Here is a 56,504-nt window from a genome sequence, read left to right as displayed (position 1 = left end):
GCGCGCCGCGCCCACACCTCCAGCTGCTCGATGGCCGCCGCGCGGAACGTGTCGGCGCTGCCCAGGAGCACCGTGCGGCCCGCGTCCGTGGCCTCCTTGGCCAGCTTGCCCACCGTGGTGGTCTTGCCCGTGCCGTTGATGCCCACGAACAGCACCACGGCCGGCCCGCCGCCGAACACGTCCTCGCCGCCGGGCGTGAACGTGGAGGCTATCTGGTCGTTCAGCAGGTCGAGCACGGCGTAAGCATCGGGCAGCGCCTTGCGCGTGGCCTGGTCACGCAGGTTCTCCACGATCTCGCTGGCCGCCGCGCCCCCGATGTCGGCCAGGATGAGCGTCTCCTCCAGGCCATCCCAGAACTCGTCGTCCAGATCCGGGCCGCGGTCCAGAAGGACGTTCATCTGCTCTTTGAACTTGTCGCGCGAGCGGGAGAGCCCCTCGCTGATCCTATCGAAAAATCCCATGTGCGGGCTCCTTTCTCAACAACCTGAACAGTGTATCCCAAATGGGGCCGCACGTCAGCAGCGTGGGTCCGCCTCCTGCTCGGCGTGGATCTTGCGCAAGGAACGCGTATACCCGACGAAGGGGAAGAGCGAGAAGACGAACCCGGCCGCGAGGACCATGCACGCCGCGAGGCAGGCCCACGACGCCGGCTCGTTGCCCTGGGCCGAAAGCCGTGACTGGAGCACGAAGAGCAACGCCGCGGCAACCGCGCAGAGGAGCGCGCGCAGGCCCAGCCCCTTCCGGCTCTCCCGAAGCGTCTCCGCTTCCGCGTCGTCGTCGGTGTACAGCGGCGTGGTGCCGGCCTCGGCGCGCACGATCTGCCAGCCGGGCCCCAGCACGACGGGTTCCCAGCCGCCGAGGCCGTACAGCTCCCGCGCCTCCTCCGAGAAGTCGCGCTGGAAGTCCACCGCGTAGTCGAAGCCGTGCGGCTCGCCGCGCTCGAAACAGTACAGGAGCGCCCGGTTGACACCTGTCACATGCCAGCCCTTCGCGCTCATCCTCTTGAGCATCGCCATGTCATGGCCCGGCATCACTGCAAGGCCCCCGCACATTCTATAGGTCGTCTTCGCCATGCTCCCCCTCGCCCATCGCCCCGATGTCCGCGGTGCTCCCGTCCTTCCCGCCCAACAGCCCCTCTGCGAGCACCATCAGCCGTCGGCGCCGCTCGAAGTCGCGCCGCAGCACCGCGCGTCCCTCGTCGGTTGCCGCGTAGCGGATACGGCTCTCCCCCTCGGGCCCCTCGGGCGCGTCGGCAATCTCCGCGATCCAGCCCGCGCCTTTGAGTTTCTTGAGCGTCGTGTACATGGTGGCCGGCCCGATCTCCACCGTGCCCTGCGTGGACTCCTTGATGCCCTGCATGATACGGTAGCCGTGCACCGGCTCGAGCGTGGCCAAGAGGATGAGGAAGATGCTGTCGGACAGCTCCCCCGTCTCATACGGGCTCCTCTTCGCCATTTCACTCCCTCTACTATATCAATGATGGATACTATGCTACAATCAGCCTGCTTGCAAGCGAATACTTTCGGTTCTCACTATACTCTATCTGGAAATGGAGCGTCTCATCATGGCTGAAGAGCATTTGGAAGCTGCTGCAAGCGGGCAGGCGAAGGGCTGGTTCGAGCAGCGGAAGGACCCCGAGTTTCGCAAGCGGCAGGATGCGAGCCTGTTCCAGGCGATAACCCTGGTCATGCTGCCCTTCATATGGGCGGGTTTCGTCTACTCGCTGGCCACGGGCAACGAGGGCAACATGAACAGCTACTCGCTCATGATCCTCTTCTTCTCGTTGCTGAACGCAGACGTGCTGGTCAAAGGCGAGAAACTGTCGAACAAGGTGCTCAACGTCCTGGCGAGGGCCAACTGCGTGCTGTTCTTCGTCTGGGCGCTCGCCAACATCGTCTACCTGATCGCGAAGTAGGAATAGCGGCCGCGGCGGGAGCGCGGCCATCGCCCGCCCCCCATCCCGCACGCAGGCCGCTGCGCTATTCCGCGTGGCGCAAGGCGTGCTCGAGCTTCTGGCTGACCACCTTCGTCACGCCGTCGGCCTGCATGGACACGCCGAACAGCACATCGGCCATCTCCATGGTGCGCCGCTGGTGCGTGATCATGATGAGCTGCGTGGTGTCGCGCAGCGATTCCAGGTACGACGTGAGGCGGCGCAGGTTCGAGTCGTCGAGCGCGGCCTCAACCTCGTCGAGGATGTAGAACGGCGTCGTTCGGATGCGGTACACCGCGAACAGCAGCGCGAGCGCCGTGAGCGACTTCTCGCCGCCGGACATGAGCATCATCTTCGTGATGCGCTTGCCGCGCGGCTGCGCCGTCACCTCCACGCCCGTGTTCTCCAGGTCGTCGGGGTCAACGAGCGAGAGCTCGGCCGAGCCGCCCGGGAACAGCACGGCGAAGATCTCGCTGAAGTTCTTGCTGACCGCGTCGAACGTGCGGACGAAGTCGTCCTTCATGCGGGCATCTATGACGCGCACGATCTTGCCGAGCGCACGGCGCGCGCCGTCGAGGTCGGCCAGCTGGGCGGCCAGGTAGTCGTAGCGCTCCTTGAGGCGCTCGTACTCGTCGGCGGCATCGGGGTTGATGGTACCCATGTTGGCGATGCGGCGGCGCAGCTTGAACGCCTGGTCCTCCACCGCGCCCCGGTCGTCTAGCGCGGGCAGCGCGAGAGCATGGTCGAGCGGCACCTTGCAGTCGTGGACGATGGCGTTCACCGCCCCTTCCACCTGCACCTCCAGGCGGCCCTTGTCGACCCGGGCCTGGCCCATGCGGGCGTTGGCCTCGTCGAACGCGTCGTGCGCGGAGCGTGCGGCGGCACGGGCCTCGTTGGCCGCCTGGTGCATGCCCCCGGCGGCGTCCTGGGCGGCGCTCGCAGCCTCCTCGAGCGCGCGCGTGCGGCGCCGGGCGCTGTCGGAGAGCTCCTCCATGATCGCGAGCAAGGGCTCGATGCGCCGCTGCGCCACCACTTTGCGCAGCAAACCCTCGCGGGCATCGGCGTCGGCCGCGGCCGCCTGCTCGATCTCGCGGGCGCGCGCATCCGCCACGCGGGACGTGTACGTCTCGCGCTCGGCGAGCGTGGCCGCCTTGAGCTTCGCCTCTGCCAGCGCGTCGCGCACCTGGGCCGCCTGCTTCCGCAGCGGCACCACGGCGTCCTGCGCCTCGGCGAGGCGTGCCGTATCGTCTTCCAGCTGCTGGGCCAGGCCGGCCAGGCGCTGCTCCAGGGCCTCCACCGACGGCCGCGCCTCGGCCACGGTGCGCTCGGCCTCGGCGCGCTGGCGCTCGATGTCCTCGAACTCGCGCCGCACGGCCGCCAGCTTCTCCTCGGCGCGGCGCGCGTCGGCGCGGGCGGCGTCCGTCTTGCCGCGCAGCTCGGCCAGCTCCTGGGACAGGCGCAGGCTCTCGCCCTGGGCCTGCCGCAGCGCCTCCTCGGCCGCGGCGGACGCCTGCTGGGCCGAGTCGCGGGCGGCGTCGGCCTCGGCGAGGCGGGCCCGCAAACCGTCGAGGCGCCGGGCGCGGGCGAGCACGCCCTCGGCATCGTCGGCTGCAGCGGCGCCGAGCGTCACCTTGCCCCCGGGCCACACCACGCAGCCGTCCTCCGTGACGAAGCGGGCGCCGAAGCCGTCGCGCGCATGGGCGGCGAGCGCAGCGTCCAGGCCGTCGCACACCACCACATCGCCCATCAGCGCCTCCACGGCGCGGGCGGCCTCGGGGGGGTACGACAGCCCGTCCACGAGCGCGCGCCCAAGCCCGGCCGCCGCGGCGGCGCGTGCAGGCAGCTCGTCGGCGGCGTGGCCGGGCCCGGCGGCGTCGTCGCGGGCCACGAGCACGACCTCGCCCTGCTCGTCGCAGGATGCGAGCGCAGCTGCCACGGCGGCCGCTCCGGCGGTCTCGTCCACGAGCAGCGCCGCCACGTCGCCGCCCAGCAGGCGCTCCACGAGGGCCTCCGACCCCGCCTCGGCCCGCAGCACGTGCGAGAGCGGTGCCAAGGCGCAGGACAGCTCGTCGGAGTGATCGAGCAGCCAGGCGCGGGCGGGCCCTGCGGCGGCGCTCGCACGCTCCACCTCCTCGAGCCCCTTGATCTCCGAGGCCAAAAGCGACGCCTCGTCGCGGGCCTCCTCGAGCGCGGTGCGGGCGGCCTCGCGCGCGGCGAACGCCGTGCTCACCGCCCCGCGCGCCGCCGCCTCGCGGTCGGCGAGCGCCTCCAGCGCCGCGCCGGCGACCGCGGCCGCCTCGGCAAGCGCTGCGGCATCGGTCTGCGAGCGCTGGAGCTGCAGCTCCAGCTCCTTTCCGTGGCCCTCGATGAGCTTCACGTGCGCCAGGCCGCTGGCCAGCGACTCCTGCGTGGCCGCGAGCTCGCGGCGCGCCTGCTCCTGCGCGCGCTCGGCACCTCGGCGCGCCTCGGTGAGCGCGGCCGCCTCGCGGTCGAGCGCGCGGTGGCGCTCGGTGAGCGACGCGTGCTCCTCGGCAAGGCGCGCCACGTCGGCGTCGGCGCGCTCGCGCTCGGCGCGCACCTCGCCCACCTGCGCCGCCGCCTGCGCGCGCTCGGCCTCGGCCGCGGCGCGGCGCGCCTTGCCCGCCTCCAGCGCCACGCGCAGCTCGGCCTCGCGGGCCTGCGCAGCGCGGCGCTTCTCATGCAACAGCAGCGTGGCGCCGTCGAAGCGCTCCACGGCCGACGACGCACGGCGATGGGTCTTGGCCAGCTCGCCCGCGTCGGCGCTCTCGCGGCGTATCCGCTCCTGCAGCTCTTCGGCGCGCGTCTCGGCCTCGGCGATGGCGGCCTTCTTCTGCGCCAGCTCCTCGTCCAAGGCCCGCTCGCGCTCCACAGCCTCGTCCCAGGCGCGCTGCAGCACGCGCAGGTCGTCCGCGGCCAGCGCCAACGTGAGCTCGGAGAGCTCGGCGGACAGCCCCTGGTAGGCCCGCGCGCGCTTCGCCTTGCGCTCGAGCGGCCCCAGCTGGCGCTCCACCTCGGCCGCCACGTCCTTCACGCGCGCGAGGTGCTGGTCCATGTGCTCCAGCTTCCGCTCGCTCTTGGCCTTGCGCTGCTTGTGCTTGAGCACGCCCGCGGCCTCCTCGATGAGCGCGCGGCGGTCCTCCGGCTTGGACTGCAGGATGGAGTCGAGCGAGCCCTGGCTGATGATGGAGTGCGTGCCCGTGCCGAGCCCCGTGTCGTGCAAGATGTCCAGCACGTCCATGCGGCGCGCCACCACCCCGTTTATCAGGTACTCGCTCTCGCCGGAGCGGTACATGCGGCGCGTGATGGCCACCTCGGCGAAATCCACGGGAAGCGTGCCGTCCGAGTTGTCCAGCACGAGGTCCACCTCGGCCAGCCCCGTGGCCTTGCGCGCCGACGAGCCCGCGAAGATGACGTCCTCCATAGCCTGGCCGCGCAGGTTCTTCGCATTGCGCTCGCCCAGCACCCACAGCACCGCGTCCGAGATGTTCGACTTGCCCGAGCCGTTCGGGCCCACCACGGCCGTGATGCCCGGCTCGAGCGCGAGCGCGCTGCGGTCGGCGAACGACTTGAAACCCTTGAGGACGAGCGACTTCAGGTACACGGCCTACCCCTGCTTGCGCTGCTTGGCCTGGGCGCGCTCGCTCTTCTTGCGCGCCTTCTCCTCGGCGCGCGCCGCCGCCTTCTCGGCCTTGGCCAGCTTCGCGGCCTCGGCCTTCTCGGCACGCGTCTCCTCGTCCACGCCCAGCCCGAAGAACTCGCCGAGACGCGCGAGCGTGCTCTTGGCCGCCTGGCTCTCGGCCTCCTTCTTCGTGCGGCCGGTGCCGCGGGCCAGGCCCTGCGTGCCGGCGAACACCTGCGCCACGAACGTGCGGTCGTGCGGCGGCCCCTGCGTCTCCACGAGCTTGTACGTGGGCGTTATGCCGTCCTCCTGCAGCTTCTCCTGCAGGGCGCTCTTGGGGTTCTCCGGCTCGCGCGCCATGTCCAGCGACATGCGCGGGATGAGCGTGCGCTCCACGAACTCCTGAGCGGCCCCGATGCCGCCGTCCAGGTAGAGCGCCGCCACCACGGCCTCGTACACGTTCTCCAGCGCGGAGTGCAGGCCGCGCTTGCCCGTGCCCGTCTCCGACGAGCCGAACACGATGACGTCCGCGAAGCCCAGGCGGTCGGCCACGTCCGACAGGCTCGCGCCCGACACGAGCGCCACCTTGATGCGCGTGAGCCCGCCCTCGTCCAGGTCGTGGAAGCGGTGAAACGCTATGGCCGCAACGATGGCGCCCAGGATGCTGTCGCCCAGGAACTCCAGGCGCTCGTAGGAGTACTTGACGGACTTGCCCTCGGTTGCCGAGGGGTGGGTGATGGCAGAGAGCAGGAGGTGCTCGCTATCGAAGCGGTAGTCGAGTATCTCTTGCGCTCTGGCGAGCTTCTGTTCTTGCTCTTCGGTCAATATCATGAAGGTTCGGCCCTCTGCTGGTCGTTTCGTTCGCGTGTTCCGGTCCGTCGGCGCCGCCCCGCGCCCCCGGCAGGACGGGGGGCCGGGCGCAAGGAAGGCCCCGGACGCGGACGCGCCGGGGCCACCTTGCCGTTCGGTTCATTGTAGCCGACTACGCGCCCTTCGCCACGGTCTGCGCGATTATTTCAGAAACCCCCGCGCGCACCACGCCGGCCGTGGTGAGCACGCCGTTCTTCACGGCGAAGGCATTCGACGAGCCGTGGCCCACCAGCAGCGCCCCCTTCACGCCCAGGAGCGGCGCACCGCCGTACGTGTCCGGGCTCACCTGCGCCATGAGCTCCTTCAGGCCGCCCTTGATGGCAAGAGCCCCCAGCTTCGTGACGGGGGTTTTCATCATAACGCCCTTGAGCGTCTTGAACAGCGTCTTGGACGTGCCCTCGATGGTCTTGAGGCACACGTTGCCCGTGAAGCCGTCCGTCACGATGACGTCGAACTTCGCGGGGAGGATGTCGCCGCCCTCGGCGTTGCCGGCGAAGTTCGGCAGCTGCTCCTTCAGCAGCGCGTAGGCCTCCTGGGCGAACTGGGAGCCCTTCGCCTCCTCCTCGCCGATGTTCAGCAGCGCCGCGCGCGGGTTCTCTATCCCCACGATACGCTCGGCGTAGATGGTGGCCATCTGGGCGAACTGCACGAGGTAGGCGGGCTTGCAGTCGGCGTTCGCGCCGATGTCGCACATGACCACCGGGCGCACGGGCGACGGGATGACCGTGGCCAGCGCCGGCCGCGACACGCCCTTGATGCGGCCCATGACGAGCGTCCCCGCCGCCAGGCAGGCGCCTGTGGAGCCGGCGGAGAAGAAGCCCTGCGCGGCGCCCTCCTTCACCAGGCGGCAGCCCACCACGACAGACGAGTCCTTCTTCTTGCGCACGGCCTCGGCCGGGTGCTCGCCCATGCCGACGACCTCGGTCGTCGCGCGCGCCTCGCAGCGCTCGTGCGCCGCCGCGAACGGCTCTACCACCTCGGCCGGGCCGCACAGCACCACGTGCAGGGCCCCGTCGGCCTCGAGCGCCTGCGCCACGCCGTCGAGCACGACGCCCGGGGCATCGTCGCCCCCCATGGCATCGACCGCTATCGTGACTTCCTCGGACATGATTGCCTCCTCCTGCCGACGGCCTCCCGCGAGGCCGGCCTCCTGCGCGAACCGCGGCCCTGCCGGGCCCCGGCCGCGCGCGCCTTGCTCAACCAACCTGAAAAAGCCTCCCCATGCATCAGCGGGCGCTGACGTGCGGGGAGGCTTTTCAACGCGGCCGAAGAGCGCGCGCCAAAGCGCGGATGCGCTATTCCGTCTCGATAACCTCGCGGTTCTTGTAGAAGCCGCAGTTCGGGCACACGCGGTGCGGAAGCTTCACTTCGCCGCACTGCGGGCACACGGAACGGGCGGGCGCACCGATCTTATCGTTGCTGCTGCGACGGTTATGGGTGCGGATACGGCCCATCTTGCGCTTAGGTACTGCCATGATCTATGCTCCTTCTGTAAGCCGGGCGAACCCGTGCCGCCCGTCCTCGCTTAGTAAACATGCGAAACGGTATAGTACCAAAGGTTCATGCGCCGCGCAAGGCCCCATCTGCGCTTTTCTTCGACATGCCACACGTGCTCCACACGGCGGGGCCCCGAGGGCGCGAAGGGCCGCTCAGAGCCCTTCCGACGGGCGACCGAACTGCATCTCGTAATAGCGCGCGTACGTGCCGCCCAGCTCCAGCAGCTCGTCGTGGGTGCCCAGCTCCACCACGCGGCCGTCCTCAACCACCGCGATGAGGTCGGCGCCGCGTATGGTGGACAGCCGGTGCGCGATGACGAGCGTGGTGCGGCCCTCGGACAGCTCCTCGAGCGACGCCTGGATGGCCCGCTCGCTCTCGTTGTCGAGCGCGCTCGTGGCCTCGTCCAGGATGAGGATGCGCGGGTTGCGCAAGAACACGCGCGCGATGGCGATCCGCTGCTTCTGCCCGCCCGACAGCCGCGCCCCGCGCTCGCCCACGAACGTGTCGTAGCCCTCCGGCAGGCCCATGACGAACTCATGGATGTTCGCGCGCCGCGCCGCCTCCACGATCTGGTCGTCCGAGGCATCGGGACGCCCGTAGGCGATGTTCTCGCGCACGGTGCCGCCGAACAGGTACACGTCCTGCTGCACGATGCCGATGGCCTCGCGCAGCGTCTCCACCGTCACGTCGCGCACGTCGATGCCGTCGATCTCCACCGAGCCCGCGCCCGGGTCGTAGAACCGGGGCAGAAGCGAGCACGTGGTGGTCTTGCCGCCGCCCGACGGCCCCACGAGCGCCACGGTCGTACCGGCCGGTATGGCCAGGTCCAGACCGCGCAGCACCTCGTGCTCGCCGTCGTAGCCGAACCGCACGCCACGGTAGCGCACTTCTCCGGCCACGAACCCGTCCGCCCGCCCGCGCTCCACCTCGGCGGCCGCAAGCGGCAGGGCGCCGGGCCGGTTGCGCACGTCGGGCCTCACGGCCAGCACCTCCATGAAGCGGCGGAAGCCCGCGTAGCCCTTCTGGAACTGCTCGGTGAAGTTGATGAGCTGCTCGATGGGCGACAGGAAGATGCCGATGTACAGGGCGTAGATGGCGAGCTCGGCGGGCGCCAGGCCCCCCGTGGCCACGAAGTAGCCGCCGCCCACGATGGTCACGGTGTACAGAACGCCGGTGAACACCGAGTTCACCGCATGGAACGCGCCCATGAACCTATACGAGCTCTCCTTCGTGTCCACGAAGCGCTTGTTCGTGCCGCTGAACTTGCCGATCTCCACGCCCTCGTTGCCGAACGACTTCACCACGCGGATGCCGCCGAGCGAGTCCTGCAGCCGCGCGTTGATGTCGGCCATCTTCCTGCGGTTCTCCGTGAAGATGACGCGCTTCTTGTAGTTGCGCCAGAACGCGTAGGCCGCCATGACCGCCGTGGCCGCCAGCATGATGGCCGTGAGCGGCACGTTTATCATGAACAGCAGCACGAACGAGCCTGCGATCTTCAGAATGCAGATGAACAGGTTCTCCGGCCCGTGGTGCGCCAGCTCCGATATGTCGAACAGGTCGGTGAGCAGCTTGCTCATCATCTCGCCGGTGTTGTTGCGGTCGTAGTAGCTGAACGACAGGCGCTGGTACTGTTTGAACAGGTCCATGCGCATGTCGGCCTCCATGCGCGCGCCCATGATGTGGCCCCACGCCGTGATGAAGTACTGGCAGGCCGTGCGCAGGGCGTACAGCGCGGCGAACCCGAGCGCTATCCACCCGAGCGTGGAGAGGATGACCTCGGGCGGCTCCAGGAAGAACTGCCTCGTGAAGAAGTTCAGGAACTGCGGGAAGGCCAGATCGACCGCCGCGAGCACCGAGGCGCACACGAGGTCGAAGAAGAACAGGAACTTGTAGGGCTTGTAATAGGCGACGAAGCGCGCGAGCACCTGGCGTGCGGAAACGCGCGGCTCGTCGGCGCCCGAAGGGGCCGCGGGGTCGACCGCGGGGGCTGGGGGATTCTTCTTGGTGTCCATGGTTGCCATTGTAGCGCTTACCGTCCTCTCCCGCGTCGTCGATCCTCTCGTTGCCCGCGGGCAGCGCGCGAGCGCGTCCGCCACGCCGTGATCCCGCGGCCGAACATGCCCACGTCCACGCTGCCCAGATAGGCGGGCAGCACGGCGAGCGCGGCCCACGGCGCGGCGGCCCACCCGAACGCCTCGCCGGCCAGGAGCACCGCGGCGAGCGGGCAGCGTGCGGCGGCCGCGAGGAAGGCCGCGGCCCCCATGGCCGCTGCGAACGGCGGCGCGGCGCCGATGAGCCCCGCGCACGAGGCCCCCAAAAGCGCGCCCACGGAAAGCGCGGGCATCACCTCGCCGCCCTTGAAGCCGAAGCCGAGCGTGACCACGGTGAGCAGCGCCTTCGCGGCGAAGTCGAAGGGGCCGGCATCCCCGGCGAAGGCGTCCGCGACAAGCGAGAGCCCCGATCCCTCGAAGCGCTGGAAGCCGAACGCGAGCACGAGCGCGCAGACGAGCGCGCCTCCCGCGGCCGCCACGAGGGCGGGATGGACGCGAGCGCGCCCGAAGGCCCGCCTGAGCGCGCGCAGCGACCAGCCGAACACGGTGCCGGCCGCAGCGCTCGCGAGGCCCACCAGCAAGCAGAGCGCGCCCGCGCGCCACGACGCGTCCGGGGGAGCCGCCGCAGGGAGCGCGTAACCGCCGGCGAGCGGCAGCGAAACGATCCAAGCGGCGAGGGAGGCCGTGAGCACGGCGGGCAGATGGCGCGCGACGGCGCCGTCGAACCGGACGAGCTCGAGCGCGAACGCGGCGCCCGCGAGCGGCGCGCCGAACAGGGCCGAGAACGCCGCCGCCATCCCGCAGGCCGCCGTCCAGCCGCGGCGGGGCGCCCGCGCGCCGGACGCCGCCAGGGGCTCGACCCGCGCGAGCCTGCCGAGCTCCGACGCCGCCGAGGACGACATGGCGAGCGAGGTTGCCGTCGCTCCCGCCGACCCCCCGCCCGCCACCGTGAACAGCGTGCCGGCGAGCGCCGCAGGCGCCAGGGCGAGCGGCACGCGGCCATCGTCGCGCACGTCCTCCACCACCGATCCGGGCTGCGCGCCGAGCGGCAGGCCGAGCAGCTTGAAGAGCCCGATGGAGGCCGCCCCTAGAAGCGGCAGCGCGAACAGCAGCCAGGGGAAGCGCGCGGAGAGCGCCGAGGCCGCGTCGAGCGCGAGGGTGGCGAGCGACGCCGCGAGCGCCCCGGCCGTTCCGGCCGCGAGCGCGAACGCGGCGTGGCGCGCCAGCTGGCCGGGAAGGCGGCCCGTCGCGCGCCCCATGCCTCAGCGCCCTTCCCGGCGCCGCGCGAGATCGCGGGCCCGTGCGCGCAGGCGCGCGAGCTCGCTCGCCGTGCCGTGCCCGAACACGCCCACGTCGCGGCTGCCCGCGTAGGCCACCGCCACCGCGAGCGCCAGATAGGGCGCGGCGGCCAGGCCGAATATCTCCGCGCCCATGAGAAGCGCAGCCAGCGGGCAGCGGCTCGCGGCCCCGAAGAACGCCGCCAGCCCGAGCGCGGCCGAGAACGGCGCCGCCGCCCCCGTGAGGCCGCCGAGCGCGCAGCCCAAAAGCGCGCCCACCGTGAACATGGGCATGATCTCGCCGCCCTTGAGCCCGAAGCCGAGCGCGAGCACCGTGAGGCCCGCCTTCACGGCGAAATCGGCGCCGCCCGCATGCCCCGCGAGCGCGCCGCGCAGAAGCGGCATGCCCGTGCCCTCGAAGCCCTGCCACCCGAACGCCAGCACGATGCCCGCGAACAGGAGGCCGCCCGCGACGGCGGCCACCAGCGGCCGGCCCACCCGCCGGCGCACGACGCGGCGCGCGAGGCGCAGCCCCGTGCCGAACACGGTGCCCGCCGCCCCGCATGCCAGGCCCACGAGCACGCACTGCGCGACGAGCGGCCAGGAGAAGGCGGGCACGGCGATGCGCGGGATCACGTCGCCGATGCCTGTCAGGCGCGCGATGCCGAACGCCGCGAACGACGCGAGCAGCAGCGTGGGCACGTGGCGCGCGACCGTCCGGTCGAACCGGGCGAGCTCGAGCACGAACATCGTCGAGCCGAGCGGCGCGAAGAAGAGCGCCCCGAAGCACGCCGCCATGCCCGTGGCTGCCGCGTAGCCCTGGGGGATGGCCGGCGCGCCCCGGCGCACGGGGGCCAGCTTGAAGGGGCGGCCGACGAGCGCGCCGAGCGACGCCCCCATCTGCAGCGCCGCGGCCTCCTTGCCCACCGACCCGCCGCCGAGCACGGTGAGGAACGTGCCCGCGAGGATGCCCGGCGCGAGCGCGGGCGGCACGCGGTCGTTGCGGCGCAGGCGGTCCACCAGCGTGTCGGTGGCCAGGTGCGCGGGCAGCTTGAGCGCACGGTACAGCAGAACGGAGGCCGCGCCGAGCGCCGGCAGCGCGAGGAGCAGCCACGGGAAGCGCCCGGAGAGCCGCGCCGCGAGGTCGACGGCGAGCGAGAGCGCGATGGAGGCCGCCGCGCCGGCCCCGCCGGCCGCGAGAGCGAACAGGAAGTGGCGCACGACCTGGGAGGGATCAACGCCGCCGCCCTCCGCTTCGCGCTTCGCCATGTCCGCCTCCCCGCCTCGTCGCCTTGCCTATCCCTCATATGGTAGGCGAGACTGCGTTGGGCGACGGAGCCGGAGGCGGCGTCGTCAATGAGTCGCCACCCGGCGTGCATCCTCCGGTTGACGAGCCCCTTGCGTCATCCCGAGCGGAATGCGCCTCGCAAGAGGAAAGAGCGCGTCGGGTCCATGACCCGGCGCGCCGCAAATTGAAACGAACGGATGTTTCACGTGAAACATCCGAGGACCGCCGCGGGGCGACCCGTCAGAGCGCCCCTTGGAACACCGTGCCGGTGTCGCGGCAGAGGTGCTGGACGGCGGTGCGGGCGGTGTCGACCGCGGTGGGCAGGCCGCCGGGGGCGACGAGGCGCTGGCCGGCGAAGTACACGTCCGCGATGCCCTCGGGCTTCGCCGGGTAGCTCCGCGCCTTCTCGCCGGGGAGCATGTTCGACATCCACGAGCCCTTGTACGAGCGCAGGTAGCGCTCGTAGGTCAGCGGCGTGGCCACGTCCCATACCTCCACCTTGCCCTCCACCTGCGGGCACTTCTTCGACACCGCGGCGATCACTGCCTCGGCGAGCTTGCGCTTCTCCTGCGCGTAGGTGCCGTCGGCCTTGCGCGCGGCCCACCAGTCGTACGTGTCGCCGTTCATGAACAGCGTCATGGCCGTGCAGCCCTCGGGCGCGTAGCCCTCGTAGGCGGCGTAGTTGTTGAAGGAAAGCGCGTCGTGTCGCTGCCCTCCGCAGAAAACGGGCTCGTCGAGGGGGAACCCGACGCATTCCGGCACGTCCGAGAGGTCGCTTCGGATGCCGAGGCTGACGAACGTGTCGAGGATCGGATGCACGTGCTCCCGCAAATGCTCCGCCCAAGGCTCGACGATCGGCGGGTCGAAGAGCTCGTCGACGGCCATGCGCAGATCCTGCGTCACGATGACGGCATCGAACGCCCGCTCTTCGCCGTCCACGACCACGCCCACCGCTCGCCCGTCCCGCACGGCAACCTGCTCGACGAGGCTCCGGTACTCGATCCGACCTCCCAGCCGCTCCAACGTCTCAGCGACGCGCCGGGCCATGGCGAGCGAGCCGCCGAGCGGGTACCCGCCGTCGCCCGCAGCGAGCGTCGCGAGCGTGAACGCGAGTCCCATCGCGCTCATGTCCTCGCCGACCATGCTCGCGAACAGGGTGCGCAGCAGCGGGTTGGAGAAGCGATCCGCGAACGCACGGGCGGTCTGGTTCGCGTAGGCGGGCATGCGCGTCATCGCCGGCAGCATGGCAAGCATCTCCCCCATGCCCGCCTTGCGCGGCACGGCCGCCTTCACGCCCTTGAGGTCGAAGACGGGCATGCTCACCTTCATGAACGCGCGCACGTCCTTGACGAGGCGCCGTATCTGGCGCGCGTCTTCGGGCGCGACGTCGAGCAGGTGCTCCTCGAGGCGGTCGACGTCGCGGTACAGGTAGACGGTCCTCCCCTCGAACTCGTAGGCGAGGAAGGGGTCGCGCACGTATATCGGCACGTCCGCATCGAGCGCGCCGATCTCGTTCCACACCGCGTTGAGCGCCGTCTTCGGCGACGATCCCGTGAGCCAATGCATGCCGCCCTCGAACAGGTACCCCTTGCGGCTCCAACTGGTCGATGCGCCGCCGGGGATGGCGTGCGACTCGAAGACGGTGACGTCGAAGCCGCTTTGGCGCGCGTACACCCCGGCCGCGAGCCCTGCGATGCCGGCGCCCACGACGGCGACGCGCTTCGACGAAGCTCCCGCCCCCGCCGCGCCCGTCGCGCGCGACGATCGCTCCTCCGATGTTTCACGTGAAACATCCGTTCTCTTGGCCGTGCCCCCGCCTGCGTGCTCGCTCTTCAGCTGATCCATTCCCCTACCTCTTCCTCACGATGTCGACGATCCATTCCGGTTCCGGGCACGGCATATCGGGATACACGGCCAGCTCCTCGGCGATGCCCTGGATGGCCGCCCAGAACGCGATGGAGAGCGCCGTCGGGTCGCCCGCGCGGACGGTGCCCTCGCGCTGGCCGCGACGCACCATCTCGGCCGTGGGCGTGTTCATGTCGAAGCCCGCGAGCAGCTCCTTCGCGCGCTCGGGGATGGCGTCGTCCATAAGCGCGTTGCCCATGAGCACGAACATGTCGGCCATGAAGGGGTCTTCGCGCAAAAAGGCCAGGATGCTCGCGGCGGCCCCTTCGAAGAACGCGATCGCGTCGCCCCCGGCACCGCCGTCCATCATCGCCATCGGCCCGCCCACGCCCAAGCCTATCAGCTCCTCGTAGAGCGCCTCCTTCGACTCGAAGTAGTGGAACATGAGCCCCGTGCTCATGCCCACCGCCTCGGCGATGTCGCCCACCTTCGTGCCCGCGTAGCCCTTGCGCACGAACAGGCGCAGCGCCGCCCGGAGTATCTCCTCGCGCCGCCGTTCCCGCTGCTCCTGCCTCGACACCATTTGTTGAACTTCCTTTCATTGAATTAGAATTCAATATTAGCACATGGAGAGCGAGCTCGAGGCGTGGGAACGCAAAATCGCTTCAGCCTCTTTCACATAGGATGTTCATGCGGTTTCCCAGAATGCCCGCAACACGCCCTCGCAGGCAGGGACCGCCCCACGACCGTGCCGCTCGATTCCCTTGCCTGCATCGTCATGGACGAATAGGGAACCTGCGGGAGCATAAGTTCCACAGGGGAAGCGTCCGCAACGCACGAGCCGGCGATATGCGGAACGTTTTGCTGCGCGAACGACTTCGGGCACCGCTCCCGTTGCCAGGGCCTTCGTTCTCGTCCGCGAATCTCGGACGGCCCTCGCGCCTCGCGTCGCGCCCTCGTCGCTGCCCCAGGACGGCGGACGCCCCTACTCCGCCAGGAACCTGCTCGGCCTTCCCCGGTGCAGGACGGTCAGCCGATGAAGGGCACGCGTGACCGCGACGTAGAGGAGGGAGCGTCCGAGCTCGCCGGAGAAGAAGCGCTCGTCGGCGTCGAGCACGACCACCTCGTCGAACTCGAGGCCCTTCGCCATCTTGACGGACGCCACCGACACGCCTTCCTCGAAGGTCTCCGTGCGCTCGGTCAGCAGGTGGACGTCCACGTCGCGGGAGAGCAGCTCGGCGTAGCGCGCGGCCAGCTCGTCGGAAGCGTGCAGGATCCCGAGCGTCTTGCGCCCGCTCGCGCGGAAGGCTTGGGCGGCCTCGAGCGTCCGCGCGAGCACCTCGGCCGTGTCCGCGCAGTCGATGATACGCGGCACGTCGCCATGCCGCTCCACCGCCTCGAGGCCGGCGGCGGGCTTCACGCGGTTCGCGAGCGCCACGATCTCGCTCGTGGAACGGTAGCTGCGCGTGAGCCGCACGACGCGCGCGGCGCCATAGGCCCGGGCAACGTCCTCGAGCGCGGCAGAGCCGCACTCGTCCACCACCTGGCAGCAGTCGCCCAGCACGGTCTTGCCGCAACGGAACAGCCGCGCCACGAGCGCATGCTGCACCGGCGTCAGGTCCTGCATCTCGTCCACCACGAGGTGCTTGACGCCGTCGTAGGCCTCGAAGCCCGAGAACGTGCCCTTGAAGAGCGCGAGCGGCGCGGCGTCCTCCCACTCCACCGTGCGCTTCGGCCCGATCTTGAGCGCACCCTCCCAGCCCTGGTCGGCGAGGAACAGGCGGTAGAGCGAAAGCGCGTCCTTAGCGCGCAGCATGCCGGCCAGGCGCCGACGCGCTTCCCGCTTCGTCGGCACGGCGTGGCGGTCGCGCCCGACGCTCGTGGACTCCAGCTCGTAGACCACGCTCGCGGCCACGAGGTCGAGCCGCTCCTCCAAGGCGAGGCCCCCGTGCGCGCGGAACCGCGCATCGATCCACGCGGCTTCGACGACGCGTCGGCCGAACGTCAGGTCCTCGGCCGCGAACGCCGCCTCGGGAACCCGTTCGAGGAACGCGAGCACCGCGTCGGCGAACGCGGCCGTCCCCTTCAAGCGGGCGCGCTCGCGCCATGCCTCGTCCGCCGCGTCCACGCTCGAGCGCGCGGGCGCGACGCGCACGGAGCCGTTGAGCGCCCGCTCCACGACGCCGCGCAGGTCGAATGCCTCGATGGGCTCCTCGCCGAGCTCTGGCAGCACGCCGGCGATGTAGTCGGCGAACACGCGGTTCGGCGAGAGGAGGGCCACCTGGCGCGACGAAAGCTCGCCACGGCGCCGGTACAGCAGGTACGCCACGCGGTGCAGCGCGATGGAGGTCTTGCCCGAGCCTGCCGCGCCCTGGATGACCAGCGTGCCCGGCTCCTCGTCGCGTATGATGCGGTTCTGCTCGGCTTGGATGGACGCCACGATGGCGCGCATCTTCCGGTCGGAGGCGCGCCCCAGCTCGCGCGCCAGCACCTCGTCGCGCACGCTCGAGGCGCTGTCCGCCGCGTACACGAGCTCGCCCCGCTCCACCCCCAGCTGGCGCTTGAGCGAAAGCAGGCCTTCCACGCGGCCCGAGGGCGCGTCGTAGACCGCCGGGCCCGTCTCGTCGTGCTCGTAGAACAGGCCCGCCACCGGCGAGCGCCAGTCGGACACCACGGTGCGGCCCTCCGCTGCGAACGAGAAACGCCCTAGGTAGAACGTCTCCGGCCCCCCTTCCCCGCCGGCCGCGAAATCCACGCGCGCGAAGTACGGCGCATCGAGCATCTTGCGCAGCTGCGCGGCCGCCTCGTGCGAGCGTGCGGCACGCCGGTCGACCTCGGCCAGCGCCAGCTCGTTCTGGAAGGCCTCCGCAGGGTCGATCTCTCCGCGGTACGCCACCTGGTAGCGCTTGGCCTCGCGGTAGCCGTCCTCTATCCGCCCATGCAGGGCCTCGGCCTCACCGAGGGCTGCACGCACGAGACCGAGCGTCTCGGCAAGCCGCGCCTCCTCCTCCGCCCTGACGGCGTCGCGCCCTTCGCTCATAGGATATTCCTCCTCCCGTTCCCGCCTTCATCCTGCGGCTCCGCACGCAGCAGGAACCATTGCACGGGATAGCCGAGCTCGGTGCCCAGCTCCGCCTCCTCGAACCCGAGAGCCGCGAGGTCGCGCCGGTACCCCGTGTCGGCGCGGTCGCCCGCGCGGTACGTGGCGATGGCCAGGTCGCGCCCCGGCACCGCGGCCTGCACGGCCGCGACGAGCACGCGGGCCGGGCCTCCGCTCCGCCGCTGCCGCGGATGCACCGCCAGCACGTCGATGCGGGCCCGCCCGGGGTCGAAGGCCGCCGCGCCCGCGAGGGCCGCCGGTCCCGCGCCGCGGGCGACGAGCGCCTGCCCACGGGCCACGGCCTCGCGCAGCCAGGCCTCGTGCCGGCGCTCGTCAAGGCAGGGGAAGCCGTCCACGGCGAGCCGCATGAGATCCATCCAGGCCGGCACGTCGGCGGGCGTCGCGGCCCTGGCCTCCCAGGGGCCGGCCCCGTCGGCCCAGCCGCCCGCCTCGCCTGCCCGACCATCAGCCGCACCTGCCGCCGGGCCGCTCAGCCCGTCGGCAAGTGCGTCCAGCTTCAGCGGCAGCTGCAGGGGGTAGAACGCACCGCACGCCCTGAAGCGCGCAGGCGGCGACTTGTACAGCGCGGCGAACGCCGCCGAGAACGTCTGCTGACTGTCGTAGCCGGCGTCGCGGGCGATGTCGGCTACGGGCCGCTCCGTCTCCACGAGCGCGCGGGCGGCCTCGGTGAGCCGTCGGCGCGATGCGTACGCATGCACGGTCATGCCCGTCGCCTCGCCGAACAGGCGATGCAGATGGAACTTCGAGTAGCCGGCAGCGCGCGCAATGGCGTCCAGGTCGAGCCGCCCGCCCCGGTGCGCCTCGATACACGCCACCGCCCGCTCCACCGCGCGCAGGTGCTCCGGCTCCATGCCAGCCTCCCTTCCTCCCTTTCGGCCCGGATGCTCCATTGAACCAGAACGACGAGGCGCACGTCTCTACTTTTCTTGCTCTGTCGGGAAAAGGAAACGCCCGCCGGGGGCGGGCGTTTCAAAATGGCGCGGGCAGGTTCATCGAAAATAGCAGGGACAGACCTTCCACGATGGCGGAAAGGAGGTCAGTTCTGCTCGAACGGGAAGTCCTTCAGCACGGCGAACGGGTTGGGCGGCACGTCGTCGCCCCCGTCGCCCTCGGCGGGCGCGCAGCCGCACGGCCCCTCGTTGAGGTTCGCGCCGCACGTGGGGCACAGGCCCTTGCATTCGTCGTCGCACAGCGGCACGAGCGGGAACTCCAGCAGCAGCGCGGCGTTCAGCAGCGGCTCCAGGTCGATGACGTTGTCCTCGGGCAGCACGTCGAACTCGTCGTCGTCCATGTCCTCGGGCGCCTCCTTGTCGGCGCCGAGCAGGAAGTAGCCCTCCACCTCGCCCGTCACGGGGAACGAGAAGTCGTCGACGCAGCGCGCGCACGACGTCCTCGCCTCTCCCTCCACGGTGCCGGTGACGAGCAGCGCGTCGCCCGTGTTCGTCACGTCCACCTGCCAGGACAGCGGCTCGGCGAAATCGTACAGGTCGGGCCCCGCCTTCACGACGGGCACCGTGTACGATCCCTCAAAATGCGAGCTCTCCGCAGGTGCGAAGAGCTCCGAGGGTATGGGGATGCGCGTCGTTTCCATCAGCGGCCCGCGGCGAGCGAGTTGGCGTTGAGGCGGTCGCGGCAGCGGCGCACGTTGTTCAGCAGCGTGTCGAGGCTCTGCTCCACGTGCCCGAACACCTCGTCGGCGTAATCCTCGGCGCCGGCGCGCGTCTGGCGCTCCAGCTCGCGGGCGTCCGCGAGGATCTGGTCGGCCTGCTGCTGGGAGATGCGCACGATCTCCTGCTCGCTGGCGATGGTCATGGCCTGGCTGCGCGCGTCCTCGATCATGCGGTTGGCCTCGGCCTCGGCGTCGTCGAGCAGGCTCTGGCGCTCGCGAACGATCTGGCGCGCCTGCGCGAACTCGCTCGGGAACGTGTCGCGGATCTCGTCCATGATCTCGAACGCCGCGGCTATGTCGACTTGGCGCAAGTTGCTTTTGCCGAAGACCGGCTTCGAGTCCTCGAGAAGAATCGAGAGCTCCTCGAGCAGCCCCAAGACTCCTGTTTCGTCCATGATTGTCCTTCCACCCAAGCGTGCTGCGTTTCAAGTGCGTCGGCGCACGGGGTTTGAGTCTTCCTGCGCGCATGCGTCAAAGTATTCTAGCAGGTTTGAACCCATAACCCAACGTCACTGCACAAACCGTGCACATTTTACCCGGTCGGAAGGCCCCTGTCGTATTCTCGTTGCCATACCGGAACCCGCGCGGCCCTCCTTGGGCCTACTCCGCGAACTTGGCCTCGAGGGCGCCCTTCACGCACGGGGGCACGAAGCCGTTCACGTCGCCGTGCAGGCTGGCAATCTCGCGCACGATGGACGAAGACAGGTACATGTACTGCGGGGGCGACATGATGAACAGCGTCTCCAGCTCCTGGTTCAACTGGTAGTTGAGCGCCGTCATCTGGAACTCGTACTCGAAGTCCGTGATGGCGCGCAGGCCCTTCACCACCACGGTGGCCTCCATGCGGGCAGCGAAGTCCACGAGCAGCTCGTCGAAGGGCTCCACGCGCACGTTGGGCAGGTGGCTCGTGGCCTGGCGCACGAGCTCGGCGCGCTCCTCGAGCGAGAACAGCGGGTTCTTCTTAGGGGAGGCGGCTACGGCCACCACCACCTCGTCCACCAGCTGTGCCGCGCGCGTGATGACGTCGAGGTGCCCGCTGGTGATGGGGTCGAACGTTCCGGGCGTGAGTGCTCGTCTCATAACAGGTCAAAGCTCCTTCGGTCTGAACAGGTCCACGACAGTATCGCCGTACTTCTTGCGCGATGCAAGGGCGAGCCCGCAGGCGGCGGCGGCCGCGTCGGCCTCGCCGCAGGTGCCCGCCCCGTGCTCGTACGCCACGAGCGCGTCCGGCGCGAGGGCGCCGTCGGCCGCGAGGGTTGCCGCCAGGCCGAGCGCATCCTGCGCGGCGAGCGCGTAGGGCGGGTCCAGGAACACGAGGCTGAACGGGGGGCGCGCATGGGCGGGCGGGTCCCTCAGCACGTCGCCGCGGTGGATGCGCGCGCGGCGCGCCTCCAACCCGAGCGCGCGCACGTTGCCGCACAGCACGCGCTGCGCCGCGCCGTCGCGCTCGAAGAAGTGCGCGCAGGCGGCGCCGCGCGAGAGCGCCTCCAACCCGAGCGCACCCGACCCGGCGAACGCGTCCAGCACCGTCGCGCCCTCGAAGCCGCCGCAGGCGCTGTTCACGGCGCTCATGAGCGACTCGCGCACGCGGTCGGTCGTGGGGCGCGTGCCGTCCCCCTTCGGCGCCTTGATCGTACGCCCTTTGAACTCTCCTGCAATGATGCGCATGTCAGCCCCCCTGAACCTCTCCGGCGCGCTTGAACGCGAGCCGCGCCTCGCGCCCGAGCGCGCGGTGCGCGGGCGCCTCGAGCCGCGGATCCTCTTCCAGCAGGGCGCGCGCGTCGGCGTGCGCCGCCTCGATCACCTTGCCGTCCCGCACCACGTTCACCAGCTTGAGCGCGGAGGCGCCGTGCTGGCGGTTGCCCAGGATATCGCCCTCGCGGCGCAGCGACAGGTCGTAGGCCGCCAGCTCGTAGCCGTCGTCGGTGGTCTCCATGGCCGCCAGACGGCGCAGCGCCGCATCCGTGCGCGACGCGCTCACCAGGTACACCTCTCCGGGCTTCTCCCCGCGCCCCACGCGGCCGCGCAGCTGGTGGAGCTGCGACAGGCCGAAGCGGTCGGCGTCCTCCACGATCATGACCGTGGCGTTCGGGACGTCCACGCCCACCTCGATGACGGTCGTGGCCACCAGCACCTGCGTCTCGCCTGCCCGGAAGCGGGCCATGACGTCCTGCTTCTCCGCAGCGGGCAGCCGCCCGTGCAGAAGCTCCACCTTCCAGTCCACGAACGTCTTCTGCTGCAGGAAGGCGGCCTCGCGCTCGGCGGCCGCCACGTTGCCGCCGTCCAGGTCGGCGTCGTCCTCGATGCTGATGGCGGCGTAGGCGTACTCGTCCTCGTCGCCCTCGCGCCCCGCGCGCTTGCCGGCCTTCGCGTCGCGCTCCTCGGCGCTCGCCCCCACGAGCGGGCACACCACGTACACCTGCTCCCCGCGCGCGAGCGCGGCGAGCGCGGCGTCGTAGGCGCGTCCGCGCTCCTGCTTCGCCACAACCTTCGTCGTGCGCGCCGACGTGTCGTGCGGGCGGTGCCTGATGTAGGAGAGCGTGAGGTTGCCGAAGAGCGCCAGCGCCAGCGAGCGCGGGATGGGCGTGGCCGTGAGGTAGAGCGCGTCGGGCGCCTCGCCCTTCGCCAGCAGCTTCGCCCGCTGGTCCACGCCGAAGCGCTGCTGCTCGTCGATGACCGCGAGCGTGCACCGCCTCGGGCGCACGTCGTCCTCCAAGAGGGCGTGCGTGCCCACGAGCACGTCCACCTCTCCCGCCGCCACGCGCGCGAGCACCGCCTCGCGCTCGGCGGGGGGCGTGGATCCGGTGAGCACCCCCCATGAGATGCCCGCCTGGTCGAACAGCGGCCCCAGGCTCTTGCCATGCTGGCGGGCCAGCACCTCGGTGGGGGCCATGAGCAGCGCTTGGCCGCCCGTGTCGGCCGCGGCGGCCAGCGCATGCGCGGCCACGACGGTCTTGCCCGTTCCCACGTCGCCCAGAAGCAGGTGGTTCGCCGTGGCGGGCGCCGCGAGCGCGGCCAGGATGTCGTCGCGCGCGGCCTTCTGCTCGTCGGTGAGCTCCCAGGGCAGCGCTGCGGCGAGCGCCGTCAGGCGCGGGCCGTCCGTCACGTGGCGCACGGGCTCGCACCCCTCGGCGCGCTCCCGGCCCTCCTCCATGAGCATGAGCTCCAGGAACAGCAGCTCCTCGTACACGAGGCGCCGCCGCGCCTCGGAAGCCTCGTCCATGCTGCGGGGGAAGTGGATGGCCGCGAGCGCCGCGCCGCGGCTCATGAGGCGGTACTTCGCGCGCAGCTCCAGCGGCAGCGGGTCGTACAGCCCCGCCACTTGCGTAAGCGCGTTGCCCACGAGCCGGCGCACCCAGGCGGCCGACAGCTTCTCGGTGGCGGGGTGCACGGGTATGACCATGCCGGCAGCCGCGCCCTCGGCGCCTTCCAGCGCCTCGAGGTAGGGGTTCGTCATGCGCTTGAAGCCGTAGTTGAACTCCAGCTTTCCCGCCACGGCGATGCGCATGCCGGCACGCACCTGGTCCATGAGCCACGGCTGGCGAAACGCCGTCACCATGAGCGTGCCCGTGCCGTCCACGAGCGTTATCTCCACAAGCGGCAGCTTCGGCTTGGGGCGCTTCAGCTTTATCTCGTGCACCGTGCCCTCCACCGTGCACTGCTCCCCGATGGCGGCCGAGGCCACCGTCTCGCGCCGCGAGAGGTCGATGTAGCGCCGGGGGAAGTGCGTCACCAAGTCGCGCACCGTGCGCACGCCCAGCGCCTCGAGCGCACGGGCGCGCGCCGGGCTCACCAAACGGACGCGCCCGACGGATTCGTCGAGCGCGAGGGTGGCTGCCAAGCGGTCAGGTGCGTCCATGTGCGTCTCCAGGTCGTTCGAAAGTCAGCGAGGGGCGTCCTCGTGCCGGAGATCGGCCCGCCGCACTGCCAAGCGTACTTCGGTACGCGCCGCGCGGTGCACAAGGGCCGGGATCCGGCACGAGGACGCCCCGCAGCGTCGGCCCGTTCCGCCGTTCGGCAGAACGGCGGAACTCCTTACTCAACCGACATGACCACCGGGTACAGCGGCTGCTCGCCACGGTGCGCGTCGATCTCCAACTCGTCGTACGCCTCCTCGATGCGCGCCACGAGGGCGCCCAAGGCCGCGTCGTCCAAGTCCTCGCCGGCCAGGAGCGTGAGCGTGTCGGCCTCGTCGGCGTCCATGCGGGCCAGAAGGTCCATGACCACGTCCTCCACGGCCGAGCCCACGGCCTCGATGGAGCCGTCGGCGATGCCGATGACGTCCCCTTCGCGGATGGGGTTGTCGTGAGCATCCTTGGCGTCCTTGATGGCGCGCGTCACCTCGCCGGTGCGCACGTCGGCGTACGCCTCCGTCATGGCCTCCACGTTCTCCTCGAGGCTCGCGTCCTCGTCCAGGCCGAACAGCGCGGAGAACGCCTGCGGCACGCTCGTGGTGGGCACGACGGCGCACGGTTTGTCGGACAGGCCGCACGCGCTCTGCGCGGCCATGATGATGTTCTTGTTGTTCGGGAGGATGATCACGGCGTCCGCATTCACCTCGTTGGCGGCATCCAGCAGATCCTTCGTCGAGGGGTTCATGGTCTGGCCGCCCGAGACGACCACGTCCACGCCCAGGCTCTTGAGGATCTTCGCGTTGCCCTCGCCCGCGGCCACGGCCACGAAGCCGATCGGCTTGCGCGCGGCCTCCCCCTCGGCCGCCAGCGCGTCGGTGCGAGCGGCGCTCTGCAGCTGCATGTTGTGGATGTGCACCTCGGCGATCTGGCCGCGCTCCAGCATGTAGGCGAGCACCTTGTCGGGCGTGTTCGTGTGCACGTGCACCTTGAAGTTGGGGTTCTGGCCCACCAGCAGCTCGCAGTCGCCCATGGTGCCCAGGAAATCCAGGCCCTCCTCCGCGTCCAGCGTGTCGGAGTTCACCAGGAACTCGGTGCAGTAGCGGTAAGCCGAGCCCTCCCAGTCGTTGATCTGCTCGATCTCCACCTTCGGGGCCGTACCCCGCGCGAAGGCCAGCTCGTCGCCCAGCGGGCCCTCCTTGCCGGTGAGAGCCGCGGCGAACGCGTCGAAGAAGATGGCCAGGCCGTAGCCGCCCGCGTCGACCACGCCGTTGTCCTTGAGAACGGGCAGCAGGTCGGGCGTGCGCTGCACCGACGCGTAGGCCTCGGCCACCACGGCCTCCAGCGCCTCGTCGGTGGAGAGCTTCTTCTTGCGGGCGCGCTTGGCGGCCGCCGCGCTGTCGCGCAGCACGGTGAGGATGGTGCCCTCCACCGGCTTGCGCACGGCCTGGAACGCCACGTCGACGGCATGGGAGAACGCGGAGTCGATGCTCTCGGCGTTCACGGCCTCGTGCCCGACGCTGCCCTCGCACAGGCCGCGCAGGATCTGCGACGTGATGACGCCGGAGTTGCCGCGCGCGCCCATGAGGGCGCCCGTGGTGATGGCCTTGCGGATCTCGGTGCCGCCAGCGCCGATGGGCAGGTTCGCCAGGTTCTCGACGACGGTTTCCAGCGTCAGCGACATGTTCGTGCCCGTGTCGCCGTCGGGCACGGGGAACACGTTCAGGCGGTTGATCTCGTCCTTGCGCTCGCTCAGCGTCTTGCTCGCGGCAGCTATGGCGTTGAGCAGGTCGTTCGCGGTATAGGATTCTGGCATGGTAGGTCTGTCTCTCTCTCGGCGGTAAACCCCGCGCCCCCTCGGCCGCCTCGGGGCGGGCCGCCCGCAGGCGCGGGGCTCGTCTCTATACGCTTCTCTTCGCGCGGCTACTTGCGCACCTTGACGCCCTGGACGTGCACCTCGACGCCGTCGATGGGCACGCGGGCGTACTCTTTCAGGGCGAACGTCACCTGGTCCACGAGGTTCTGCGACACGGTGTTGATGTTCGTGCCGTACTCTATGACCACGTAGAGCTCCACGTGGACGCCGGCATCGGTCGTGGTGACCACAACCCCGCGGCGCAGGCGGGACGTGGGCAGGATCTTCGCGATGCCGTCGGCCGCGGACGGGGCGGCCATGCCGACGACGCCGTAGCATTCGAGCGCAGCGTTGCCGACCATGTCGGCCAAGACGTCGTTGGCAACGTGCAGGTTGCCGGGTATCACAGTGCTCATGGCTCTTCCTTTCGAAGCGCGGGCGCGAATCCGCGCGGACGTACGCAGGCTATGGACGAAGTATACCGCATGGGCGAAACGCTGTGCGTCGGGCCTGTTCTGGGCGCCGTCCATACTACACGAAAAATTCTTGTAAGGCATTCGTTTTATGTGCTATAGTATGAAGGCTTTTTTGTCATCAACGGTATTTTAGCCGTGCGGAAACAAGACGAACCTGGAGTGATAACGATGTCTAAAGTTTGCGAAGTTTGCGGTAAGCATCCGGTTGCGGGACGCAACGTCAGCCACTCGCACCGCGTGACGAACCGCGTGTTCCGTCCGAACATTCAGAAGATCACCATCAAGGACAAGGAAGGCCGCGTCCGCAAGGCCAACGTGTGCACGAGCTGCATGAAGGCCGGCAAGGTCGAGCGCGCCTAACCGGTTCGTCTCCCGCCCTGCAAGCGAAAGCCCGCAACCGCGGGCTTTTTTGCGTTGGACGCCTTTTCCTCGCCTTCAGCCGCCCCCTCCCGGGGGGCGGCTGAAGAGGGGCCCATCCTACGGCCGGTAGACCACCTTTGCTGCCGGGCTCTCCCAGACGGCCACTTCCACAAGCGAGATATGCGCGGGAAACGTCTTCTCCAGCTCGTAGAACACCACACGGGCCAGGTGCTCGGCCGTGGGGTTGATCTCGTCGAAGGGCGGCACGTCGTTCAGGCAGCGGTGGTCGAAGTTCTCCAGCACGCCATGCAGGTCGCGCTTGACGTCCTTGAAGTCGTAGAGCATGCCCACCTCGTCGAGATGCTGCCCCGCGATGGTCGCCTCCACCTCCCAGGTATGTCCATGGAGATACTGGCAGGGGCCATCGTAGCCCGGCAGCGCATGGGCCGCGTCGAAATGGTCCTTCACCGTGAGCTCGTAGTGGCCCCCGCCCACGTGCAGGTGCATGCTGCCCGAAAGCTTGCCAGGGCCGCCGTAGGGGGCATTTCTCTGCACGGCGCAGGTTTCCTGCGCCGTATCCCGGCCGGGCTCCATGGCTCCGCCTTCCATCGTCGGCCCCTCCATCACATGACCACCAGCAGGCGCTTGCAGTGCGGGCACGTGCCGAGCGGCGCCTCCGCCTTCAGGTCGATGAGGCGGCCGCCGTCGATGACGGTGCGGCACACGCCGCAGCGCCCCTCGGTCAGAAGGCCCACGGCCACGCCGCCCGTGCGGGAAGCCGTACGGTTGTAGGTATCGCGCAGCTCGGGGGACAGCTCGGCGGACATGCCCTCGCGATCGGCGCTCATGCGCGCGATCTCGGCCTGCAGCGCGCCGCCCTCCCGCTGGAACGACACGATGGCGGCGGCCTCCTGCTTATCGACCTCGGCGAGCGCTTGGGACACCTGACTCTGCACGCCCTCGATCTTCGCCAGCTCCTCGCCCAGGCGCGTGAGCTCCACCTCCAGCGCGTTGCGGCGCTTCGCGAAGCCGTTGAGCTCCTTGGTGTGCGCCTCCACGTTGCGGTAGTTGCCGAGCGATCCGTCGATGGCCTCCTGCACCCGGCGCTGCTTTTCGGCCAGCTCGGCATCTTCGGCCTCGAGCTTCGCGGCCATGCCCTCGGCCCTGGCGCGCATCTCGGCCACCTGGTCGCACTTCTGCTCGATGGTGCGCTTCTTCTGGCGCGCCGCGAGGATGGTCGCGCGCTGGGGCAGCTCCTCGAGCTTCTTCTTCGCCTTCATCAGGTCGAGGTCGATCTGCTGCATCCGCAGCAAGTTGGTCAGGTCGTCGGTCGTTGCTTGCATGTGCTTCCTTCTCTTCGTTCGGCGCTCGCGCGCCTAATCCCCCGACGCGCCTAGACGCGCGTCGTCTCCGGATACGACCAGTTGTCTCCCTGGTCGATGATGGTGATGAGCTCGCCGGGCACCCCCGCGCCCTCCACGGCCGCGGCCAGCACGGCCGCCAGCGGCAGCTCGCTCGTATCGTGCCCCAGCTCCACGATGGTCAGCCCCGCCTGGGAGAGCGCCAAGGCCTCATGGTACTTTATCTCGCCGCACACCAGGCAGTCCACCTGGTCGCGCAGCGCCGTGGCCGCCACGTCGCCCGCCGAGCCCGTCGTGGTCACCACGCGCTCCAGCTCGCGGGAGAAGTCGCCCCACACGCGCGGCTGGCGTGCGAACACCGAGGTGCAGCGTGCGGCCAGCTGCCCGAGCGTGAGCGGCCCGTCGCCCGCCTTCACGGTGCAGCGCTGGCCGTAGCCCTTGCGCTTCGAGGAGGCCAGCGGCACCTCCACGCTGCGGAACTGCAGGTTCAGCATGCCGGGCAGCACGCGCTGGGCCTGCGCGCTCACGTCGAGCGCCGTGTGGTACGACAGCAGCGCCACGCCGCGCGCCACGGCGGCCCATACGAGCGCCCCGGGGTTCGCCGCCACCGAGGAGGCCGGCGAGAACGAGTCGGGCGGCTGCAAAAAGGCGGGATGGTGCGTCACGAGCACGTTCGCCCCCATCGAAGCGGCCTCCTCCACGGCGTCCACCGTGGGGTCGAGCGCCACGGCCACGCCCTCCACGAGGCGCGCCGGATCGCCCACCGTCATGCCGGTGCGGTCCCACGCCTCGGCGTCGGCCGCCGGGAACTCCTTGAGTAGCGCGCGCTCCAGCGCGCCCACGGTCACGGTGGACGTCTTCCTCGAGAGCGGCCCCGAAGCCCGCTGGGCGAGGCCCTTCTGCACCTTGTCCTTCTTCGATCCAGCCATGTCGATCATCTTCCTTCCCGCACGTCGCCGACCATTTGCTTCACAGTATGAGGTCGATCTCGCGCCGGTCGCCCGTGGCGGTGGGAACCGTTACCGTTCGATAACCGCATTCGTACATCAGGCGGTAGGCCGCCTCCACGTCGCGCGCCACATGGTCGGGACGGTGCGCGTCGGTGCCCACGGTGCACGGCACGCCCGCGCGGCAGAACTGGCGCAGGAGCGCCGGCGCGGGGAACATCTCCTTGCAGGCGTAGTACGACCCCGACGTGTTCACCTCCACCATGCGGCCCGCGGCCGCGCACGCCTCGGCGGCCTGCTCGTAGAGCGGCGCCACGTCGAAGGTCGGATAGTAGGCGAACTTCTTGGCCAGGTCGGGATGCGACATCACGTGGAACGGAACGTCCGAGGACACGGCGTCGCACCACAGCTCGAAGTAGCGGCGCCAGATGGCGTCGGGCGCGCCCGGCTCGTCCCAGCGGCCGCGCTGCGAGGGGTCGTCGAAGGGCCAGGCGTCCACGAAATGCACCGAGCCCAGCACGAGCTGGAACGGGGCCAGGTCGTCGGCCGCGATGGTGCGGTCGTCGTCGGCTCCGAGCCAGTCCAGCTCGCAGCCCGCGATGATCTCGAGGCCCGGGTGCCGCTCGCGCGCCTCGCCGATCGCCGCCAGGTACTCCCCCATGCGCGCGGCCGGCATGGACAGGTAGTCCCGCGGGTCGAACGCCTTGGAGAGCGGGTAGTGCTCCGTCACGGCGAGGGTCGTGACGCCGGCCGCCTCGGCCGCGGTTGCGAGCTCCTCCACCGTGCCCTCGCCGTGCCCGCAGAACGAGGTATGCGTGTGCGTGGTCACCAGCTCCATGTTCCCTAGCTCCAATCCAGCACGCCAGCGACGGCTCCGAGGAAGGCGTCGACGTCGCGCTCTGTCGTGTAGCGTCCCATCGATATGCGCAGCGCCCCGTGCGCGCGGTCGTCGTCGATGCCGAGCGCATGCAGCACGTGGCTGGGCGCGAGCGAATGCGACGAGCAGGCCGATCCGCCCGACACGCCGAACCCGCGCAGGTCGAAGCGCAGGATGAGCGTCTCGCTCTCCAGCCCGCGCACGAGCACGTGCACGATGTTCGGCAGGAATTCCACGCTGCCCGGAGCCACGTCCACCGTGGCCTCCACGGCGTCGTGGGCGGCCAATCCCGCATAGAGCCGGTCGCGCAGCGCACTCAGGCGCGCCGCCTCCCGCTCCTGCAGGCCGCACGCCGCGTGGACCGCAGCGGCGAAGCCCGCGGCGCCTGCCACGTTCTGCGTGCCGCTGCGGCGCCCCGACTCCTGGCCGCCGCCGATCGCCTGCGGCTCGAAGGGGGTGCGCGCCCTCAGGTACAGCGCGCCCACGCCCTTGGGGCCGCCTACCTTGTGGGCCGAGAACGACGCGGCGTCCACGCCCCATGCCCCCACGTCCACGGGCGCCTTCCCGAGCGCCTGCACGGCATCGGTGTGGAAGAGCGCGCCCGCGCCGTGCGCGGCGCTGGCCAGCGCCGCGATGGGCTGGATGCTTCCCACCTCGCTGTTCGCGGCCTGCACGCTCACCAGCACGGCGTCCTCGTCCAGCACGGCCTCGAGCGCGGCCGGCTCCACGAAGCCCTGGCGGTTCGGCGCCAGGCGCGTCACGCGGAAGCCCTCGGCCTCGAGGCGCCTGGCGGGGGCGAGCACGGCGTCGTGCTCCACGGCCGTGGTCACGACATGCGGCACGAAGTCGCCGCCGCCGAGGCGGCGGCGCTCGGCGGCGGCCGCGCGGGCAATGCCGAGCAGCGCCGCATCGTCGGCCTCGGTGGCACCCGACATGAGCACGATCTCGTCGGGCCGCGAGGCGCCCAGGTCGCGGGCGAGCGAGCGGCGCGCGTCCTCGAGGGCGGCGAATGCGGCGCGGCCGGGGGCGTGCAGCGAGTTCGCGTTGCCCCCCACGGCCAGGTTGGCGCGGCCCGGCACCTGGTAGGGCGCCATGGCCCGGGCGGCCTCCTCGCACAGCGGCGCCGTGGCGGCCCAGTCCAGGTAGACGTAGTCGTTCGCGTCGAAGGAAGGCATGCCGCCTACGCCTCCTTCCGTGCCGCGAGCGCGGCCAGGCGCGCTTCCTCGGCCGCCGCGGCGACCTCGGCGAGGGCGCGTGCGGGGTCCTCGGCGGCGAACACGGCGTTGCCGCACACGAGCACGTCGGCCCCGGCCCCGGCCACGAGCGGCGCCGTGGCCTCGCCGATGCCGCCGTCCACTTGGATGAGCGGCGAGGCGCCCACGGAGCGGGCGAGCGCGGCCACGCGGGCCACCTTGTCCTCGCTTCCCTCGAGGTAGCTCTGCCCGGAGAAACCAGGCTCCACGCTCATGACCAGCACCATGTCCACGTCGGAGATGACGGGCGCCAGCACGCCGGGCGCCGTGCGCGGCTTCAGGCTGACGGCCGCCTTGGCCCCGGCCGCATGGATGGAGGCCACGGCACGGGCGAGCCCGTCGGCGTCCAGGACCTCGGCATGCACGGTGACAAGGTCGGCGCCCGCATCGAGGAACCATGGCAGCTGCTCCAACGGGTTGTCTATCATAAGATGCACGTCGAGCGGCAGCGACGTGGCCTTCTTCAACTGCTTCACTATCGGCACGCCCATGGTGAGGTTCGGCACGAAGTGCCCGTCCATGACGTCGACGTGCACGTATCCCGCGCCCGCCTCCTCGATGAGGGCGATGTCGCGCCCGAGGTTCATGAAGTCGGCCGACAGGATGGACGGTGCGATCTTCACCGGTTCGAACATGAGGGACTCCTTATCCGGGCGTTGCAGGCTCTTTGACCGTCCCCATTCTAGCGCAACGCCCCGCGCCACCGCATGCCCGGCAGGGGGTACGCGAAGAAAACCACACGTGGGCGGCACGGCTAGCACCTGGAAGGACCGAAAGCACCGGCATTGCCTCCTGCAAGGAATCGGCGATTGCGTGTCTCCCTGGTCGCCCGCGCCGCCGACGGGCAGTGCCCGCGGCGCGACGCAAGGCTATGGCAGAAGCAAGAGGCAGAAACCGGCCCCATGCCGGCGGACACGAGGTTCAAGGCACCTTCGGGCACCTGCCGTAGAAAAGCGGCAAGCTTCGGGTGGACGACCCAGGTCATGAGCGTGGCTGCCGCACCGAACGCGAGGGCGTTCTGCAGGCACACCTGGCCCATGAAGTTGCAGAACATGTCGCTGTAGTCCCACAGCGGCAGCATGCCGTCGGGACCGGGCCGGTTCAGCACGAGGCCCATGGCCAGCTCGATGAGCGTGCACGCGAGCGTGTTCGCGGCGAAGCTCGCGAGCAGCGGCGCGACACGGCCCCCGAAATGCCGCTCAAGGCGGTTCTTGACGGGGAACAGCACGAGCACGCAGGCAACAGCGCCGAAGCCGTACACGCAGAACGGGTAGAGCCAATCCGACCATATAAGGGAGCTCGGATCATAGGTGCCGGGGATGAGCCCGAAGCGGATGAGCGTGCAGTAGCCGATCTCCATCCAGTGCCCCGCCACGCTGAACACGCAGAAGTAGATGGCAAGGTCCCGCCAGAACGCCCAAGGCCCTCTCCGGCCGCAGCCGCACCGTCCCGGAGAACCGAGAATCCCCGAGACCGCCCGTATGCGCCGGGGCAGCTTCGCCCGCGCTCCCGCCTCGACCGGCTGTCCGGAGGGAGACACGAGAGCCTCACTCCCCCGCCGCCAGCACGGCTGCAGGCGCTCGGCCGAGAGCAGCGCACGTAGGTACGAGGGTCGCTGCCAAGACGAGGGCGAATCCTGCGAGCGAGACGACGAGCCCCTCGCTGAACGCGAGGTTCGCGAACAGGGGCAGTCCCACCGCGTAGGCGATAACGGCGTTGGACGCGACCACGACCGCAGCCCCCACGAACGTGGCGGTGACGGCGTGGATGAGCGCCTCGCACACGGCGGCCCCCAGCAGCGTTCCCGGCCGTGCGCCGCTCGCGACGAGCAGGGCCACGTCGCGAGTGCGCGTCTTCGACGACATGACCACGCTCACTGCCGCGCCCACGGCGCACAGGAGGATGGGGCCGCCGAGCAGCAGGATGGCCGAGGTGAAATCGAGCGAAGCGTTGAGGGTCGAGCCCTGCTGCCGTATGACGGCCGTCAATGAGCTGCTAAGCGAAAAGATCCCGGCCACCAGCCCGAACCCCACCATTATGGGCGTTTCCACCGACGTGCTGGCCAAAAGGCCGAAGCGCGCGGTGTGCCGCGCCAGGCACCAGGCGCACGAGCGACCCTGCGGAACGAGCGAGGTCCAAACCCCCAGCAGGGAGGAGAAGACCACGGGAGCCACCGGAACGAGCGTGGCCGCCATGAAAAGCGGAAGGAACAGCGAATTGCTCAAAGCGTCCGGGTCTTTCCCGAGCAGGGAGGCGGCAAGCTGCCCTGTGCCGAAAGCCAACCCCGCGAACAGCAGGACGCGCAGCCACGTCATGCCCTTCCGCGCCGGCTCCGGTTCGCGCAGCGCGTCGAGCGGCGGCGTCCTCCCCGCGCTGCGGGCCCCCTTCGAACCCCCGACGAGGAACACGCACGCCACCGCAAGCCACACCGCGGGCATGAACGGCAGCCCTGCGTCGGGAACCACGTGGTCGATAGGCTGGTACTGGGGCGAGCTGAACACGAGCGGGAACAATGGGGCGAACGAGACGGCCTCGATGAGCGTGCCGGCCACCGCGCCCAGCATCGCTACCACGGCCAGCTGCGCTAGCACCACCGCGGTCACCCAGCGCGGACCCACGTTCGCCAACTGCCAGAGCGCGTAGCTTCGACGCTGCGCCGCGACCGTCAGGCCCGCCGCCGACACGAGCACCGCCACCGCCGCGACCGCTGAGAACACGAGCACCGATGCCGCGAGCGATTCCGTGTTCGGGTACGTTCTCGCCGTGGCCATCAGCGACGCCGCGAAGCCGCCGATGAAGCCGCAGGCCACGGCCACCAGAAACGCGCCCGTCCACGTGGCGGCATGGTCGCGCAGGTCGCAGAGCGCAAGCCGGATCATCGTGCCGCCTCCAGCGCCTCGAGGATCTCCGCCGGGGCGGAGCGTCCCAGCTCGCGCAGTACCCGGCCGTCCTTCAGCACGAGAACGCGGTCGGCCAGCGAAGCAGCCTCCAGATCGTGGGTCACCATCACCACCGAGCGCTGCGGGTCGTCGGCGATGCCGCGCAGCATGCCCAGCACCTCGCGGCCGTTGCGCGAGTCCAGCGCGCCGGTGGGCTCGTCGGCGAAGATCACGTCGGCCCCGCCCGCGAGCGCGCGGGCGATGGCCACGCGCTGCTGCTCGCCGCCCGACATATCCGCGGGCCGGCTCTTCGCGCGTCCTTCCAGCCCCACGCTCGCGAGCACGGCGGCCGTCTGCTCCGTCGTGAGCGGACGGCCCGCAAGGCGCGCGGGCAGAGACACGTTCTCCCCCGCGCTCAGCGAGGGCACGAGGTTGTACGACTGGAAGATGAAGCCCACGTGGTCGCGGCGCGTCTTGAACAGCGCGGTGCGGCTTGCGCGCACGACCTGCCGGCCCATCACCTCTATGGAGCCGGCGTCGGCCGATTCCAGCCCCGACAGGCAGTACAGCAGCGTCGACTTCCCCGAGCCGCTGGGCCCCACGATGCCGACCATCTCGCCGGGCTCGACGCGCAGGCTGACGCCGCGCAGCACGTCGACGACCCGCCGTCTGCTCCCCTTCCCTGCGCTGAACGATTTCCTGACCTCGCGTGCTACTACGGTGGCACGCGTGCGCTCTCCTGCAGCATTCATGCGTTCTCCTTTGGATTTTGGCATCATCGACCAGGGCGAAGGAGCCTTCGCCTTGGGTTGAACCATATGAACGAGCGGTTTGGAATGGCGTGCGAGACGCCTTAGCGGCTGCTCCGCGAGGAACGGAACGCCTTGATCGCGGCGCACACGATGCCGCCGACGGGCCACGCCAGCAGGAAGAAGGCCGCCGCGGGCGTGAACGCCAGCACGAGGCCGACCGCCGTCGCCACGCACATGACGGCAGCGTAGGTGCCGCTCTCGCGCTTCGCACGGCGGGCGCGCTCGGCGAGGTCGTCGTCCATGGCCTCGATCTGCTCCTCGCTTATGCCTCCGAGCGATCTGCGGTTGTAGCGCGCGAGGTTGCAGCGCGAGCCCAGCAGGCAGCTGCGCACGATGACGAACACGCCAGCCGCGGCGCAGGCGAAGAACACCGCGCTTGCAAGCCACACGTCCGCCTGCAGCACGATGGTCGCAGCCATCCCCGCCAAGATGAGGGCGATGCCCGCCACGAGGCCCGTCGAAAGGGTCGCTCGGGCTTGTGTTTTCTGGTCGGCCGTGTAGAAGTCTCCGACGAAGGGGTGCGCCTTGCGGAACGCGCTGCGCTCGAACGACGCGGGAAGGATGAGCGCGAGCCCGGCGGCCGCGCCGACGAACACGAGCACGGTTGCGAAGTTCCGCACCTCAAGCATCGGCATGAGCGCGGGATCGGACAGCAGCAACGCCAGCGCGGCGCCCAGGATGACGACGGCGATGCCGAGAGGGAGCTTCCACGCGAACGTGCGCATAGTCTGGTCGTAGCCGGTCACGTCCTGGGGCTTCCCCGCCGGCACGCTGGAGGCCTCGGCGGCCGCCCGCCCGGTCAGGTCGCCGCACACCAGCTCGTCGAGCGTGCATTCGAACAGGGCGCACATGCGCAGCAGCTTGTCCATCTCCGGGTACGCGCGCTCGGCCTCCCATTTCGACACCGATTGGCGGCTAACGCCCAGCAGCATGGCAAACTGCTCCTGCGTCATGTTGCGCGTGGCGCGCAGGTGCTGCATGTTTTCGCGAAAGCTCATAGACCCGTCCTTCGTTCGTGCGATCGATGAACCTATCATGCAGGCGCCCCGGTGCCCGCTCAACCAACTTGCGGCTTCTTTTTTGCGGCGCCCCTGACAACTTCCGGTATCGAAACGCAGGTCAAGGCCAAGTATACCGCAGCTACGGAAATTTCCCGCCGTGCGGACGCGGGAGGGAGCGCATCCTGTTGCCGCACGCCCCCCCCGAAGGTGACGCCTTGATGCAGAAGGGACCACCGGCGCGCCGCGAAGACCGCGCGCGCATTATAATGGAGACCGTCCACGACCGAGAGAAGGTGCGCCATGACCGGCCCCGCCCCCACCTACTTCGCCTACCGCACGCCGCTCGGGCACGTGACCATCGCCTCGGACGGGCGGGCGCTCACGGCCCTCGCGTTCGGCGAGCGAGAGCTGGAGGGCCGCAAGCTCGCCACCGAGCTCACGAACCGCGCCGCCAACCAGTTGCAGGAATACCTCGCCGGCAAGCGCCGCGCGTTCGACCTGCCGCTCGCCCCCGCCGGCACGGAGTTCCAGCGGCGCGTGTGGGAGGCCCTGCGCGAGGTGCCCTACGGCGAGGCGCGCTCCTACAGCGACCTAGCGGCAGCCATCGGCAGCCCTCGCTCGTGCCGGGCCGTGGGCAGCGCCTGCAACAAGAACCCGCTGCCCGTCATCGTGCCCAGCCACCGCGTGATCGGCGCAAACGGGGCCCCCTCGGGGCACGGCGACGACGCGAAGGCCAAGGCGTACCTGCTGGACCTGGAACGACGCACCCTACGGGCCGAGGCGCAGGCGAAGGAGCCGACGGCGCGCGCCTGAGGGGGAGGACGCGGGGCCCGACGCCCGCTCCCAGGCGGAGGACCGTTCAGAACCGCATGAGCCGGACCGCGGTGCAGAGAAGCCGCGCAACCGAAGCGTCGAGGCGATGACGCGGGAGCCGGCTCGCGCGCCATCGCCTATAATCGTCACGTGCGCCGTGCGGACACACCCTGCGCACGGCCCCTGCGCACCCGACTCCCAAGGAGAGCCTGTTCCATGAGCGTCTACACCGGCAACATCGTGTTCGGCCTTGTGACCTTCCCGCTGATCGCCTTCGCCATCACGCTGCCCTACATGGTCTACCAGTACCGCAAGTTCGGCTCCATCCCCTGGCTGCGCACGCTCGTCGTGTACTCGTTCGTGTTCTATATGCTCGTGGCCTATTACATGGTCATCCTGCCGCTGCCGGAGAACCGCTCGGCCGTGGTGCCCTATGCGGCGCACCCGCAGCTCGTGCCGTTCCACTTCGTCCAGCTCATCGCGGACAGCTCCACGGCCTCGCTCGCGGACCCCTCCACCTGGCCGGGCCTGCTGCGCAACCCCAACGTCTACGAGGCCCTCTTCAACGTGCTGCTACTGGTGCCCCTGGGCATGTACCTGCGCTACTACTTCAGGCGCACGTGGTGGCAGACGCTGCTCATCGGGTTCGCCACCACGCTGTTCTACGAGATGTCGCAGATCACGGGCTTGTGGGGCCTTTACGTGCACCCGTACCGCCTGTTCGACGTGGACGACCTCATGCTGAACACGCTCGGCGCCATGGTGGGCTTCTGGGCGGTGGGGCCCGCGATGCGCGTGCTGCCCGATATGCGGCTCGTGAACATGGAGGCGCGCGAGGCTGGCGTACGCGCGAGCGTCACGAAGCGTGCGCTGTCGTTCGGCATCGACTTCGCGATCGCCTGCGCCGCTACGGTGGTCGCCGGCGCCGTTCGGCTGATGGTCGTCACGCAGGCGCCCCTTCCCGCCGGAGGCTGGTTCGGCCCCGGCTGGGTGGCGTGGCTGTCGTTCGCGGCGGTGTTCATGCTGATCCCCGTGCTCCTGCACGGCCAGACGCTCGGCCAGAAGCTGCTGAAGCTGCGCATCGTGCGCTCCGATGCTTCGCCGGCGCGCTGGTACCAGATCGTCGCCCGCTACGGGCTGCTCTTCCTGTTCGCCACTATGCCTTTCAAGCTCCTGGTCGGCACGATGGGCCTCGACGCGTCGCAAGCGGGCGCGACGAACGCAGTGCTGGCGTTCGTCGCGCAGAACCGGGCAGCCCTCATCTGGATCTGGCTCGCGTTCATGGCCGCCTGGGCCGCGTCGCTCGGCGTGCGCGCCGTGCGCGCGGCGGCGCTGAAGCGTCCGTTCGTCATGCTCAACGGCGTGCTGTCGAACACGCGGGTCATGACCGTGGCCGGCGTCGAGGTCGCACGGGAGCGCCGGGCCGTGATGGACGTGGCCGAGGTGGCCGCTCTCGAGCGCCGCATCGCCGAGGACGGCACGCCGCTCGCCACGCTCATGGAGCGCGCGGGAGCCGCCGTGGCCGACGAGGTGCGCGCCTGGGTGCCCGACCCCTCCCCCGTCGTGGTGCTCGCCGGTTCGGGAAACAACGGCGGCGACGGCTGGGTGTGCGCCCGCTCGCTGGCCGAGGCGGGTTACCCCGTGACCCTCGTGGCGCCCGATTTGGCCGAGCGCCTGCATGCCGAGCCGGCGCGCACGACGGCGCTCGCGGCGTTCTCCGACGCGGCGGCGCGCGACCTGCCGCTCTCGGTGCTCATCGCACCCGACGCCGACGTGCTGGCAGATGCCGTCGACCGGGCCGAGGCCGTGGTGGACGCGCTCTTGGGCACCGGCTTCAGCGGCGACGAGGTGCGCGAGCCGTATGCAAGCTGGATACGCGCCGCCAACCGCCGTCGCTTCGAGGGCACGCGCGGCAAGGGACGCGGCTGCCACCGCAAGCGCACGCACGAGCGCGGGGAGCACGAACGGCCCCGGCGCTCGCTGCCCGCGAAGGCGAAGGGGGCGCCCTTCGCCGTGGCCGTGGACGTGCCGAGCGGCCTTGCGGCCCAAACCGGCACCGCGGCCCGGCCGACGTTCGCCGCCGACCTGACCGTGACCATGCTCGCGTTCAAACCCGGCTTGGTAGAGCCTGTCGCCGCGCCCTGGACCGGCGCCGTGAAGCTGGCGAAGCTCGGCACGGACGTACCCGCCCTGCGGGACGAGCTGCGCCGCAGCGCGGCCGGCGACGGGGCGGGAGCCGATGCGGAGGCCTAGCCCTCCACCTTGTACACGTAGAGCCCAGCCAGGGAGCCATCTTCGTAGAAGCTCACATTGAACTGGGCTTTCTGGTTCTCGTAATCGGCACGCTGGACGACGGTGGCGGCCGACCGGCCGCCTGGCTCGCTCTGGCCGTACCTCACGTCTGCGAAGCCCTCGAACGAGCCGAACTGGTCGAGGGCGCCGCCCAGGCCTTGCTCCAGCTTCTCGGCGGTCGCGTTCCCGTCGTCCCAACGGGCAGCCACCTCGTCGAAATCGCGCGCATTCACCAGCTCGATGACCTCGCGCGCCTGCTCGGTGACGGCAGCCTCGTCCGCCCACGCCGGCAGCCCCTCCCGGTAGTTCTCGTCCGAGGCGCTCGACCCGCAGCCCGCCAAGCACAGCACGGCCAGCGCAGCCATGAGCGCCGCCGCTGCCAGCATCCTCTTCTTCATAAAGTCGCTCCTTCCACGACAAGGCACCTAGCTGAGGCGGAATCCGACGAGCCTGCCGTCCTCGGCGATGCCGACGGAGTAGACCAGGTCGTCGTTCTCGCAATGCGCCTGCTGGACCACGATGGCCGCCATGCCGTCCGCACCTCCGTCGTAGTGCGCGAAGGACACGTCGCCGTACGATTCGAAGCCGCCGACGTCCTCGGCCGCCCGGGCAGCCTTCTCGAAATCCGAGGCAGCCGGCGCAGGATCGCCGAACAGCAACGCCAAGCCCTCGTAGTCACCTGCAACGAACAGGTCTATCGCGTCGCGCGCCTGCGCGGTGACGGCGGCCTCGTCCGCCCACGCCGGCAGCCCCTCGACATCCTGCTGGGCCTCCCGGCCCTCCGTATCCCCCGAGCCGCAGCCCGCCAGGCCGAGCATCAGCGTCACGGCTGCCAGCAAGGCGACAATCAGAAGCCTTTTCCTCATGGAGCATCCCTCTCCCTCCGAGCCCAGCCGGAAACCCCGGCCATTCCCGCCATCCACGTTATCCGCCCGATCTTACCCAAAGGATATCAGAAACGCATCCCGTCTGCGCAAAAAGACCCTCCTCTGGATGGGGGGTCCGGAGGAGGGCCATGCAGTACGCACTGAGGAGAAGGGGAAGGTGCGCATGCTTCACGTGCCCGTCGAAGGTTTGAGAGAGAGGGGGGGGGTTCACACGAGAGACGAGACGACGGGTCACTCGAATAGGTTGTCTTCTACTTGCTGTTCCTGCCCGACTCCAGCTCCTCTTGGGTACCGGTGTCGTTGCGTATGGACGATCCCATGAGATCGTCGGCCACGCTTTTGTCGATGCCCAGCTCGGCCATCATGCCCTCAACTTCGCCCACGCCTTCCGCCAGGTGCCCGGCCTCGGCCGGGTCGAGGTACTGGAGCAGTGCGAGCAGCTCGCCCATGTGCTCCTTCTCCTCGTCGGCGATGTCCAGGAACACCTTGCGCGCCACCTCGTCATCGGTGGCCGCCGCATGCGCCTCGTAGAGCATCTGGGCCTCCAGCTCGCCGGTCAGCTCCACGCGCACAGCCTGCACGAGCTCCTGCTTCGTCATCGTGCGCGGAACGTTCGCGACGAACGGGTTTGCTAGCTCGGGCATGGCGTGCTCCTTCTCGATGCGGTCCGCTGCCGTTTCCGGAGCGGAGGGGGTCGTCGTTTCGGACAAGAGGTACCTTAAGCCACCACGGCACGTCCCGCAACGCGATTCCCCCGACGGTAAGCCCCCGGTCATCGCGTTGTCACCGCCCCGTTAGATAAAGCGCACCCTCGCGCTCATAGAAAAGGCGGAGCAGGGGCGGGGATCCCGCATGCCCTGCCCGGGCAGGACGGCGTGCAACGCAGGGCGCGCCCTTTCCGCAAGGTGAGAGGCACGCTCGAGGGCAGGCGGCGCACGCCGCGCCGCCTCGAAAAGGAAGCGGCATGCAACCGGCTGGCGAACCTCGCGCCCACCGCGAGCCCCGCGCCCAGGAGAATGCCCCCAGCTGCACGAGGCAAGGAAACCGCCCCGCCTGCGCTATACTTGACGGCAATGCGACCGAATCGAGAGGGCGGGACGAACATGGAATGGGATGCGGAACTCTACGACGGGCAGCACGGCTACGTGGGGGCGTACGGCGCGGCGCTCGTGCAGCTCGTGCGCGACGAGGCCGCCCGGCGCGGCGAGGGTGCGGAGCGCCTGCGCATCCTCGACGTGGGCTGCGGCACGGGGGCGCACCTGGACGCGCTCGCCGAGATCGGCCCCGTCACCGGCGTCGACTCCTCGCCCGAGATGCTGGAGAAGGCGCGCGGCGGCCATCCCGACGTCACCCTCGTCGAGGCCGATGCCTGCGCCTTGCCGTTCGAGGGCGCATTCGACGTGGCGTTCTCCAACGCCGTGTTCCACTGGGTGCCCGACCAGGTGGCGCTCCTCAAGAGCGTGGCGGGCGTGCTCGACGACGGCGGCCTGCTCGTGGCCGAGATGGGCGCCCACGGCAACATCGCGCGCATCGAGGAGGGCTACACCCAAGCCCTGCGCAAGCACAGCGGCGATTACTCGGGACGGTTCTGCTTCCCAAGGGAGGGGGCATACCGCCGCCTGCTGGGCATCGCCGGCTTCGAGGTCGAGCTGATGGAGGCGTTCGACCGCCCCACCCCGCTCCCCGGCGGGAGGGAGGGCCTGCGGCGGTTCGCCGAGCAATTCTTCGCGAAGAGCCTGAACCTGTACCGCGAGGACGAGCGCGCCGCCATCCTCGACGATCTGGAGCAGGCCTGCGAGGACGACCTCTGGGATGATGGGGCCGGCTGCTGGGTCGCCGACTACCGCCTGCTGCGCTTCACCGCCCGCAAGGTCCGCTCCGTCCGCGGCGCCGGCGGCATGGCCCAGTTGAGCGTTCTTGGCTCGTAAAGACCCGACGACTCTCGAACTCCCTGGTTGGCGTAGCAAGTCAGCGAGGCCGGCCGTGGGGCCCGAGATCGCGGCGATGGCTGCGTTCCGTCGGCCGGCAGGCCGACGGAACCCTAAAGCCCGTAGAACTCGGTGGTGAGGGGCCGGCTCGTGAGCGTCTTGGCCACGTCGCGAGGATCGGCACCCTCCCACACCACGCTGCGCACGACATCGGTGATGGGCAGCTCCACACAGGTTGCGTCGGCCAGGGTCTTGAGCGTCCGGCAGGCCAGCGCGCCCTCCACCACCATGTGCGTGCGCCCCGTGAACCCCTCGAGCGTGTCGCCCTCGGCCAAAAGCCTGCCGAAGCGGCGGTTGCGCGAGTGCTCGGAGGTGCAGGTGGCCACGAGGTCGCCCGTGCCCGCCAGCCCCATGCAGGTGAGCGCCTGGCCGCCGCAGCGCACAACGAGGCGGCTCATCTCGGCGATCCCGCGTGTCATGAGCATGGCGGCCGTGTTGTCGCCGAACCCTATTCCGTAGGACACGCCCACCGCGATGGCGATGACGTTCTTGAAGGCGGCGCACAGCTCCACGCCTACCACGTCGTCGCTCGCGTACGTGCGGAAGGTCTCGGAGGCGAACAGCTCCTGGAAGAATGCCGCCGTCCCCGCGTCGGGGCTGGCTACCACGGTGCCCGACGGGATGCCGCGTATCACCTCGGCTGCGAAGTTAGGACCGGAGAGAACGGCCAGGCGAGCCGCGTTGCCCATCTCCGCCTCGAACACCTCAACCGGCAGAAGGCCGCTGCCCTCCTCGACGCCCTTCGAGCAGACTATCACCGGAAAGTCTTCGCCCGCGAGGCCGGCCAGCCGGTCCGCCACGTCGCGCATGATGCTCGAAGGCGTGACGATCACGGCGGCGCTTGCGCCCTCCAGCACGTCCTCATACGCGGAAGCGGCCGCGATGCGCCCGGACAGCGTGACATCGCCCAGGTAGCGCGGGTTGCGGTGGTCGGCGTTGATCGCCGATGCCACTTCGGGCTTGCGCGCCCACAGTCCCACGTCGTGCCCGTTGCCGGCCAGCACCTGCGCCAGCGCCGTTCCCCATGACCCCGCCCCGATAACCGCGATCTTCATCCTGCGCCTACGCTTTCTTCTTGTCGCCTATCCTGCTCTCGGTGCCGTCGCGCAATCGCTTGATGTTCCCACGGTGCGCCCACACCACCGTCAGCCCCGCCAGCGTGCACAGGGCGACGGCGATCCAGTCGCCCCAGAAGTAGTACAGCGAGAAGAATGGGCAGGACAGCGCCGCAGCTATCGAGCCGATGGACACGCGCTTCGTGGCCACCACCAGCACGATGAATATGAGCAGTTCCAGGCAGGCGCCCACCCAGCCGAACGTGACGAACAGGCAGCCCACGGCCACCGCGATGCCCTTGCCGCCCTTGAAGCCCAGCCAGGGACTGAAGATATGCCCCCACACGCAGCCGAGGAACGCGACAGCCAGCATGGTGTCGTAGCTGACGAGCGCGCCGGGCACCAGCCCCCCGCCCGGCAGGAACTGCCAGCTGAACCACCAGGCCAGCACGCCCGAGAGCAGGCCCTTGCCGAAGTCGAGCACGAACACGGCGTAGCCGCCCACCTTGCCCATCGTGCGGATGGCGTTCGTGGTGCCGATGTTGCCCGAGCCATGCTCGCGCAAATCGGTATGGTAGAACACCTTCGAGATGATGAGGCCCCACGGGACGGAGCCCAGGAGGAATGCCGTGACGAACAGCGCGGCCGCAACTAGCAGATCCTGCATCGTACCCCTTAGTCCTTCTTCTTGAACTTCAGCTTCACCGGCGTGCCCACGAGGTCGAACCCCTCGCGCAGGCGATTCTCCAAAAAGCGCTCGTAGTTGTCCGTGACCAGGTCGGGCCGGTTCACGAAGAACGTGAAGTACGGCGGGCACGTGCCCGTCTGCGTCACGTACTTCATGCGCAGCACGGCCTTGCCGTTGCTTACCGTGTGCCCCGTCTCGCGGATGCCCGAGAGCCACGTGTTCAGCTTGTTCGTGGGGATGGTCTGGCTGAAGTTCTCGTACGCCTTGTCGATGGCCTCCCAGATGCGGTCGACTTTCTTGCCCGTGAGCGCCGAGATGGCCACCACCGGCGCATAGCCCACGAACGTCATGCGATCGGCAATGCGCTCGCGGATGTCGGCCTTGGCCTCTGGGCCCTCCACCAGGTCCCACTTGTTCAGCACGATGACCATGGCGCAGCCGCGCTCGGCCGCATAGCCCGCCACGCGCTGGTCCTGGTCGGTCAGGCCGAGCGTGGAGTCTATGACGAGCAGCGCCACGTCGGCACGGTCGATGGCGCGCATGGCGCGCACGAAGCCGTAGTACTCAACGTCCTGGTCGATCTGGCTCTTGCGGCGCAGGCCCGCCGTGTCCACGATGGTGTAGAGGGTGCCGTCGTGCTCGACGGCCGTGTCGATGGCGTCGCGCGTGGTGCCCGCCACGTCGGACACGATGGAGCGGTCGCCCTTCGTCATCTTGTTCGTGAGCGATGACTTGCCGGCGTTCGGGCGACCGATGATGGCCACGTTGATGGAGGGTTCCTCCTCCTCGTCGGCAGGCACCTCCGCGCGGCGCAGCTCATCCACCACGGCATCGAGCAGGTCTCCCGTGCCGTGGCCGTGCGTGGAGGACACCGGCCAGGGATCGCCCACCCCCAGCTGGTAGAACTCCCACAGCTCGTCGGTGCGGTTCGGGGTGTCCATCTTGTTCACCACCAGGAACACCGGCTTGCCCGCCTTGCGGAGGATGCGCGCGACGGCCTCGTCGTCGGCGTTGATCCCCGTCTTGCCGTCCACGATGAATATGACGACGTCGGCCTCGTTCGCGCCGGCGATGGCCTGCGCGCGGATGGAGCCTTGGAAGGCGTCGTCGTCGCCCATCTCGATACCGCCGGTGTCGACGAGCTTGAACTCGACGCCGTTCCAGTCGGCCTCATGGTACGAGCGGTCGCGCGTGACGCCGCGCATCTCGTGGACGATGGCCTCGTCGGCCTGGGCTATGCGGTTCACGAAGGTGGACTTGCCGACGTTCGGCCGTCCGACCACCGCGACGAGTGGCAGGGGCATGATGGCACCTCACAGGTTGGTTCGGTCAGGGGCCGGGCTCTCGCGCCCGGCCAAGTCGACGATCTCCCGCAGGAAATCGGACGCGTTACAGGATACCACGGCAAGGGGAGCGCCCGCGTCCTTTTCCATATCCTCCAAACTCATGTCATCGAGCGTCACCGAATCGTCGTTGAATATGACGCTCGGCAGGAGGAACAGGGTGCGCGTTTCGTCGTCCTGGCGCGCGGCCCCGCGCACGGCCGCCGCTATGTCGCAGCCGCAGAGGAGCCCCGTCACGTCGACGTTGCCGCCGAAGAACTCGTTTTTCACGTAGAGGGGTCCGAGCACGCCGGCGAGGGGGCTCGCCGCCACGAGCGGCCCCAGGAAGTGCCGCGTGGCGCAGCCGACCACATAGCGCGCCCGTATCCCGGCCGCACGCAGCGCGTCCGCAGCGCGCGCGGGCAGGCCCGCGGCTGCGGCCTGCCCCCAGTCGTCCACGAACGAGCGGATGATGCCCACGCCGTCCTCGAACATGCCGAAGTCGCCGTAGTGCTCTGCCGGTGGCAGGTTCTCCAGCAGCGCAGGGCCGTAGGCATTGTGGTAGAACTCGTCGGCCGCGAAGGCCCACATCGTGCCGCGCTCGGCGAGCGCGCGCTCTTGGAAGGGCACGATGCGCTCCATCGCCGCGCGGGCGGCGGCCGGGTCGTTGAAGCTGCGGCTGAAGCGGGTCTGGTGCTTCGTGAACCCAAGCGGCACGATGCACACGTCCAGAACGCCCGGCCGCGCGTAGGCCCACTCGAGCGTCTCGGCCAGCACGTCGCCGTCGTTCTCGTCGGGCATGAGCACGATCTGCGCGTGGAACTCGATGCCCGCGGCCAGCAGCCGGTCGAGCGCGTCCAGCCCGTGGGCCGCGTGGCGGCCGATGATGCGGCGGCGCACCTCGGGGTTCGAGGCGTGCAGCGACACGCGCAAAGGCGAGATGCGCTGCTCGAGGATGCGCGCCTCGTCGGCGGCCGAGAGGTTCGTGAACGTGACGAACGTGCCCGAGAGGAAGCTCAGGCGGAAGTCGTCGTCGCGCAGCGTGAGCGAGGGCCGCACGTCGCCCGGCAGCTGGCGCATGAAGCAGAACGTGCAGGCGTTGCGGCATTGTCTGACACCGTCGAACACGACGCCCTCGAACTCGAGGCCCCAGTCCTCGCCGGGCTCGCGCTCGAGCTCCACGACGCCCGCCTCGCCATCGAGGTCGATGTAGCCAAGCTCGATCACATCGTCCGACGCGAGCCACCGCCAGTCGATGAGGTCGCGCACGGGACGGCCGTCCACGCTGGTCACGGAGCAGTCCGGCTCGAACCCCGCATCGTCGGCGGGGCTTAGGGGCGCAACCGCGCGCACGAGCGCCCGCGGTGGTACGTCCTCACCGACCGCCGTGCATGCTGCGCGTTCAATGTCCTTGGAGGGATAGGTGCTCATGAAAGGGCCTTCGCTCTATCGAGGAGATTCTCCGCATTATGCCTCATTGAAACTCAATCCAAACCCGACGCCGTGCAAAAATGCAGCCATGTCTTTCGTCAATACAATCAAAAGTCGACCATCTCGTATCCGAGGTGCGAGAGCAACTCGCGCGGCGTGAACTTGGGCGCGCAGGCGTCTTTGAACGCCGTCTCGTCGCGCGAGACGATGACTTCCACCTGCTCAGCCCGAGCGCACGCGGAGATGATCCCTTCCTCGTAATCGGGGCGTTCGAGCGAAACCGCGTTCTTGCACACCGGACCGTCGACAACTGCCACGTCGGCTATATCGAACAGCATGCTCAGGGCTCGATAGCCCGCCTCGGCACCGGCCGACCTCTCAGCCCAATAGAACACGTCTTTCACCGACGTGCCCACGACGAATATCTGCGCACCCTCCTCGACGCACGCCATAACGGAGCCGAGGGAGTCCTCGAAGAAGTCCGGCCGCTTGAGCGCGATATCCACCCACACGTTCGTATCCACGAGCACGCTATTCATATCGGCTCCTATACATCGCGCGCATCTCCGCGTCTGTCATGTTCGAGCACGCTCCCTCCGCGATGCCCGCAAACGCCTTGAGGGAGGCTTTCTTTCGATCGCGTCCATCCTGGCGATCGAGTTCAGCGCGAAGAAAATCAGGGAGCTCCCTTGTGCTCGCCATATGCGCCCACAAGGATCGCACTGCCGTCAAGGTGCTCACTCCGTTGTCGCGCAGCACACGGTCGCCGCGCTCCTTGAGCGTCGCATCGATACGTATGTTGAGCGTCGCCTGCATGCTCCTCCTTCGCCGTCCCAGGCATCTTAGTATATGCATTACCGTAATGCAACAACCGAAGCAACAGGTTGCCAAGCACCGGGCATCCCCCGAGAGGACCCCCAGCACGCAAACAGGCCCCCGGGCCGTGTCGGTCCGGGGGCCTGCAGAAAACAAAAGCATCCTCCGCGAGCGCGACGCCCTATCCTCCCACGGACTGACTCCGCAGTACTTTCGGCGATGGCGGGCTTAACTTCCGAGTTCGGAATGGGATCGGGTGATCCCCGCCTCCATGGTCGCGCTCGCGGGGGATGCTCCCGCGGGCATTGTCTGCCCCGCCCAGGCGGCACCGCGCCACCCTGGCGGTCGCATAGCGCAGCATCGAAGTGATCGCGGAACGCGGACGTTCCTGCCTGTTGTGAAGAAGAGCTCGGGCTATTAGTAGCGCTCGGCTGAGCACGTTGCCGTGCTTGCACCTGCGCCCTATCGACCAGGTGGTCTACCTGGGCCCTTACCAAAGAGAAGACTCATCTTGGAGGCGGCTTCCCACTTAGATGCTTTCAGCGGTTATCCGTGCCGGACGTAGCTAGGCGGCGGTGCCGTTGGTCGACAACCGCTCCACCAGAGGTCCGTCCACCCCGGTCCTCTCGTACTAGGGGCAGATCTCCTCAATCTTCTTGCGCCTGCGGAGGATAGGGACCGAACTGTCTCACGACGTTCTGAACCCAGCTCGCGTACCGCTTTAAACGGCGAACAGCCGTACCCTTGGGACCGACTTCAGCCCCAGGATGCGATGAGCCGACATCGAGGTGCCAAACCTTGCCGTCGATGTGGACTCTTGGGCAAGATCAGCCTGTTATCCCCGGAGTACCTTTTATCCGTTGAGCGACGGCCATTCCACTCTGGGCCGCCGGATCACTAGAACCTGCTTTCGCACCTGCTCGGGTTGTGGCCCTCGCAGTCAAGCCCGCTTGCACTCTTGCGCTCTCGGGACGGTTGCCGACCGTCCTGAGCGGACCTTTGCGCGCCTCCGTTACATTTTGGGAGGCGACCGCCCCAGTCAAACTACCCGCCTGACACGGTCCCCGTGCCGGATCACGGCCACGGGTTAGGTCGCCGACACGACGAGGGCAGTATTCCAAGGCCGGCTCCACGGGAACTGGCGTCCCCGCTTCGAAGCCTCCTGCCTATCCTCTACGCGCCGAGCCAACGACCAATGTCAAGCTGCAGTAAAGGTTCACGGGGTCTTTCCGTCCTTCCGCAGGTAATTCGCATCTTCACGAATAATACAATTTCACCGGGTCCATGGTTGAGACAGCGCCCAAATCGTTACGCCATTCGTGCAGGTCGGAACTTACCCGACAAGGAATTTCGCTACCTTAGGACCGTTATAGTTACGGCCGCCGTTTACCGGGGCTTGGCTTCAGAGCTTCGCCTTCAAGGCTAACCCATCCGCGTAACCTTCCGGCACCGGGCAGGCGTCAGACCCTATACGTCGCCTTGCGGCTTGGCAGAGTCCTGTGTTTTTGATAAACAGTCGCTTGGGCCGTTTCGCTGCGGCCCCTCCCCGCTCCGGCCGCGAGGGCCTTCACCGGGAAGGGCGCTCCTTCTCCCGAAGTTACGGAGCCAGTATGCCGAGTTCCTTAACCATGGTTCTCCCGATCGCCTCGGTATGTTCTACCCGCCTACCTGTGTCGGTTTTGGTACGGGCGCCGACAAAGCTCCCTAGAGGTTTTTCTCGGAAGCATGGGCTCGCCGACTTCGCCTGATGGCTTCGTCTCGCGTCTCGGGGCATGTGGCTCGCTGATTTCCATGCGAGCCCCCCTACGCGCTTTCACGGGGACGTCCAGAACCCCGCCCGGCTACCCTTCTCCGTCACCCCGTCGGTCAAACGCTCGTCAGCGGTACGGGAATGTCGACCCGTTGTGCATCGGCTACGCCTTCCGGCCTCGCCTTAGCTCCCGACTGACCCTGGGAGGATTAGCCTTGCCCAGGAACCCTTAGGCTTACGGCGGAGGGGTTTCTCGCCCCTCTCTCGTTACTCATGCCAGCATTCTCACTCCCATGCGGTCCACCGAGGGTCGCCCCTCGGCTTCGCCCCCCATGGGAAGCTCCCCTACCACTGATAGATCAGTCCGCCGCTTCGGTGTCATGCTTAGCCCCGTGAATTGTCGGCGCATGTCCACTTGACCAGTGAGCTGTTACGCACTCTTTAAATGCATGGCTGCTTCTAAGCCAACATCCTGGTTGTCTAGGCAAACGCACATCCTTTGCCACTCAGCATGAACTTGGGGACCTTAGCGGGCGGTCTGGGCTGTTTCCCTCTCGAGCACACAGCTTAGCCCACATGCTCTGACTCCCGGTCTCTTAAGTCGCGGTATTCGGAGTTTGGTTCTTTTCGGTAGGCGGTGAAGCCCCCTAGAAGATCCAGTGCTCTACCTCCGCGACTGAACGACCGAGGCTAGCCCTAAAGCTATTTCGGGGAGAACGAGATATCTCCGGGTTTGATTGGCCTTTCACCCCTATCCACGGGTCATCCCCTCCGTTTTCAACCGAAGTGGGTTCGGCCCTCCACGGGGTCTTACCCCCGCTTCAGCCTGCCCATGGATAGCTCACCCGGCTTCGCGTCTGCGGCAAGCGACTCTGTCGCCATCTTAAAGGCTCGCTTTCACTGCGGCTCGGTTCCAACCTTAACCTCGCCGCTTACCGCAACTCGCTGGCTCATTCTACAAAAGGCACGCCGTCACACTGCAGGAGTGCTCCGACTGCTTGTAGGCGCACGGTTTCAGGTACTGTTTCACTCCCCTCTCGGGGTGCTTTTCACCTTTCCCTCACGGTACTGGTTCGCTATCGGTCACAGGAGAGTATTCAGCCTTGGAGGGTGGTCCCCCCGGATTCATACCGGGTTTCACGTGCCCGGCACTACTCGGGTGCCTTCCTCGGAGGCGTCGGGGTTTCGCGTACGGGGCTCTTACCCGCTGCGGCCGGCCTTTCCATGCCGTTCCGCTACCGCGACGCTTTGTAACTCCGTCCCAGGTCTGAGGCCCTGGGAGGGGAAGGTCCCACAACACCGCATGCAGCAACGCCCTCAAGCTTGCACGTGCATGGGTTTGGGCTGGTGCGCTTTCGCTCGCCGCTACTCGCGCAATCTCGGTTGATTTCTGTTCCTCCGGGTACTTAGATGTTTCAGTTCCCCGGGTTGCCTTCTCCCGCCCTATTTGATTCAGGCGGGGATGACCGGGCATGACCCCGGCCGGGTTCCCCCATTCGGAAACCTGCGGATCGAAGGGTGTTTGCCCCTCCCCGCAGACTATCGCGGCTTGCCGCGTCCTTCTTCGGCTTCCTGTGCCAAGGCATCCGCCGTGCGCCCTTGACATCTTCTTCTTACAAGGTAATTCAGGTATCCATATCGTTCTTGTTCGCGATCGTTCAGATGCGAATCATATGACTATCGCTAATCATTGATTCTCATTTATATCGATGCTTTCGCTATGCAACTGTCAAGGTGCGCGGGCGCCCTCGGGCGCCTCGAGGGCGGGAGCCCTCGAAACCGGGTATTGCGAGCGACGACCGAAAGGGCCCTTGAATCAATAGGTTTTAAAATCTTCTTCCAGGCCATGGGAGCTGAAGCTCGACCATGTCCGGACACGTCAGTGTCTCCCTAGAAAGGAGGTGATCCAGCCGCACCTTCCGGTACGGCTACCTTGTTACGACTTCACCCCCCTTACCCTCCACACCTTCGACGCCTCCGCCCCTTGCGGGTTCGGCCGGCGGCTTCGGGTGCAGACGACTCGGGTGGTGTGACGGGCGGTGTGTACAAGGCCCGGGAACGTATTCACCGCGGCATGCTGATCCGCGATTACTAGCAACTCCGACTTCACGGAGGCGGGTTGCAGCCTCCGATCCGAACTGGGGCCGGCTTTGAGGGATTCGCTTCCTGTCGCCAGGTCGCGGCCCGTTGTACCGGCCATTGTAGCACGTGTGCAGCCCAGGGCATAAAGGGCATGATGACTTGACGTCGTCCCCACCTTCCTCCGGCTTGACGCCGGCAGTCCCATATGAGTCCCCAACTGAATGCTGGCAACATATGGCAGGGGTTGCGCTCGTTGCGGGACTTAACCCAACATCTCACGACACGAGCTGACGACAGCCATGCACCACCTGCGCTGGCTCCTCTCGGCCACCGGGTTTCCCCGGCTTCACCAGCATGTCAAGCCCTGGTAAGGTTCTTCGCGTTGCTTCGAATTAAGCCACATGCTCCGCTGCTTGTGCGGGCCCCCGTCAATTCCTTTGAGTTTTAGCCTTGCGGCCGTACTCCCCAGGCGGGGCGCTTAATGCGTTGGCTGCGGCACGGAGGGATGATCCCCCCACACCTAGCGCCCATCGTTTACGGCTGGGACTACCAGGGTATCTAATCCTGTTCGCTCCCCCAGCTTTCGCGCCTCAGCGTCAGTCGCGGCCCAGAAGACTGCCTTCGCCATCGGTGTTCTTCCCGATATCTGCGCATTCCACCGCTACACCGGGAATTCCATCTTCCTCTACCAGACTCGAGGCTTCCAGTTCGGAACCCGGCCGGGGGTTGAGCCCTCGGGTTAGAGGTTCCGCTTAGAAGCCCGCCTACGCGCGCTTTACGCCCAATGAATCCGGATAACGCTCGCCCCCTACGTATTACCGCGGCTGCTGGCACGTAGTTAGCCGGGGCTTCTTCTGCAGGTACCGTCAACTTCTTCCCTGCTGAAAGCGGTTTACAACCCGAAGGCCTTCGTCCCGCACGCGGCGTTGCTGCGTCAGGGTTCCCCCCATTGCGCAAAATTCCCCACTGCTGCCTCCCGTAGGAGTCTGGGCCGTATCTCAGTCCCAATGTGGCCGGTCGGTCTCTCAACCCGGCTACCCATCGCAGGCACGGTGGGCCGTTGCCCCGCCGTCTACCTAATGGGCCGCGACCCCATCCCCCTCCGTCGGGGCTTTCCCGCCCCTCCCATGCGGGAGGGGCGGAGTATCCGGTATTAGCGCGGGTTTCCTCGCGTTATCCCGGGGAGGGGGGCAGGTTGGTCACGTGTTACTCACCCGTTCGCCACTCTATTCGCGCCCGAAGGCGCCTTAACCGTTCGACTTGCATGTGTTAGGCACGCCGCCAGCGTTCATCCTGAGCCAGGATCAAACTCTCCGTTTGAAGAGAGCGGCATCGCTGCCGCATCTGTTCGATCTTGGTTTTCGCCGGCTCCCCCGGCCCTTCGGTGGGCTGGGCTCGCCTGGCGGGCATCTCTCGATTCGATTCATCTCGCAATATCCGGTTTTCAAGGTTCCCGCCTCCCCTTCCGGGGGGCCTCGCCGCCTCCCTTCCGGGCGAGCGGCGCAAGGAGATACTTTACCTTCCCGTTGCCATCCTGTCAAGGACTTTTTTCAGGAACTTTCGTTCCGAGTCCGTCCGGGAGGCCCCGGGCCGCGTCCTCCTCGAAAACGCAGCCTGAATATAATACGCTCCCCGCCGCGGCCTGGCAAGGGGGTATTTCGGAAAATCTTCGGGACGGGGGCGCCGGGAGGGCGTTTTCGCAGGCGGGGGGCGGGAAAGAAGATCCCGCGGCCTCCCCTTCCCGGGAGGCCGCGGGGCGCGGGCGGGGCGGAAGGGGGGATCCGGGGGCCGCGGGGAGGCGCGCGGCAAGCCGATGCGGCGGCATCGGGCCTTTGGCGCGCTGCCGTGGCGGCGGGAGGGGCGGGGCAGGATCCCGAAGGGGGGTTTCCTACAGCGCCTCCAAAAACGCGGCCACGGCGTCGATCTGGCCCTCGGGGGTCGAGGCGCCGGCGGTGATGCCAACGGCGCCGCAGCCGGCGAGCCAGGCGGGGTCGATCTCGTCGGGCGACTCTATGTGATGGGTGCGGGGGCAGGCGGCGGCGCAGATGTCGGCAAGGCGCGAGGTGTTCGACGAGTTGCGGCCGCCGATGACCACGATGGCGTCCACCTCGTCGGCGAGGGCGGCGGCAGCCTCCTGGCGCTGGCGCGTGGCGAAGCAGATGGTGTTCTTCACGAGCAGCTGCACGCCGCGCTGCTCGAGCGCGGCCACGACGGCGTCCAGGACCTCGCGCGTCTGGGTTGTCTGCACGACGACGCCCACGGGGCCGTCGAGCGTATCCGGCAGGTCATCCGGGCCGGCCACCACGCTCACCGGCGCACCGGCCTCGCGCGCGCACGCCACGAGCCCTTCCACCTCGGGATGGCCCGCCTCCCCCACCACCACCACATGGCGGCCCTGCTCGGCAAGGTCGGCCGCCGCACGCTGGGCGCGCGCCACGTGCGGGCACGTGGCATCCACGAGCGGCAGGCCGCACGCCGCCACCGACCGCTTCACCGCGGGCGTCACGCCATGGCTGCGGATGACCACTGTGCCGGCGCCCGCCACGTCCTCCACGCCGTCGACGGCCCGCACGCCGCGTTCCGCCAGCTGTGCCACCACCTGCGGGTTGTGGATGAGCGGGCCCAGCGTGTAGGCCCTCCCCCCGTCCTCGACGGCCTTGAGCGCCAGGTCGAGCGCGCGCTGCACGCCGTAGCAGGCGCCGGCGTACGCGGCGCGCACCACCCTCACGAGCGCTCCCCGGCCGGCACGGCGGAAACCTCCGCCTTGGCGGCGCGCTTCGCGCGGATGCCCGCCACGACCTCGGCCGTGGTGTGCTCGGGCACGGGATGCTCCTCGAACACGGCCGTGAAGTCGCGTCCACCGGGGAACAGCGCGGGCATGTCCACCTGCTCGCGCGGCACGCGCAGCGACAGCGCGAAGCACTCGCGCATGGCGTACCACGTACAGCCCTCCAGGCGGTCCTCCTTCGGCAGGAAGTCGAAGTCCTCCACGAGCAGGGGGTTGCCGTACTCGATGGTGATCTTGGGGAAGCGCAGGCGCTCGCCCTTCCTCTTCACGTTCTCGGCGTTGCGCACGGTCATGGGCAGGAGGGGGGCCTTCCCCATCTTCGCGACGAACGCGGCGCCGGAATGGATCTCGGGGGTCTTCGTGCCTTTGCCGCGGCGCGTGCCCTCGGGCAGGATGCCCACGATCTCGTCGTTTTTCAGCATGCGCGTCGCGCGCTTGATGGCGGTGCGGTCGGCGGAGTCGCGCTTGACGGGGAACGCGCCCACGCGCGAGAGGATCTGTCCCACTAGGCCGTGGGCGTTGTCGAACAGGCTCTCGCGGCCCATGAAGCGCAGCCATTGCTGCGGGCGCGTGGCCAGGTACATGAACGCTACATCCAGAAACGAGGTGTGGTTCGCCACCACCACCACGCCGCTCTCCTTGTCGAAACCGCGGATGCTCTCGCGGTTGTCCACACGGTAGCGGAAGCATATCTTGAACACGAACACGAGGAATCCCCAGATAAGGTTGCCTGCCCAGTGGGGAGCCTGCTTCTCGTCGGACGTGCCGCCGAGCGGCATGTCCCATATCTTCTCGTACGGGAGGATCAGGCTCATCGCGCGGCCCTCTCGCGCGCGAGCTCCACGATCTCGTCGATGACATCCTCTATGTAGCGGCCCGTGGAGTCGAGGCGCACGGCATCTTCGGCGGGCTTGAGGGGCGAGGCAGCGCGCGAGGAGTCGTGCTCGTCGCGGCGCCGCAGGTCGGCGAGGACCTCGTCGAAGTCGATGGAGCCGATGGAGCGGTCGGCGTTCTGGCGCACGCGGCGGTGCGCACGCTCCTCGTCCGATGCGGTGAGGAATACCTTCACCTCCGCCTCGGGGAACACCACCGTGCCGATGTCGCGGCCCTCCACCACGTAATCGCCCGCGCGGCCGATGCGGCGCTGCTGCCCCACGAGCGCCTCGCGCACGGAGGGCGCGGCCGACACGGGGCTCACGGCGCGGTCGATCTCGGCCGTGCGGATGGCGCGCGTGACGTCCTCGCCGCCGATGGACACGCTTTTAGGGGCCGGGTCGCCCGGCTCGTGCCCGAACGCGATGTCGTGCGTACGGGCCAGCCGACTGAGCGCTGCGTCGTCGTCGAACGGCACGCCGTCCTGCAGGGCGCGCCACGCCACGGCGCGGTACATGGCGCCCGTGTCGAGGCAGGAGAAGCCGAGCTTCTTCGCCACGGCCTTCGCGACCGTGGACTTTCCGGCCCCGCTGGGGCCGTCTATGGCGATGATCATCGAGCCAACCTTTCGATATCGTCCAGGAACCGGGGATAGCTGATCTTAACGGAGTCGAAGTTCTCCACTTCTACGGGGACGCCGCCCGTGAGGCCCACGAGCGCCCACGTCATGGCGAGACGGTGGTCGCCGTGCGAGTCGAACACGAGGCCCGCAGGGGCGCGCAGGCCGGGCTGGCCCTCCACATAGAGGTCGTTGCCGTCGATGTAGGCCTCCACGCCCAGCTGGCCGAGGCCCTCCACGACGGCCGCGAGGCGGTCGGTCTCCTTCACGCGCAGCTCGCCCACCTCGCGGAACACCGTCACGCCGCGGGCGTGCGCCGCCACGAGCGCGAGCACCGGAACCTCGTCGACGATGGCGGCGATCTTCTCGGCCGGCACCTCGCAGCCATGGAGGCTCGGGGTGTGGCACGCCGCTATCATGCCGTAGGGCTCCTTGCCCGCCGCCCCCGCGTGGCGCACCGACACGTCGGCGCCCATGCGCTCGAGCGTGCGGGTGAAGCCGATGCGCGCCGTGTTCAGGCTCACGTTCTCCACCTGGAGGGAGCTGCCGGGCTTGAGCACCGCGGCGCACACGAGGAACGCGGCCGAGGACGGGTCGCCTGGAACGCGCACCTCGGCCGCCTGGAGCACGCGGGGGCCGGTCACGCTGGCCGTGCGGTCGGCTGCCGTGGTGGGCACGCCGAACTCGGGCAGCATCAGCTCGGTGTGGTTGCGCGACGGGGCGGGCTCGTTCAAGGTGGTCGTGCCGCGCGCGTAGACGCCCGCCAGCAACACTGCGGTTTTGAGCTGGGCCGACGCCATGGGTGCATCATAGGTGACCGCGCGCAGGTCACGCGTGCCCACCTCGGTTATAGGCAGCGTCTCGCGGCCGCCGGGCTCGAAGCGCGCGCCCATCTTCATGAGCGGCGCGGTGATGCGGCGCATGGGGCGACGCTGGAGCGAATCGTCGCCCGTGATCTCCACGGGCACGTCCCACGGCGCGAGCACGCCCATGAGCAGGCGCGCCGTGGTCCCGGAGTTGCCGCAGTCGATGGGAGCGTCCGGCTTGCGCGGGCCGGAGGCACCCCAGCCCGTGATGCCGCCGGCCAGGCTGCCGTCAGGCTGACGTTCTAGCGAGACCCGGGCACCGAGCTGGCTCACCGCCTTGATGGACGAGCGCACGTCCTCGGAGTCCAGCACGCCGGACACGCGCGAGGTGCCCTCGGCCATGGCCGCGAACAGCACGGCGCGGTGCGAGATGGACTTGTCGCCCGGCACGGTGGCGGCGCCGCGCAACGGCGCGGGCAAAGGCTCGATGACCGTGCGGCCGACCTCGGGCTGCAGAGACGGTGCGGATGCGGCTGATGCGACGGGCTCATGCGACATGGGTATGCTCCTTGGCCGAAAGCGGACTGAACGACACCGAGAAACCGGCGTTGATGAGCTGGGCTGACAGCTGGCCGACATCGCCCTCGTCGGTGAGCACGAGGCTCAAGACGGCGCTGTCGGCCGTTATATGGTCGATCTCGATGGACTGGATGTTGCAGCCCACGGAGCTGGCGATGGTGGTAACCTCGGCCACGACGCCGGTGCGGTCCTCCATGGGGATACGCACCTCGAGCAGCTTCTCGGTCGAGGGCACCCATGCCGCGGGAAGCGCCCGCCGTGCCTCGGCGGCCTCGGCGAGCAGTGCGGTCATGCGGGCGCGGTCTCCGGAGGCAAGCGCCTCGGCGAACGAGCCGATGATGCCCTGCACCTCCGCGAGGCCCTCCCCGAGCGCCGCGGCGTTGTCGAAGGCGATGCCGCACCACAGCTCCGGCGAGCCGGCGGCGATGCGGGTGGTATCCTTGAAGCCGCCGGCCGCCAGGCGCATGAGCGCCTGCTGGTCGTCGGCATGGCGGCAGGCCAGCTGCACAAGCGACGAGGCCATGATATGCGGCACGTGGCTCACCACGGCCACCGCCTCGTCATGGTCCTCGCGCGGCAGGGCGATCACGCGGGCGCCGAGCGACGTTACCAGCTCGTGCAGGCGCGGGAAGTGCTCGGCCGGCGTAGCCGCGTCGGGACAGAGTATCCAGTGCGCGCCCTGGAACAGGTCGGCACGGGCGCCATCAATGCCGTTCTTCTCCGAACCGGCCATGGGATGACCCGGCACGTAGTTCTCGGGATGCGGCAGCATGCGCGCGGCAACCGCCGCGATGCGGGATTTCGTTGAGGCGGTGTCCGTGACGATGCCGTCGAAATCCCAAGCAGCCAGAC

At 69.0% G+C, this 56,504-nt stretch carries 50 protein-coding genes and 3 rRNA genes (2 of these 53 only partly in view); 5 read left to right on the top strand and 48 right to left on the bottom strand.

Annotation, left to right across the window (positions count from 1 at the left end; genetic code table 11):
* The 3 genes in view from ftsY to BN3560_RS13285 are tightly spaced (at most 54 nt apart) and all read right to left on the bottom strand, a layout consistent with a single transcriptional unit that may run on beyond the window.
* Positions 1–461, bottom strand: partial view of a signal recognition particle-docking protein FtsY gene (ftsY, locus tag BN3560_RS13295; RefSeq protein WP_096228419.1) — the 5' portion only. The gene continues 460 nt to the left of window position 1, outside the view; the window shows 461 of its 921 coding nt (coding positions 1–461); the start codon lies at positions 459–461; its stop codon lies off the left edge, out of view.
* A gap of 54 nt (positions 462–515) precedes the next feature.
* Positions 516–1,073 (bottom strand): DUF2812 domain-containing protein, encoded by a 558-nt coding sequence (locus BN3560_RS13290; protein WP_096228418.1) that lies wholly within the window; start codon positions 1,071–1,073, stop codon positions 516–518.
* The gene (locus BN3560_RS13285) at positions 1,054–1,455 is read right to left on the bottom strand and encodes a PadR family transcriptional regulator (protein ID WP_096228417.1); all 402 of its coding nucleotides are present in this window, start codon (positions 1,453–1,455) and stop codon (positions 1,054–1,056) included. The genes BN3560_RS13290 and BN3560_RS13285 overlap by 20 nt, the downstream gene beginning before the upstream one ends.
* A gap of 109 nt (positions 1,456–1,564) precedes the next feature.
* Here BN3560_RS13285 and BN3560_RS13280 point away from each other — a divergent pair, with 109 nt between their 5' ends.
* On the top strand, positions 1,565–1,915 hold the full coding sequence (locus BN3560_RS13280) for a hypothetical protein (protein ID WP_087192125.1): 351 nt from the start codon (positions 1,565–1,567) through the stop codon (positions 1,913–1,915).
* A gap of 64 nt (positions 1,916–1,979) precedes the next feature.
* On the opposite strand, the gene smc is transcribed toward BN3560_RS13280, so the two are convergent.
* The 18 genes from smc to BN3560_RS13190 form a co-directional block, all read right to left on the bottom strand.
* Positions 1,980–5,555, bottom strand: a complete 3,576-nt coding sequence (gene smc / locus BN3560_RS13275) for a chromosome segregation protein SMC (protein ID WP_096228416.1) — start codon at positions 5,553–5,555, stop codon at positions 1,980–1,982.
* A gap of 3 nt (positions 5,556–5,558) precedes the next feature.
* On the bottom strand, positions 5,559–6,404 hold the full coding sequence (rnc, locus tag BN3560_RS13270) for a ribonuclease III (RefSeq protein ID WP_015538874.1): 846 nt from the start codon (positions 6,402–6,404) through the stop codon (positions 5,559–5,561).
* 151 nt (positions 6,405–6,555) lie between these two features.
* On the bottom strand, positions 6,556–7,551 hold the full coding sequence (gene plsX / locus BN3560_RS13265) for a phosphate acyltransferase PlsX (protein ID WP_123674136.1): 996 nt from the start codon (positions 7,549–7,551) through the stop codon (positions 6,556–6,558).
* 187 nt (positions 7,552–7,738) lie between these two features.
* Positions 7,739–7,918, bottom strand: a complete 180-nt coding sequence (gene rpmF, locus BN3560_RS13260; RefSeq protein WP_041238879.1) for a 50S ribosomal protein L32 — start codon at positions 7,916–7,918, stop codon at positions 7,739–7,741.
* A gap of 174 nt (positions 7,919–8,092) precedes the next feature.
* Positions 8,093–9,961, bottom strand: a complete 1,869-nt coding sequence (locus BN3560_RS13255; RefSeq protein WP_096228415.1) for an ABC transporter ATP-binding protein — start codon at positions 9,959–9,961, stop codon at positions 8,093–8,095.
* Between the two features lie 8 nt (positions 9,962–9,969).
* Positions 9,970–11,250: a chloride channel protein gene (locus BN3560_RS13250; RefSeq protein WP_096228414.1), complete on the bottom strand. Its 1,281-nt coding sequence runs from the start codon at positions 11,248–11,250 to the stop codon at positions 9,970–9,972.
* A 3-nt stretch (positions 11,251–11,253) separates the two neighbouring features.
* Positions 11,254–12,537, bottom strand: coding sequence for a chloride channel protein (locus tag BN3560_RS13245; RefSeq protein ID WP_096228413.1), 1,284 nt, complete (start codon positions 12,535–12,537; stop codon positions 11,254–11,256).
* Between the two features lie 259 nt (positions 12,538–12,796).
* Positions 12,797–14,401: a phytoene desaturase family protein gene (locus tag BN3560_RS13240; protein WP_096228412.1), complete on the bottom strand. Its 1,605-nt coding sequence runs from the start codon at positions 14,399–14,401 to the stop codon at positions 12,797–12,799.
* Between the two features lie 4 nt (positions 14,402–14,405).
* Positions 14,406–14,984: a TetR/AcrR family transcriptional regulator gene (locus tag BN3560_RS13235; RefSeq protein WP_096228411.1), complete on the bottom strand. Its 579-nt coding sequence runs from the start codon at positions 14,982–14,984 to the stop codon at positions 14,406–14,408.
* A gap of 402 nt (positions 14,985–15,386) precedes the next feature.
* Positions 15,387–17,441 (bottom strand): HelD family protein, encoded by a 2,055-nt coding sequence (locus BN3560_RS13230; protein WP_096228410.1) that lies wholly within the window; start codon positions 17,439–17,441, stop codon positions 15,387–15,389.
* Positions 17,438–18,373: a helix-turn-helix transcriptional regulator gene (locus BN3560_RS13225; protein WP_161959478.1), complete on the bottom strand. Its 936-nt coding sequence runs from the start codon at positions 18,371–18,373 to the stop codon at positions 17,438–17,440. The genes BN3560_RS13230 and BN3560_RS13225 overlap by 4 nt, the downstream gene beginning before the upstream one ends.
* 185 nt (positions 18,374–18,558) lie before the next feature.
* Positions 18,559–19,113, bottom strand: a complete 555-nt coding sequence (locus BN3560_RS13220; protein WP_096228408.1) for a YceD family protein — start codon at positions 19,111–19,113, stop codon at positions 18,559–18,561.
* Positions 19,113–19,586: an ATP synthase subunit B family protein gene (locus BN3560_RS13215; protein ID WP_015538879.1), complete on the bottom strand. Its 474-nt coding sequence runs from the start codon at positions 19,584–19,586 to the stop codon at positions 19,113–19,115. The genes BN3560_RS13220 and BN3560_RS13215 overlap by 1 nt, the downstream gene beginning before the upstream one ends.
* 205 nt (positions 19,587–19,791) lie before the next feature.
* Positions 19,792–20,271 carry a pantetheine-phosphate adenylyltransferase gene (coaD, locus tag BN3560_RS13210; RefSeq protein ID WP_087192123.1) on the bottom strand — a complete coding sequence of 160 codons (480 nt, stop codon included), beginning with the start codon at positions 20,269–20,271 and terminating at the stop codon, positions 19,792–19,794.
* Between the two features lie 6 nt (positions 20,272–20,277).
* Complete coding sequence (gene rsmD / locus BN3560_RS13205) at positions 20,278–20,859, bottom strand: 16S rRNA (guanine(966)-N(2))-methyltransferase RsmD (RefSeq protein WP_096228407.1); 582 nt, start codon at positions 20,857–20,859, stop codon at positions 20,278–20,280.
* 1 nt (position 20,860) lies between these two features.
* The gene (locus BN3560_RS13200) at positions 20,861–23,050 is read right to left on the bottom strand and encodes an ATP-dependent DNA helicase RecG (RefSeq protein WP_096228406.1); all 2,190 of its coding nucleotides are present in this window, start codon (positions 23,048–23,050) and stop codon (positions 20,861–20,863) included.
* Between the two features lie 176 nt (positions 23,051–23,226).
* Entirely contained in the window at positions 23,227–24,858 is a 1,632-nt protein-coding gene (locus BN3560_RS13195; protein ID WP_096228405.1) for a DAK2 domain-containing protein, read from the bottom strand.
* 107 nt (positions 24,859–24,965) lie between these two features.
* Positions 24,966–25,313 (bottom strand): Asp23/Gls24 family envelope stress response protein, encoded by a 348-nt coding sequence (locus BN3560_RS13190; protein WP_015538882.1) that lies wholly within the window; start codon positions 25,311–25,313, stop codon positions 24,966–24,968.
* Positions 25,314–25,541: 228 nt separating this feature from the next.
* Between BN3560_RS13190 and rpmB the strand changes: the two genes are divergently transcribed.
* Complete coding sequence (gene rpmB / locus BN3560_RS13185) at positions 25,542–25,733, top strand: 50S ribosomal protein L28 (RefSeq protein WP_041240000.1); 192 nt, start codon at positions 25,542–25,544, stop codon at positions 25,731–25,733.
* Positions 25,734–25,850: 117 nt separating this feature from the next.
* Here rpmB and queD read toward each other — a convergent pair whose 3' ends face one another.
* From queD to BN3560_RS13135, 10 genes are all read right to left on the bottom strand, one after another.
* Positions 25,851–26,342 (bottom strand): 6-carboxytetrahydropterin synthase QueD, encoded by a 492-nt coding sequence (queD, locus tag BN3560_RS13180; protein ID WP_231897406.1) that lies wholly within the window; start codon positions 26,340–26,342, stop codon positions 25,851–25,853.
* A gap of 14 nt (positions 26,343–26,356) precedes the next feature.
* The gene (locus BN3560_RS13175; protein WP_096228404.1) at positions 26,357–27,076 is read right to left on the bottom strand and encodes a zinc ribbon domain-containing protein; all 720 of its coding nucleotides are present in this window, start codon (positions 27,074–27,076) and stop codon (positions 26,357–26,359) included.
* A gap of 50 nt (positions 27,077–27,126) precedes the next feature.
* Positions 27,127–28,032 (bottom strand): Nif3-like dinuclear metal center hexameric protein, encoded by a 906-nt coding sequence (locus BN3560_RS13170; protein WP_096228403.1) that lies wholly within the window; start codon positions 28,030–28,032, stop codon positions 27,127–27,129.
* A 31-nt stretch (positions 28,033–28,063) separates the two neighbouring features.
* Entirely contained in the window at positions 28,064–28,879 is an 816-nt protein-coding gene (locus BN3560_RS13165; RefSeq protein WP_096228402.1) for a histidinol-phosphatase HisJ family protein, read from the bottom strand.
* 5 nt (positions 28,880–28,884) lie between these two features.
* On the bottom strand, positions 28,885–30,093 hold the full coding sequence (locus tag BN3560_RS13160; protein ID WP_096228401.1) for a cysteine desulfurase family protein: 1,209 nt from the start codon (positions 30,091–30,093) through the stop codon (positions 28,885–28,887).
* 5 nt (positions 30,094–30,098) lie between these two features.
* Complete coding sequence (rpe, locus tag BN3560_RS13155) at positions 30,099–30,806, bottom strand: ribulose-phosphate 3-epimerase (protein WP_096228400.1); 708 nt, start codon at positions 30,804–30,806, stop codon at positions 30,099–30,101.
* A gap of 119 nt (positions 30,807–30,925) precedes the next feature.
* Entirely contained in the window at positions 30,926–31,711 is a 786-nt protein-coding gene (locus BN3560_RS14785; RefSeq protein WP_231897405.1) for a putative ABC transporter permease, read from the bottom strand.
* A 7-nt stretch (positions 31,712–31,718) separates the two neighbouring features.
* A complete protein-coding gene (locus BN3560_RS13145) occupies positions 31,719–33,050 on the bottom strand; it encodes an FtsX-like permease family protein (protein ID WP_096228399.1) in 1,332 nt (443 codons plus the stop codon).
* A complete protein-coding gene (locus tag BN3560_RS13140) occupies positions 33,047–33,802 on the bottom strand; it encodes an ABC transporter ATP-binding protein (protein WP_096228398.1) in 756 nt (251 codons plus the stop codon). Before BN3560_RS13140 ends, BN3560_RS13145 begins: the two co-directional genes overlap by 4 nt.
* A gap of 101 nt (positions 33,803–33,903) precedes the next feature.
* The gene (locus tag BN3560_RS13135; RefSeq protein ID WP_096228397.1) at positions 33,904–34,860 is read right to left on the bottom strand and encodes a helix-turn-helix transcriptional regulator; all 957 of its coding nucleotides are present in this window, start codon (positions 34,858–34,860) and stop codon (positions 33,904–33,906) included.
* Between the two features lie 303 nt (positions 34,861–35,163).
* Here BN3560_RS13135 and BN3560_RS13130 point away from each other — a divergent pair, with 303 nt between their 5' ends.
* Together BN3560_RS13130 and BN3560_RS13125 are read left to right on the top strand one after the other, a co-directional pair.
* Positions 35,164–35,676: a methylated-DNA--[protein]-cysteine S-methyltransferase gene (locus BN3560_RS13130; RefSeq protein ID WP_087192162.1), complete on the top strand. Its 513-nt coding sequence runs from the start codon at positions 35,164–35,166 to the stop codon at positions 35,674–35,676.
* Between the two features lie 216 nt (positions 35,677–35,892).
* Entirely contained in the window at positions 35,893–37,929 is a 2,037-nt protein-coding gene (locus BN3560_RS13125; RefSeq protein WP_096228396.1) for an NAD(P)H-hydrate epimerase, read from the top strand.
* Here the strand turns inward: BN3560_RS13125 and BN3560_RS13120 are convergent.
* From BN3560_RS13120 to BN3560_RS13110, 3 genes are all read right to left on the bottom strand, one after another.
* Positions 37,926–38,366, bottom strand: coding sequence for a DUF3887 domain-containing protein (locus BN3560_RS13120; protein ID WP_096228395.1), 441 nt, complete (start codon positions 38,364–38,366; stop codon positions 37,926–37,928). The genes BN3560_RS13125 and BN3560_RS13120 overlap by 4 nt on opposite strands.
* A gap of 27 nt (positions 38,367–38,393) precedes the next feature.
* Positions 38,394–38,834 carry a DUF3887 domain-containing protein gene (locus tag BN3560_RS13115; protein WP_096228394.1) on the bottom strand — a complete coding sequence of 147 codons (441 nt, stop codon included), beginning with the start codon at positions 38,832–38,834 and terminating at the stop codon, positions 38,394–38,396.
* Between the two features lie 272 nt (positions 38,835–39,106).
* Positions 39,107–39,499 carry a demethoxyubiquinone hydroxylase family protein gene (locus BN3560_RS13110; protein ID WP_087192166.1) on the bottom strand — a complete coding sequence of 131 codons (393 nt, stop codon included), beginning with the start codon at positions 39,497–39,499 and terminating at the stop codon, positions 39,107–39,109.
* 459 nt (positions 39,500–39,958) lie between these two features.
* Here BN3560_RS13110 and BN3560_RS13105 point away from each other — a divergent pair, with 459 nt between their 5' ends.
* A complete protein-coding gene (locus BN3560_RS13105) occupies positions 39,959–40,783 on the top strand; it encodes a class I SAM-dependent methyltransferase (protein WP_157780592.1) in 825 nt (274 codons plus the stop codon).
* Positions 40,784–40,896: 113 nt separating this feature from the next.
* Here the strand turns inward: BN3560_RS13105 and BN3560_RS13100 are convergent, their stop codons facing one another.
* The 14 genes from BN3560_RS13100 to BN3560_RS13035 form a co-directional block, all read right to left on the bottom strand.
* Complete coding sequence (locus BN3560_RS13100; protein ID WP_096228392.1) at positions 40,897–41,898, bottom strand: NAD(P)H-dependent glycerol-3-phosphate dehydrogenase; 1,002 nt, start codon at positions 41,896–41,898, stop codon at positions 40,897–40,899.
* 7 nt (positions 41,899–41,905) lie between these two features.
* Positions 41,906–42,565, bottom strand: a complete 660-nt coding sequence (gene plsY / locus BN3560_RS13095) for a glycerol-3-phosphate 1-O-acyltransferase PlsY (RefSeq protein WP_096228391.1) — start codon at positions 42,563–42,565, stop codon at positions 41,906–41,908.
* Positions 42,566–42,573: 8 nt separating this feature from the next.
* Entirely contained in the window at positions 42,574–43,890 is a 1,317-nt protein-coding gene (der, locus tag BN3560_RS13090; RefSeq protein ID WP_087192170.1) for a ribosome biogenesis GTPase Der, read from the bottom strand.
* Positions 43,891–43,899: 9 nt separating this feature from the next.
* Positions 43,900–45,339, bottom strand: coding sequence for a DUF512 domain-containing protein (locus tag BN3560_RS13085; RefSeq protein WP_096228390.1), 1,440 nt, complete (start codon positions 45,337–45,339; stop codon positions 43,900–43,902).
* 107 nt (positions 45,340–45,446) lie between these two features.
* Entirely contained in the window at positions 45,447–45,878 is a 432-nt protein-coding gene (locus tag BN3560_RS13080; RefSeq protein ID WP_096228389.1) for a PIN domain-containing protein, read from the bottom strand.
* On the bottom strand, positions 45,871–46,155 hold the full coding sequence (locus tag BN3560_RS13075; protein ID WP_096228388.1) for a type II toxin-antitoxin system RelB/DinJ family antitoxin: 285 nt from the start codon (positions 46,153–46,155) through the stop codon (positions 45,871–45,873). The genes BN3560_RS13080 and BN3560_RS13075 overlap by 8 nt, the downstream gene beginning before the upstream one ends.
* 168 nt (positions 46,156–46,323) lie before the next feature.
* Positions 46,324–46,438, bottom strand: a 5S ribosomal RNA gene (gene rrf, locus BN3560_RS13070).
* 114 nt (positions 46,439–46,552) lie between these two features.
* Positions 46,553–49,518 (bottom strand): 23S ribosomal RNA (locus tag BN3560_RS13065).
* Positions 49,519–49,799: 281 nt separating this feature from the next.
* A 16S ribosomal RNA gene (locus BN3560_RS13060) occupies positions 49,800–51,307 on the bottom strand.
* The 16S, 23S and 5S rRNA genes sit together here, the layout of an rRNA operon.
* 568 nt (positions 51,308–51,875) lie before the next feature.
* Positions 51,876–52,715: a 4-hydroxy-3-methylbut-2-enyl diphosphate reductase gene (gene ispH / locus BN3560_RS13055; RefSeq protein WP_096228387.1), complete on the bottom strand. Its 840-nt coding sequence runs from the start codon at positions 52,713–52,715 to the stop codon at positions 51,876–51,878.
* Positions 52,712–53,590, bottom strand: a complete 879-nt coding sequence (locus BN3560_RS13050) for a lysophospholipid acyltransferase family protein (protein ID WP_096228386.1) — start codon at positions 53,588–53,590, stop codon at positions 52,712–52,714. The genes ispH and BN3560_RS13050 overlap by 4 nt, the downstream gene beginning before the upstream one ends.
* On the bottom strand, positions 53,587–54,264 hold the full coding sequence (gene cmk, locus BN3560_RS13045) for a (d)CMP kinase (RefSeq protein WP_096228385.1): 678 nt from the start codon (positions 54,262–54,264) through the stop codon (positions 53,587–53,589). Before cmk ends, BN3560_RS13050 begins: the two co-directional genes overlap by 4 nt.
* Complete coding sequence (gene aroA / locus BN3560_RS13040) at positions 54,261–55,631, bottom strand: 3-phosphoshikimate 1-carboxyvinyltransferase (RefSeq protein ID WP_096228384.1); 1,371 nt, start codon at positions 55,629–55,631, stop codon at positions 54,261–54,263. The genes cmk and aroA overlap by 4 nt, the downstream gene beginning before the upstream one ends.
* Positions 55,621–56,504: the 3' portion of a prephenate dehydrogenase/arogenate dehydrogenase family protein gene (locus BN3560_RS13035; protein WP_096228383.1), read on the bottom strand. The gene runs 292 nt beyond the window's last position; the window shows 884 of its 1,176 coding nt (coding positions 293–1,176); its start codon lies beyond the right edge, outside the window — the gene reads right to left on this strand; its stop codon occupies positions 55,621–55,623. Before BN3560_RS13035 ends, aroA begins: the two co-directional genes overlap by 11 nt.

The sequence above is a fragment of the Gordonibacter urolithinfaciens genome, from assembly GCF_900199375.1.
GTDB lineage: Bacteria > Actinomycetota > Coriobacteriia > Coriobacteriales > Eggerthellaceae > Gordonibacter > Gordonibacter urolithinfaciens.
Note: the sequence above shows the minus strand (reverse complement) of the source record. Positions and strands in the feature narration are given on the sequence as shown.

Bases quoted from the DNA above. Each gene is read 5' to 3' on its own strand.
- BN3560_RS13190 (WP_015538882.1), bottom strand. From the start codon at position 25,313: ATGAGCACTGTGATACCCGGCAACCTGCACGTTGCCAACGACGTCTTG.
- BN3560_RS13230 (WP_096228410.1), bottom strand. From the start codon at position 17,441: ATGAGCGAAGGGCGCGACGCCGTCAGGGCGGAGGAGGAGGCGCGGCTT.
- BN3560_RS13175 (WP_096228404.1), bottom strand. From the start codon at position 27,076: ATGCAAGCAACGACCGACGACCTGACCAACTTGCTGCGGATGCAGCAG.
- BN3560_RS13160 (WP_096228401.1), bottom strand. From the start codon at position 30,093: ATGCCTTCCTTCGACGCGAACGACTACGTCTACCTGGACTGGGCCGCC.
- BN3560_RS13220 (WP_096228408.1), bottom strand. From the start codon at position 19,113: ATGGAAACGACGCGCATCCCCATACCCTCGGAGCTCTTCGCACCTGCG.
- rpmF (WP_041238879.1), bottom strand. From the start codon at position 7,918: ATGGCAGTACCTAAGCGCAAGATGGGCCGTATCCGCACCCATAACCGT.
- BN3560_RS13110 (WP_087192166.1), bottom strand. From the start codon at position 39,499: ATGCCCGAGCTAGCAAACCCGTTCGTCGCGAACGTTCCGCGCACGATG.
- BN3560_RS13285 (WP_096228417.1), bottom strand. From the start codon at position 1,455: ATGGCGAAGAGGAGCCCGTATGAGACGGGGGAGCTGTCCGACAGCATC.
- queD (WP_231897406.1), bottom strand. From the start codon at position 26,342: ATGGAAGGCGGAGCCATGGAGCCCGGCCGGGATACGGCGCAGGAAACC.
- rnc (WP_015538874.1), bottom strand. From the start codon at position 6,404: ATGATATTGACCGAAGAGCAAGAACAGAAGCTCGCCAGAGCGCAAGAG.
- BN3560_RS13165 (WP_096228402.1), bottom strand. From the start codon at position 28,879: ATGGAGCTGGTGACCACGCACACGCATACCTCGTTCTGCGGGCACGGC.
- plsY (WP_096228391.1), bottom strand. From the start codon at position 42,565: ATGCAGGATCTGCTAGTTGCGGCCGCGCTGTTCGTCACGGCATTCCTC.
- rpe (WP_096228400.1), bottom strand. From the start codon at position 30,806: ATGTTCGAACCGGTGAAGATCGCACCGTCCATCCTGTCGGCCGACTTC.
- BN3560_RS13100 (WP_096228392.1), bottom strand. From the start codon at position 41,898: ATGAAGATCGCGGTTATCGGGGCGGGGTCATGGGGAACGGCGCTGGCG.
- BN3560_RS13130 (WP_087192162.1), top strand. From the start codon at position 35,164: ATGACCGGCCCCGCCCCCACCTACTTCGCCTACCGCACGCCGCTCGGG.
- der (WP_087192170.1), bottom strand. From the start codon at position 43,890: ATGCCCCTGCCACTCGTCGCGGTGGTCGGACGGCCGAACGTCGGCAAG.
- BN3560_RS13145 (WP_096228399.1), bottom strand. From the start codon at position 33,050: ATGATCCGGCTTGCGCTCTGCGACCTGCGCGACCATGCCGCCACGTGG.
- BN3560_RS13240 (WP_096228412.1), bottom strand. From the start codon at position 14,401: ATGGATCAGCTGAAGAGCGAGCACGCAGGCGGGGGCACGGCCAAGAGA.
- BN3560_RS13225 (WP_161959478.1), bottom strand. From the start codon at position 18,373: ATGGAGCCGGAGCACCTGCGCGCGGTGGAGCGGGCGGTGGCGTGTATC.
- BN3560_RS13075 (WP_096228388.1), bottom strand. From the start codon at position 46,155: ATGCAGGCGACGCTCAACATACGTATCGATGCGACGCTCAAGGAGCGC.
- BN3560_RS13080 (WP_096228389.1), bottom strand. From the start codon at position 45,878: ATGAATAGCGTGCTCGTGGATACGAACGTGTGGGTGGATATCGCGCTC.
- rpmB (WP_041240000.1), top strand. From the start codon at position 25,542: ATGTCTAAAGTTTGCGAAGTTTGCGGTAAGCATCCGGTTGCGGGACGC.
- BN3560_RS13140 (WP_096228398.1), bottom strand. From the start codon at position 33,802: ATGAATGCTGCAGGAGAGCGCACGCGTGCCACCGTAGTAGCACGCGAG.
- plsX (WP_123674136.1), bottom strand. From the start codon at position 7,551: ATGTCCGAGGAAGTCACGATAGCGGTCGATGCCATGGGGGGCGACGAT.
- BN3560_RS13245 (WP_096228413.1), bottom strand. From the start codon at position 12,537: ATGGCGAAGCGCGAAGCGGAGGGCGGCGGCGTTGATCCCTCCCAGGTC.
- BN3560_RS13125 (WP_096228396.1), top strand. From the start codon at position 35,893: ATGAGCGTCTACACCGGCAACATCGTGTTCGGCCTTGTGACCTTCCCG.
- BN3560_RS13120 (WP_096228395.1), bottom strand. From the start codon at position 38,366: ATGAAGAAGAGGATGCTGGCAGCGGCGGCGCTCATGGCTGCGCTGGCC.
- BN3560_RS13050 (WP_096228386.1), bottom strand. From the start codon at position 53,590: ATGAGCCTGATCCTCCCGTACGAGAAGATATGGGACATGCCGCTCGGC.
- BN3560_RS13215 (WP_015538879.1), bottom strand. From the start codon at position 19,586: ATGGACGAAACAGGAGTCTTGGGGCTGCTCGAGGAGCTCTCGATTCTT.
- coaD (WP_087192123.1), bottom strand. From the start codon at position 20,271: ATGAGACGAGCACTCACGCCCGGAACGTTCGACCCCATCACCAGCGGG.
- BN3560_RS13105 (WP_157780592.1), top strand. From the start codon at position 39,959: ATGGAATGGGATGCGGAACTCTACGACGGGCAGCACGGCTACGTGGGG.
- rsmD (WP_096228407.1), bottom strand. From the start codon at position 20,859: ATGCGCATCATTGCAGGAGAGTTCAAAGGGCGTACGATCAAGGCGCCG.
- BN3560_RS13250 (WP_096228414.1), bottom strand. From the start codon at position 11,250: ATGGGGCGCGCGACGGGCCGCCTTCCCGGCCAGCTGGCGCGCCACGCC.
- cmk (WP_096228385.1), bottom strand. From the start codon at position 54,264: ATGATCATCGCCATAGACGGCCCCAGCGGGGCCGGAAAGTCCACGGTC.
- BN3560_RS13280 (WP_087192125.1), top strand. From the start codon at position 1,565: ATGGCTGAAGAGCATTTGGAAGCTGCTGCAAGCGGGCAGGCGAAGGGC.
- BN3560_RS13085 (WP_096228390.1), bottom strand. From the start codon at position 45,339: ATGAGCACCTATCCCTCCAAGGACATTGAACGCGCAGCATGCACGGCG.
- BN3560_RS13170 (WP_096228403.1), bottom strand. From the start codon at position 28,032: ATGATCGACATGGCTGGATCGAAGAAGGACAAGGTGCAGAAGGGCCTC.
- BN3560_RS13235 (WP_096228411.1), bottom strand. From the start codon at position 14,984: ATGGTGTCGAGGCAGGAGCAGCGGGAACGGCGGCGCGAGGAGATACTC.
- BN3560_RS13195 (WP_096228405.1), bottom strand. From the start codon at position 24,858: ATGCCAGAATCCTATACCGCGAACGACCTGCTCAACGCCATAGCTGCC.
- BN3560_RS13290 (WP_096228418.1), bottom strand. From the start codon at position 1,073: ATGGCGAAGACGACCTATAGAATGTGCGGGGGCCTTGCAGTGATGCCG.
- BN3560_RS13200 (WP_096228406.1), bottom strand. From the start codon at position 23,050: ATGGACGCACCTGACCGCTTGGCAGCCACCCTCGCGCTCGACGAATCC.
- aroA (WP_096228384.1), bottom strand. From the start codon at position 55,631: ATGTCGCATGAGCCCGTCGCATCAGCCGCATCCGCACCGTCTCTGCAG.
- BN3560_RS13255 (WP_096228415.1), bottom strand. From the start codon at position 9,961: ATGGCAACCATGGACACCAAGAAGAATCCCCCAGCCCCCGCGGTCGAC.
- BN3560_RS13135 (WP_096228397.1), bottom strand. From the start codon at position 34,860: ATGAGCTTTCGCGAAAACATGCAGCACCTGCGCGCCACGCGCAACATG.
- BN3560_RS13115 (WP_096228394.1), bottom strand. From the start codon at position 38,834: ATGAGGAAAAGGCTTCTGATTGTCGCCTTGCTGGCAGCCGTGACGCTG.